The organism is Qipengyuania sp. JB2-7 (assembly GCF_055693485.1).
Window position 1 is genome coordinate 1459266 of record NZ_CM146335.1, and the last position, 57671, is coordinate 1516936.

At 56.7% G+C, this 57671-nt stretch carries 50 protein-coding genes, 2 tRNA genes and 7 pseudogenes (1 of these 59 only partly in view); 32 read left to right on the forward strand and 27 right to left on the reverse strand.

The window, feature by feature from the left end; genetic code table 11:
* The first annotated feature begins 53 nt into the window (after positions 1 to 53).
* Positions 54 to 2727: pseudogene (gene alaS, locus ACZ1GM_RS07325) on the forward strand (alanine--tRNA ligase).
* A gap of 4 nt (positions 2728 to 2731) precedes the next feature.
* Here alaS and ACZ1GM_RS07330 read toward each other — a convergent pair.
* From ACZ1GM_RS07330 to cpdR, 4 genes are all read right to left on the reverse strand, one after another.
* Complete coding sequence (locus tag ACZ1GM_RS07330) at positions 2732 to 4498, reverse strand: cation:proton antiporter domain-containing protein (RefSeq protein ID WP_472678457.1); 1767 nt, start codon at positions 4496 to 4498, stop codon at positions 2732 to 2734.
* Between the two features lie 155 nt (positions 4499 to 4653).
* Entirely contained in the window at positions 4654 to 5868 is a 1215-nt protein-coding gene (locus ACZ1GM_RS07335; protein WP_472678458.1) for an NADP-dependent isocitrate dehydrogenase, read from the reverse strand.
* A gap of 139 nt (positions 5869 to 6007) precedes the next feature.
* Positions 6008 to 6082 (reverse strand) — tRNA-Val (locus tag ACZ1GM_RS07340).
* A 93-nt stretch (positions 6083 to 6175) separates the two neighbouring features.
* Entirely contained in the window at positions 6176 to 6565 is a 390-nt protein-coding gene (gene cpdR / locus ACZ1GM_RS07345; RefSeq protein ID WP_472678460.1) for a cell cycle two-component system response regulator CpdR, read from the reverse strand.
* Positions 6566 to 6686: 121 nt separating this feature from the next.
* On the opposite strand from cpdR, the gene ACZ1GM_RS07350 reads away from it, so the two are divergent.
* Positions 6687 to 7658, forward strand: coding sequence for an N-formylglutamate amidohydrolase (locus tag ACZ1GM_RS07350; protein ID WP_472678461.1), 972 nt, complete (start codon positions 6687 to 6689; stop codon positions 7656 to 7658).
* Positions 7659 to 7905: 247 nt separating this feature from the next.
* Here ACZ1GM_RS07350 and ACZ1GM_RS07355 read toward each other — a convergent pair whose 3' ends face one another.
* Positions 7906 to 8694: a SapC family protein gene (locus ACZ1GM_RS07355; RefSeq protein ID WP_472678462.1), complete on the reverse strand. Its 789-nt coding sequence runs from the start codon at positions 8692 to 8694 to the stop codon at positions 7906 to 7908.
* An 87-nt stretch (positions 8695 to 8781) separates the two neighbouring features.
* The gene (locus ACZ1GM_RS07360) at positions 8782 to 10239 is read right to left on the reverse strand and encodes an FAD-binding oxidoreductase (protein ID WP_472678463.1); all 1458 of its coding nucleotides are present in this window, start codon (positions 10237 to 10239) and stop codon (positions 8782 to 8784) included.
* 111 nt (positions 10240 to 10350) lie between these two features.
* Here ACZ1GM_RS07360 and ACZ1GM_RS07365 point away from each other — a divergent pair, with 111 nt between their 5' ends.
* From ACZ1GM_RS07365 to trhA, 3 genes and pseudogenes are all read left to right on the forward strand, one after another.
* Positions 10351 to 10983: a hypothetical protein gene (locus ACZ1GM_RS07365; protein WP_472678464.1), complete on the forward strand. Its 633-nt coding sequence runs from the start codon at positions 10351 to 10353 to the stop codon at positions 10981 to 10983.
* A 131-nt stretch (positions 10984 to 11114) separates the two neighbouring features.
* Positions 11115 to 12493 (forward strand): annotated as a pseudogene (locus tag ACZ1GM_RS07370) (DEAD/DEAH box helicase).
* A gap of 14 nt (positions 12494 to 12507) precedes the next feature.
* Positions 12508 to 13140, forward strand: coding sequence for a PAQR family membrane homeostasis protein TrhA (trhA, locus tag ACZ1GM_RS07375; RefSeq protein ID WP_472678465.1), 633 nt, complete (start codon positions 12508 to 12510; stop codon positions 13138 to 13140).
* Positions 13141 to 13164: 24 nt separating this feature from the next.
* On the opposite strand, the gene ACZ1GM_RS07380 is transcribed toward trhA, so the two are convergent.
* Complete coding sequence (locus ACZ1GM_RS07380) at positions 13165 to 15462, reverse strand: ATP-dependent helicase (RefSeq protein WP_472678466.1); 2298 nt, start codon at positions 15460 to 15462, stop codon at positions 13165 to 13167.
* Between the two features lie 95 nt (positions 15463 to 15557).
* Here ACZ1GM_RS07380 and ACZ1GM_RS07385 point away from each other — a divergent pair, with 95 nt between their 5' ends.
* Entirely contained in the window at positions 15558 to 15956 is a 399-nt protein-coding gene (locus ACZ1GM_RS07385; protein ID WP_472678467.1) for a GFA family protein, read from the forward strand.
* 169 nt (positions 15957 to 16125) lie between these two features.
* Entirely contained in the window at positions 16126 to 16557 is a 432-nt protein-coding gene (locus tag ACZ1GM_RS07390; protein WP_472678468.1) for a hypothetical protein, read from the forward strand.
* A gap of 64 nt (positions 16558 to 16621) precedes the next feature.
* Here ACZ1GM_RS07390 and rsmD read toward each other — a convergent pair whose 3' ends face one another.
* The 3 genes and pseudogenes from rsmD to ACZ1GM_RS07405 form a co-directional block, all read right to left on the reverse strand.
* Entirely contained in the window at positions 16622 to 17176 is a 555-nt protein-coding gene (rsmD, locus tag ACZ1GM_RS07395; RefSeq protein ID WP_472678469.1) for a 16S rRNA (guanine(966)-N(2))-methyltransferase RsmD, read from the reverse strand.
* A 25-nt stretch (positions 17177 to 17201) separates the two neighbouring features.
* Positions 17202 to 17961 (reverse strand): annotated as a pseudogene (locus ACZ1GM_RS07400) (pseudouridine synthase).
* Between the two features lie 18 nt (positions 17962 to 17979).
* Positions 17980 to 19140, reverse strand: a complete 1161-nt coding sequence (locus ACZ1GM_RS07405) for an aromatic ring-hydroxylating oxygenase subunit alpha (RefSeq protein WP_472678470.1) — start codon at positions 19138 to 19140, stop codon at positions 17980 to 17982.
* A 72-nt stretch (positions 19141 to 19212) separates the two neighbouring features.
* Between ACZ1GM_RS07405 and ACZ1GM_RS07410 the strand changes: the two genes are divergently transcribed.
* Entirely contained in the window at positions 19213 to 20616 is a 1404-nt protein-coding gene (locus ACZ1GM_RS07410; protein ID WP_472678472.1) for an AmpG family muropeptide MFS transporter, read from the forward strand.
* Between the two features lie 16 nt (positions 20617 to 20632).
* On the opposite strand, the gene ACZ1GM_RS07415 is transcribed toward ACZ1GM_RS07410, so the two are convergent.
* The 9 genes from ACZ1GM_RS07415 to radC all read right to left on the reverse strand — a co-directional run bounded on the left by ACZ1GM_RS07415 (position 20633) and on the right by radC (position 28999).
* Positions 20633 to 21937, reverse strand: a complete 1305-nt coding sequence (locus tag ACZ1GM_RS07415) for a bifunctional folylpolyglutamate synthase/dihydrofolate synthase (protein ID WP_472678473.1) — start codon at positions 21935 to 21937, stop codon at positions 20633 to 20635.
* Between the two features lie 8 nt (positions 21938 to 21945).
* Entirely contained in the window at positions 21946 to 22806 is an 861-nt protein-coding gene (accD, locus tag ACZ1GM_RS07420; protein ID WP_472678474.1) for an acetyl-CoA carboxylase, carboxyltransferase subunit beta, read from the reverse strand.
* A gap of 30 nt (positions 22807 to 22836) precedes the next feature.
* Entirely contained in the window at positions 22837 to 23616 is a 780-nt protein-coding gene (gene trpA / locus ACZ1GM_RS07425) for a tryptophan synthase subunit alpha (protein ID WP_472678475.1), read from the reverse strand.
* Positions 23617 to 23881: 265 nt separating this feature from the next.
* Positions 23882 to 25120, reverse strand: coding sequence for a tryptophan synthase subunit beta (gene trpB, locus ACZ1GM_RS07430; RefSeq protein WP_472678476.1), 1239 nt, complete (start codon positions 25118 to 25120; stop codon positions 23882 to 23884).
* Positions 25117 to 25749: a phosphoribosylanthranilate isomerase gene (locus ACZ1GM_RS07435; RefSeq protein WP_472678477.1), complete on the reverse strand. Its 633-nt coding sequence runs from the start codon at positions 25747 to 25749 to the stop codon at positions 25117 to 25119. Before ACZ1GM_RS07435 ends, trpB begins: the two co-directional genes overlap by 4 nt.
* Positions 25750 to 25756: 7 nt before the next feature.
* Positions 25757 to 26431 (reverse strand): orotidine-5'-phosphate decarboxylase, encoded by a 675-nt coding sequence (gene pyrF, locus ACZ1GM_RS07440; RefSeq protein ID WP_472678478.1) that lies wholly within the window; start codon positions 26429 to 26431, stop codon positions 25757 to 25759.
* Positions 26431 to 26766, reverse strand: a complete 336-nt coding sequence (locus ACZ1GM_RS07445) for a LapA family protein (protein WP_472678479.1) — start codon at positions 26764 to 26766, stop codon at positions 26431 to 26433. Before ACZ1GM_RS07445 ends, pyrF begins: the two co-directional genes overlap by 1 nt.
* Positions 26767 to 26853: 87 nt before the next feature.
* The gene (gene purB, locus ACZ1GM_RS07450) at positions 26854 to 28167 is read right to left on the reverse strand and encodes an adenylosuccinate lyase (RefSeq protein ID WP_472678480.1); all 1314 of its coding nucleotides are present in this window, start codon (positions 28165 to 28167) and stop codon (positions 26854 to 26856) included.
* A 79-nt stretch (positions 28168 to 28246) separates the two neighbouring features.
* The gene (gene radC / locus ACZ1GM_RS07455; RefSeq protein WP_472678481.1) at positions 28247 to 28999 is read right to left on the reverse strand and encodes a RadC family protein; all 753 of its coding nucleotides are present in this window, start codon (positions 28997 to 28999) and stop codon (positions 28247 to 28249) included.
* A 61-nt stretch (positions 29000 to 29060) separates the two neighbouring features.
* On the opposite strand from radC, the gene ACZ1GM_RS07460 reads away from it, so the two are divergent.
* From ACZ1GM_RS07460 to ACZ1GM_RS07495, 8 genes and pseudogenes are all read left to right on the forward strand, one after another.
* Positions 29061 to 32288: an intermembrane phospholipid transport YdbH family protein gene (locus tag ACZ1GM_RS07460; protein ID WP_472678482.1), complete on the forward strand. Its 3228-nt coding sequence runs from the start codon at positions 29061 to 29063 to the stop codon at positions 32286 to 32288.
* Positions 32289 to 32308: 20 nt separating this feature from the next.
* Positions 32309 to 32467, forward strand: coding sequence for a YnbE family lipoprotein (locus ACZ1GM_RS07465; protein WP_472678483.1), 159 nt, complete (start codon positions 32309 to 32311; stop codon positions 32465 to 32467).
* Positions 32468 to 32495: 28 nt separating this feature from the next.
* Positions 32496 to 32885, forward strand: a complete 390-nt coding sequence (locus ACZ1GM_RS07470) for a YdbL family probable chaperone protein (RefSeq protein ID WP_472678484.1) — start codon at positions 32496 to 32498, stop codon at positions 32883 to 32885.
* Between the two features lie 145 nt (positions 32886 to 33030).
* Positions 33031 to 33352, forward strand: a pseudogene (locus ACZ1GM_RS07475) (AtpZ/AtpI family protein).
* Positions 33353 to 33436: 84 nt separating this feature from the next.
* Complete coding sequence (locus ACZ1GM_RS07480; protein ID WP_472678519.1) at positions 33437 to 34189, forward strand: F0F1 ATP synthase subunit A; 753 nt, start codon at positions 33437 to 33439, stop codon at positions 34187 to 34189.
* A gap of 40 nt (positions 34190 to 34229) precedes the next feature.
* A complete protein-coding gene (locus ACZ1GM_RS07485; RefSeq protein WP_040964046.1) occupies positions 34230 to 34457 on the forward strand; it encodes a F0F1 ATP synthase subunit C in 228 nt (75 codons plus the stop codon).
* Between the two features lie 83 nt (positions 34458 to 34540).
* Positions 34541 to 35032, forward strand: a complete 492-nt coding sequence (locus ACZ1GM_RS07490) for a F0F1 ATP synthase subunit B family protein (protein WP_472678485.1) — start codon at positions 34541 to 34543, stop codon at positions 35030 to 35032.
* Positions 35025 to 35597: a F0F1 ATP synthase subunit B family protein gene (locus tag ACZ1GM_RS07495; protein ID WP_472678487.1), complete on the forward strand. Its 573-nt coding sequence runs from the start codon at positions 35025 to 35027 to the stop codon at positions 35595 to 35597. Before ACZ1GM_RS07490 ends, ACZ1GM_RS07495 begins: the two co-directional genes overlap by 8 nt.
* Before the next feature lie 73 nt (positions 35598 to 35670).
* Here ACZ1GM_RS07495 and ACZ1GM_RS07500 read toward each other — a convergent pair whose 3' ends face one another.
* From ACZ1GM_RS07500 to aroA, 6 genes are all read right to left on the reverse strand, one after another.
* A complete protein-coding gene (locus ACZ1GM_RS07500; protein ID WP_472678488.1) occupies positions 35671 to 36645 on the reverse strand; it encodes an NADPH:quinone oxidoreductase family protein in 975 nt (324 codons plus the stop codon).
* 6 nt (positions 36646 to 36651) lie between these two features.
* Entirely contained in the window at positions 36652 to 37407 is a 756-nt protein-coding gene (gene gloB / locus ACZ1GM_RS07505) for a hydroxyacylglutathione hydrolase (protein WP_472678490.1), read from the reverse strand.
* A 92-nt stretch (positions 37408 to 37499) separates the two neighbouring features.
* A complete protein-coding gene (gene rpsA, locus ACZ1GM_RS07510) occupies positions 37500 to 39206 on the reverse strand; it encodes a 30S ribosomal protein S1 (protein WP_472678491.1) in 1707 nt (568 codons plus the stop codon).
* Positions 39207 to 39666: 460 nt separating this feature from the next.
* Entirely contained in the window at positions 39667 to 40290 is a 624-nt protein-coding gene (locus tag ACZ1GM_RS07515; RefSeq protein ID WP_472678492.1) for a (d)CMP kinase, read from the reverse strand.
* Positions 40287 to 40547 (reverse strand): CBU_0592 family membrane protein, encoded by a 261-nt coding sequence (locus ACZ1GM_RS07520; protein ID WP_472678493.1) that lies wholly within the window; start codon positions 40545 to 40547, stop codon positions 40287 to 40289. The genes ACZ1GM_RS07515 and ACZ1GM_RS07520 overlap by 4 nt, the downstream gene beginning before the upstream one ends.
* Entirely contained in the window at positions 40544 to 41836 is a 1293-nt protein-coding gene (gene aroA, locus ACZ1GM_RS07525) for a 3-phosphoshikimate 1-carboxyvinyltransferase (protein WP_472678494.1), read from the reverse strand. The genes ACZ1GM_RS07520 and aroA overlap by 4 nt, the downstream gene beginning before the upstream one ends.
* Positions 41837 to 42053: 217 nt before the next feature.
* Here aroA and ACZ1GM_RS07530 point away from each other — a divergent pair, with 217 nt between their 5' ends.
* The 16 genes and pseudogenes from ACZ1GM_RS07530 (at position 42054) to rimK (ending at position 56356) form a co-directional block, all read left to right on the forward strand.
* Positions 42054 to 42377, forward strand: a complete 324-nt coding sequence (locus tag ACZ1GM_RS07530; RefSeq protein WP_472678495.1) for a TIGR02300 family protein — start codon at positions 42054 to 42056, stop codon at positions 42375 to 42377.
* A gap of 185 nt (positions 42378 to 42562) precedes the next feature.
* Positions 42563 to 42638 (forward strand) — tRNA-Ala (locus ACZ1GM_RS07535).
* Positions 42639 to 43123: 485 nt separating this feature from the next.
* Entirely contained in the window at positions 43124 to 44632 is a 1509-nt protein-coding gene (gene ffh / locus ACZ1GM_RS07540; protein ID WP_472675911.1) for a signal recognition particle protein, read from the forward strand.
* A 35-nt stretch (positions 44633 to 44667) separates the two neighbouring features.
* A complete protein-coding gene (gene rpsP, locus ACZ1GM_RS07545; RefSeq protein ID WP_472675912.1) occupies positions 44668 to 45186 on the forward strand; it encodes a 30S ribosomal protein S16 in 519 nt (172 codons plus the stop codon).
* 117 nt (positions 45187 to 45303) lie between these two features.
* Complete coding sequence (gene rimM / locus ACZ1GM_RS07550; RefSeq protein WP_472675913.1) at positions 45304 to 45792, forward strand: ribosome maturation factor RimM; 489 nt, start codon at positions 45304 to 45306, stop codon at positions 45790 to 45792.
* A 3-nt stretch (positions 45793 to 45795) separates the two neighbouring features.
* Positions 45796 to 46767: a carbon-nitrogen hydrolase family protein gene (locus ACZ1GM_RS07555; protein WP_472675914.1), complete on the forward strand. Its 972-nt coding sequence runs from the start codon at positions 45796 to 45798 to the stop codon at positions 46765 to 46767.
* A 322-nt stretch (positions 46768 to 47089) separates the two neighbouring features.
* Positions 47090 to 47902 (forward strand): tRNA (guanosine(37)-N1)-methyltransferase TrmD, encoded by an 813-nt coding sequence (trmD, locus tag ACZ1GM_RS07560; RefSeq protein WP_472675915.1) that lies wholly within the window; start codon positions 47090 to 47092, stop codon positions 47900 to 47902.
* Between the two features lie 41 nt (positions 47903 to 47943).
* Positions 47944 to 48324, forward strand: a complete 381-nt coding sequence (gene rplS, locus ACZ1GM_RS07565) for a 50S ribosomal protein L19 (protein ID WP_472675916.1) — start codon at positions 47944 to 47946, stop codon at positions 48322 to 48324.
* A gap of 198 nt (positions 48325 to 48522) precedes the next feature.
* Positions 48523 to 50861 (forward strand): annotated as a pseudogene (locus tag ACZ1GM_RS07570) (S9 family peptidase).
* 126 nt (positions 50862 to 50987) lie between these two features.
* Positions 50988 to 52015: pseudogene (locus ACZ1GM_RS07575) on the forward strand (aspartate-semialdehyde dehydrogenase).
* Between the two features lie 31 nt (positions 52016 to 52046).
* Positions 52047 to 52698: pseudogene (locus ACZ1GM_RS07580) on the forward strand (DsbA family protein).
* Positions 52662 to 53447 carry an alpha/beta fold hydrolase gene (locus ACZ1GM_RS07585; RefSeq protein WP_472675917.1) on the forward strand — a complete coding sequence of 262 codons (786 nt, stop codon included), beginning with the start codon at positions 52662 to 52664 and terminating at the stop codon, positions 53445 to 53447. Before ACZ1GM_RS07580 ends, ACZ1GM_RS07585 begins: the two are co-directional and overlap by 37 nt.
* Complete coding sequence (locus tag ACZ1GM_RS07590) at positions 53444 to 53971, forward strand: hypothetical protein (RefSeq protein ID WP_472675918.1); 528 nt, start codon at positions 53444 to 53446, stop codon at positions 53969 to 53971. Before ACZ1GM_RS07585 ends, ACZ1GM_RS07590 begins: the two co-directional genes overlap by 4 nt.
* Complete coding sequence (locus tag ACZ1GM_RS07595) at positions 53968 to 54990, forward strand: YncE family protein (protein WP_472675919.1); 1023 nt, start codon at positions 53968 to 53970, stop codon at positions 54988 to 54990. Before ACZ1GM_RS07590 ends, ACZ1GM_RS07595 begins: the two co-directional genes overlap by 4 nt.
* Positions 54991 to 54998: 8 nt before the next feature.
* Positions 54999 to 55433 carry an ATP-dependent zinc protease family protein gene (locus ACZ1GM_RS07600; RefSeq protein ID WP_472675920.1) on the forward strand — a complete coding sequence of 145 codons (435 nt, stop codon included), beginning with the start codon at positions 54999 to 55001 and terminating at the stop codon, positions 55431 to 55433.
* 17 nt (positions 55434 to 55450) lie between these two features.
* A complete protein-coding gene (gene rimK / locus ACZ1GM_RS07605) occupies positions 55451 to 56356 on the forward strand; it encodes a 30S ribosomal protein S6--L-glutamate ligase (RefSeq protein WP_472675921.1) in 906 nt (301 codons plus the stop codon).
* Between the two features lie 3 nt (positions 56357 to 56359).
* Here rimK and ACZ1GM_RS07610 read toward each other — a convergent pair whose 3' ends face one another.
* Positions 56360 to 56968: a hypothetical protein gene (locus ACZ1GM_RS07610; RefSeq protein WP_472675922.1), complete on the reverse strand. Its 609-nt coding sequence runs from the start codon at positions 56966 to 56968 to the stop codon at positions 56360 to 56362.
* Between the two features lie 97 nt (positions 56969 to 57065).
* A protein-coding gene (locus tag ACZ1GM_RS07615; RefSeq protein WP_472675923.1) for an AMP nucleosidase crosses the window boundary here: on the reverse strand, positions 57066 to 57671 show its 3' portion. It continues 831 nt past the right edge of the window; only the last 606 of its 1437 coding nucleotides appear in the window; its start codon lies off the right edge, out of view — the gene reads right to left on this strand; its stop codon occupies positions 57066 to 57068.

The window sequence follows — 57671 nt, forward strand, 5'->3', positions numbered from 1 at the left end:
CATGCGGGCATTGCGGCTTGTCGGGCTCAGCATGAACGCCTAACTGATTTCGTATGACTTCTACCAACGACATTCGGCGCAGTTTCCTCGATTATTTTTCAGGCGCAGATCATGCGGAGATCAAGTCCGCTCCGCTCGTTCCGTTTAGCGATCCGACGTTGATGTTCGTGAACGCAGGCATGGTACCGTTCAAGAATGCATTTACCGGCCTTGAGACGCCGCCAAATGCGCGCGCGACCAGCAGTCAGAAGTGTGTTCGTGCGGGTGGCAAGCACAACGATTTGGACAATGTCGGTTACACGGCACGGCATCACACATTCTTTGAGATGCTCGGTAATTTCAGCTTCGGCGATTACTTTAAAGAGCAGGCAATTTTGCATGCATGGACATTGCTGACCAAGGAATGGGGACTGTCGCCGGACAAGCTGACTGCCACCATTTATCACACCGATGATCAGGCATTTGATCTGTGGCGCAAGATTGCTGGCCTTCCGGATGAACGCATCATTCGCATCGCAACAAATGACAACTTTTGGTCGATGGGCGACACCGGCCCGTGCGGCCCATGCTCAGAGATATTTTATGACCACGGCGAGCACATATTTGGTGGCCCTCCCGGCAGCCCGGATGAAGACGGTGATCGTTTTGTTGAGATATGGAATCTCGTATTCATGCAGTTCGATCAGTCAGCGGAAGGTGAACGCACTGATCTCCCCAAACCCTCCATCGACACTGGCATGGGGCTGGAGCGCGTTGCGGCAGTGCTTCAAGGCGTGCACGACAATTATGATACTGACACTTTCAAAACGCTAATCGCTGCTTCGGAGAGCCTGACCGGCGTGAAGGCCGAAGGCGATCAGACAGCGAGTCACCGGGTGATTGCGGATCACCTCCGCTCAACCAGTTTCCTGCTCGCCGACGGAGTTTTGCCGTCCAATGAGGGGCGCGGTTACGTCTTACGCCGGATCATGCGGCGGGCGATGCGGCATGCGCATCTTTTGGGTGCGAGTGAGCCACTCATGCATCGCCTTGTGCCATCTCTTGTGACAGAGATGGGCGCAGCCTATCCAGAGCTCGTTCGTGGACAGGCGCTGATCTCAGAAGTGTTGGAGCGCGAGGAAACCCAATTCCGCAAAACCTTGGAAAAAGGATTGTCGCTGCTCGATCAGGCGACTGATGGGATGAGTGAGGGTGACGAGCTCGACGGTGAGACGGCCTTTAAGCTCTACGATACCTATGGATTCCCCCAGGATTTGACCGAAGATGCCCTGCGTAGTCGCGGGATTGCGTTGGACAACGATGGTTTTGATGCGGCTATGACACGTCAAAAAGAAGCTGCTCGTGCTGCCTGGCGCGGGTCTGGTGAAGCGACCAGCGACGAAGTTTGGTTTGACATTGCGGAGCGCGAGGGTTCGACCGAATTTACAGGTTATGTTTCGGACACAAGCGAAGCGCAGGTGGTCGCGCTTGTCATAGACGGCAAGGAAGTGGAGCAGGCAGGTGAGGGCGAGGATGTCACAATTCTCGTCAATCAGACGCCTTTCTATGGAGAAAGTGGTGGTCAAACGGGCGACTCGGGTCGAATTTGGACACCAGAGGGCGTTGAAGCAGCTGTAACGCACACTTCGAAGCCGCTCGGTCGGTTGCATGCTCATCATGCAAATGTGGGTAGGGGGTCTGTGGCGGTCGGCGACACGGTTCACCTTGAGATTGATGTTGATCGCCGAGGCCGAATTCGGGCCAACCACTCCGCGACGCATCTGGTCCACGCGGCGCTGCGCAACCAGCTCGGCGATCATGTGACGCAGAAAGGGTCTCTGGTTTCTGATGATCGCTTCCGGTTCGACTTTTCGCATCCAAAGCCGCTCACACCGGTCGACATTGCAGCGATCGAAGCAGAGGTGAACGCTGAAATCCGTGCGAACGAAACGGTTGAGACACGCCTTATGTCGCCGGATGACGCGGTCGAGGCCGGCGCATTGGCACTGTTCGGTGAGAAGTATGGTGACGAGGTTCGTGTCCTTTCGATGGGCCGGACGGGCGACGCCGGTCGCAACTATTCAGTTGAGCTATGCGGCGGCACTCATGTGAACGCTACGGGCGATATAGGATTGTTCCTGATCGCATCGGAGAGCGCGGTTAGCTCGGGCGTTCGGCGTATCGAGGCGCTGACCGGTGAAGCGGCGCGGCAATGGCTGAGTGCGCGGGATGAAGCCTTGAGGGCCATTGCAAATGCTCTCAAAACCGGCCCAGAGGATGCTTCGGCACGTGTCGTAGCGATGGTCGAGGAGCGCAAGCGGCTTGAGAAAGAGTTGGCCGACGCCAAGCGTTCACTCGCCTTGGCTGGTGGCGGCACGGGTGACGCGTCGGCATCGGGCGGGGGTGATGAAGAGATCGCTGGAACAAACTTTTCTGGTCAGGTTATCGAAGGGCTCAGTCCAAAAGAATTGCGTACCGCTGCTGGACGAAACCAAGAGTCGGATGGGCTCAGGCGTTGCGGCGATTTGTGCAGTCAATGAGGGCAAGGCGGCGTTTGCGGTGGCGGTTACGGATGACCTGACCGATCGTTTTGACGCGGTCGCACTCGTGCGCGCCGGAGTGGAAGCCCTGGGCGGTAAGGGTGGCGGCGGTCGCCCTGATATGGCTCAAGGAGGAGGGCCTGATGGTTCCAAAGGCGCCGAGGCAATCGAAGCGGTGAAGTCAGCTCTGGTTGCGGCGACTGCTTAGGCGACTAGCTGCCCGGATCGGCGACAGATGCACGCAATTTGGGCTTGTATTCCAGCGCACCTTCTCTCTCGATCTTGGCGCGGAACTCGTCGCGCTTCTCGTGGATAGAGGCGATCACAGGCCCCATCGCAAAGCCGATATCGACCAGCACTGCCTCGGACAGTTGGAGCGAGCTTTCGAGTGTTTCAGGCACGGCGTGACTTGCCCCCGCTCGATAAAGCTGTGCGGCGTGGCCAGTGTCTCGCGCACGTGCAACGATCAGAAGCTCTGAATATTCTGATCGCAGCTTGGTGACTAAACGCTGTGCCAGAATAGGCTCATCCATTGTCAGCACGACAGCCGGTGAATCATGAATGCCCAGGTGCTCAAGGTTTTTGATCCGCGAAGCGTCTCCGAAGGTAGCGCGATATCCCTTGCGTTTCGCTTCCTCGACCATGTCCGAATCGGAATCAAGCATCACATATGCCTGCCCATGTGCATCCAGCATTTGAGCAATGAGGCGCCCGACACGTCCGGCACCGATCACAATTACGCGTCGCTCCTCCTCATCCTCTTCGGGCAACTCCGGCATCGGCTCCACCCGGCGGGCAATCACTCGTCCCAGCTTCGCCAAAAGTGGAGTGATTGTTAGGCCGATGGCCGTGACAATCTGCCAGAACTGCGCGGTGCCCGGCTGAATCAACATTGCTGATCCCGCCGCCGCTAACACGATCAGGGTCGTCTCGGACGGGCTTGCCATAAGCACGCCGGTTTCCGCAGCTGTGCTGCGCCGCGCACCCATCATGCGAAGCAGCGTGCCAGTTACCAGCGCCTTGAAAGTAAGCACACCGACCACAGCCAGCGCAATCATTGCGAGATTGTCCCAGATGGTGCGGAGATCGATGCTCATGCCGACAGTGATGAGGAACACGCCCAGAGCGAGCCCTTTGAAGGGTTCCATGATCCCTTCAACTTCAGTGTGATACTCGGTTTCTGCGATAAGAAGTCCGGCAATCAGCGCGCCTACAATTGGGGAAAGACCTGCTGCGGCAGTGGCGAGGCTGGCGCCAATTACCACTAACAGGCTGGCGGCCAGGAAGAGTTCGGGGCTTTTTGTACGTGCTGCTTGCGCGAAAAGGCGCGGTAGAAGAAGGCGCCCCGCCACTAGCAATACGATGACTACTGCACCGCCGATGAGCAGCGTATCGAGTAATCCCTCCCAACCCGATCCACTGGCGGATGGAGCCATCGCGCCGAGCATAAAGATGATCGGCACAATCATGATGTCTTCGAAGAGTAGCATCGACAGCGCCGCGCGACCGACGGGTGAGCTCGTACCAGAGATAGGCAAAACAATGGCGGTAGATGAGAAGGCCAGCGCAAATCCCAGGCCAATTGCACCGGTCCAGAACTGACCCGCCATTGCCAGGAATATCGCCAGCATACCGCCAATAATGAGCAGCTCGAGCGACCCCAGTCCGAAAACCAAACGTCTCAATTGCCATAGCCGATTAAAACTGAGCTCTAACCCGATTGCAAAGAGGAGCAATATGATGCCGAACTCGGCAAAAGGTTCCAAGGCTTCTGGGTCGGTAATTGTTATGTGGGCCAACCACGGTCGTTCAAAAACGAGCTGGCCAAGACCATATGGACCGACCGCCACGCCAATCAGGATGAAGCCGATGACGGGCGTAATGCGAAACCGCGCGAAGACCGGGATCACAATCCCCGCTGCGCCCAGAATGACGAGGGCGTCGGAGAGGATCGGGGTGACTTCGAGTTCGCCTGCCATAAGCAGACACTACTGGTCGGCTGAGGCAAAGTCACGGCAGAGTGTTCGGCAATGCACCACTTGCGCGCGTGCTTTACTGGAACCGGGCCAATGCGTACGAAAAAGGGGAGCACGACGGCTCCCCCTTTGTCACATCCAGATTTGATTGACTGTGGTCAGCCAGCCATTTCAGCTTCGAGATTGGTAACGATTGCCTCGAAGAATTGCTCTGTCGTCAGCCAGTTCTGCTGAGGGCCGATAAGCAGCGCCAGATCCTTGGTCATCTGACCCTTCTCAACCGTCTCGATACATACCCGCTCAAGCGTCTCGGCGAACTTCACCACTTCCGGTGTGTCGTCGAATTTACCGCGATACATCAGGCCGCGGGTCCATGCGAAGATGCTGGCAATAGGGTTTGTGCTGGTCGCTTTGCCTTCCTGATGCTGGCGATAGTGACGTGTAACAGTGCCGTGCGCTGCTTCCGCTTCTACGCAATCGCCGCTTGGCGTCATGAGAACCGACGTCATCAGGCCGAGCGAACCAAAGCCCTGCGCGACGGTGTCAGACTGCACGTCGCCGTCATAGTTCTTGCAAGCCCATACGAACTTGCCGTTCCACTTCATCGCAGCGGCGACCATGTCGTCGATCAGGCGGTGCTCGTAGTGGATCCCTGCTTCTGCGAACTTGTCTTTGAATTCTGCTTCAAAGACTTCCTCGAACAGATCTTTGAATCGACCGTCATAGGCCTTCATGATCGTGTTCTTAGTCGACAGATACACCGGCCAACCGCGATCGAGACCATAATTCATGGAAGCGCGGGCGAAGTCGCGGATTGAATCGTCAAGGTTGTACATCGCCATGGCGACACCGGGGCTTTCGAACTCAAACACGTCGAGGTCGATGTTCTTTCCGTCAGCGCCTTCAAAAACGAGGCGAAGTTTACCGGCACCAGGGATGAGCGTGTCAGTCGCGCGATACTGGTCTCCGAAAGCGTGACGACCAACCACAATTGGATCGGTCCAGCCCGGTACAAGCCGCGGCACGTTGTCGATCACAATAGGCTCGCGAAATACAACGCCGCCCAAGATGTTGCGGATAGTGCCGTTTGGCGAACGCCACATTTTCTTGAGGCTAAATTCTTCGACGCGAGCCTCGTCAGGGGTGATTGTTGCGCATTTTACGCCAACGCCGTGTTCCTTGATCGCGTTGGCCGCGTCAATCGTGATCTGGTCGTCAGTTTCATCGCGTTTTTCAATCGACAGATCATAATACTTCAGATCGATATCCAGATAGGGCAGGATCAAACGCTCACGGATCCACTGCCAAATGATCTTTGTCATCTCGTCGCCATCGAGTTCGACGACGGGGTTCTTTACCTGAATTTTTTGCATGTCTGCCCTGTATCACTGAATATGGGTTGGGATGATTTGCGCGGGCTTTAGCAGAGGGGGCGTAAGGCGCAAGGGAGAGGGATCGCGTCACCCATCGAGCAAAGAAAAACCCGCCATTGGCGGGTCATTCTGATTTAGATGGTGGGCACAGGAAGATTTGAACTTCCGACCCCTGCAATGTCAATACAGTGCTCTACCCCTGAGCTATGCGCCCGCACCATCAAATGCCCTTAAAGAAAGGCAGGCGCGCGCATTAGCGCCGCTCATTTGCCCGCGCAAGAGCTTTCGCGAATAATCAATTGTGGGCCTAAAGTGAGGCAGAAACCCGTCCATCGAGAACCCGCTCAACTTCGAGTACGAGATCCTTCAGGTGGAAAGGCTTGGAAAGAACTTTCGCGTTGGGTTGCTCGCGACTTGCTTTCAGAGTCACTGCGGCGAAGCCGGTTATGAACATCACTTTGGTCGTGGGACTAACTTCGTTGCAGCGCTGAGCCAACTCGATCCCGTCCATTTCAGGCATAACGATGTCTGACAGCAGCAGATCGTAATGATCCTGCTCCAACAGAGGTAACGCCGCCGTGCCGCGATCGACAGATTCGACAGCATAGCCAGCTTGTTCCAGAGCGCGCTCAAGGTAGCTACGCATGGAGTTATCATCTTCTGCAAGAAGGATTTTGGCGCGATAGGACTGATTCATGCGATTGCTCTTACCCCAAATCGATTAAGAAATCTTTGGCCAAGTTAGAAGTGTCCACTGCTGGGGCAGCTCATTTCGATTTGTGAATCCTTTGACACGATTGTCGTGGGGCTTAAGCATTATGATTATGGTTAAGCCGACCTCTACTAGTGCCACCCCTACTTACTTGCCTAGCCCTGGATTGCGGCAAGGCGGGCGAATCCCCGGTTCAGAATGGTCGGCATTCACGCTTGATGTACCCGATTCTCTGGCCTTGCCTGTACTGATTGCTGCGCCTCATGGCGGGCGTGCTTATCCTGACCGTGTAATCGCCAATATGCGCGAACCCATGTGGTCGATGCTGCGGCTAGAGGATCGGCATGTCGATTCGCTCGCTAAGTCGTTGGCTAGCGCGACGGGGGCAGCGTTGCTAACAGCGAATGCCCCGCGTGCCATGCTTGATCTGAACCGCGCCTCCGACGATGTCGATTGGTCCATGATCGCCCATGGTGGGGCAAATAGGAAGACTTCCGAACGGCAAAATCATCGGTCACGCGGTGGGTTGGGATTGATTCCGCGTCGGCTGAATGGACTGGGCGAGATTTGGCGTACACCAGTTACGGAACACGAGTTGCAAGCGCGGGTCGATGGCATTCATCAGCCGTATCACGCATTGCTTGGCAAGACTTTGGAGCAGATGCGAGATAGCTGGGGTGCCGCCCTACTGATTGATCTGCATTCGATGCCGCCGCTGAAACCTACGGCAGTCCAGCCTAAGCCAGCGGAATTCGTTATCGGCGATCGGTTTGGGGCATCATGCAATGGCTACCTTGCCGACCGTGCGCTGCGATACTTTGGCGGTGCGGGGCGCAGAGCTGCGCATAATCGCCCGTACTCAGGCGGATATGTGCTCGATCATCATGGTGCACCTCGCCGCAATATCCATGCAATTCAGATCGAAGTTTGCCGTTCGCTCTATCTGGACGCACGACTTGATGGCTTGAGCCCCCGATTACCCGCAATAGCGCGTTTACTGAAAGGTTTGGTTCGCGAGCTTGCCGGTGAGGTGATGGCATTGGGCAATTCCGAACAGTCGCGCGAGGCGGCGGAATAGGCCGATAAAAAACCACCCCGTGCTTAGTGCACGAGGTGGCCAAGGTTCAGGGAGGGAGTACGCCAATTGGCGCACTCGTCAGGGTCAAATGAGGGGGATGAACCCTGACGCACTATAGATGTGCATTTTACTTCACTGTTTCAAGACTTTTAAGGGGCCGCACGTAATTTGCGGACGAAAGTAAATGGCCCAGCCACTTTCGTAGCCAGGCCATCAAAGTCGTTTACGATAAGCGGATCGGCGCGGCTTAAGCGTTACCGAGCGCTTCGCCGATTTCCTTGGGGCCTTGGCCTTGCTGAGCTTGGCGTGCAAAAATCGTGCGCATCAGATCAAGCGAATAGATGTGTGCGTGGATCAGCATGAGCAAGCCGTTTTTGTGCCAGCCTTCGAGAGTTTCAGTGCTGATCTCTTTCAGCTTGTCCTGATTGATCATCTTGAAACCGCGATAAACGAATGGCTTATCGGGATTATCCTGCGTGGAAATGCCAATCTCACCATCCATCAAAAGATCATGTTTGGTGATTTCCTCAAGGAATACACGGGTACGCTGACCAGCCTGTTCAAAATGTTCGCAAAATTCGAGAATGCGCTTGGTTGCATCGCTTGCTTCGCCGCCTTCAGCAAAAAGCTCCTCGCCTTCTTTGAAATCGCCGACCACGCCAGCAGACGGGTCAAAGCACAGTGATAGCTCGTCTGTATCAGGCTTCAGCTTTGCGAGCATGAACGGGTAACGGCGGATATAGGCAGGCACGTAAACGGCCTCGGAAAACTTGCCGTCATCACCTACAAAAGTGTTCACGCCTTCGTTGAGACCCATCAGCGCCAGCGGAAGCGGGTTATCGCCTGAAGAAAATACAATTGGAAAGTCACGCTGCGCCTGCACGAATTCATCGACAGTAATCGGGATTGCGTGCTGGCCCTTGAGGAATTCTGCCCCTTCGAGCGATTTGGTCCGCCAGCCAGTGTGATCACGGCTGTTAAGCGGCATCAGATCATTGTAAAACAGGGGCAGGGTAGGTTGCGGCGCACTCGCCATGGATATTCTCCGGAACTTAAAACTGGAATGTCTGTACCCGCGAGCTTTAGTAAAGCGACGTCAGCTCACGCGCGTGAAGCGCGCCTGTTAATCGGTCACGGGCGAAGGTGCAAGCGGAACGAGCTTACCGGGGTTGAGAATACCTTGCGGATCTAGCGCTTGCTTGACTGATCGCATGAGTGAAAGCGCAACCGGGTCGCCCAATCGGCCCAGTTCATCTATCTTCATTTGCCCGATGCCATGCTCTGCGCTGATTGAGCCATTCCATGCATTCACTCGGTCATGAACGTAAGCGCTGATCACCTTGCCTGTATTTTCTTCCCAGACGCCTTGCTGCGCGCCCGTTGGTGCGCGGACGTGAAAATGCACATTGCCGTCGCCGAGGTGTCCGAAGGCCATCCCGCGCGCGCCGGGAAACTTCTCTTCCAGAACGGGGATCTCTTCGGCCACGAAGTCCGCCATGCGCGCGACCGGTACGGAGATATCGTGCTGCATGGCCGGCCCGAGTGCCTTCTCAGCTGCAGAAATTGAATCGCGCAGCAGCCAGAATGCCTCTGCCTGGGTCTCATTCTCGGCGATCACGGCGTCAGCAACAACGCCTGCCTCGATTTGCTCGGCAAGAAGGTTCTCCATCGCTTCCCGCAATCCAGCGACGCTTTCGGTTGAAGGAGCGACCACCTCTATCAGTGCATGCCACTCATATTGGCCGGCCACTGGAGAGCGCGCGTCGGGCAGGTGATGAAGGACCGCACTGAGGGCGTCTGCTGGTACGACCTCAAATCCTTCAAGTTCATCAGGCATTGCCGCATCAAATTTGAGCAACAAACGGCGCGCATCACGAATATCAGACAACCCGACCCACGCGACAATGCGATCGCTGATTTGCGGGATCAGGCGCAGCGTGGCGCTCGTTACGATACCCAAGGTGCCTTCGGATCCAATCATCATTTGCTTAAGATCGAAACCGCGGTTGTCCTTCTTCAGGGGAGTGAGCGTGTTAAGGATGCTACCATCGGCCAGCACGGCCTCAAGTCCCAGTACTTGCGCGCCCATCGTCCCGTGCCGCAAAACCTGTGTGCCGCCAGCGTTGGTTGATACCAGCCCACCAATCGTTGCTGAGCCTTTGCCGCCGAGCGTCAAAGGAAAGCGCAGACCCTCAGCCTCCGCTGCGTCATGCAGATTTTGCAGGATTACGCCAGCTTCGCATGTAATCTGACGCGTTGCAGTGTCTATTTTGCCCATTTCATTCATCCGGCGCAGCGACAGCAATACGGCTCGCCCACTGTCATCGGGCGTTGCGCCGCCTGACATTCCGCTGTTCCCGCCTTGCGGAACAATTGGGATGCCGCGCTGAGAACACAGCTTCACAAAAGCGCTCACTTCTTCGGTGGATTTGGGCTCAGCCAGACCAATTGCGCGGCCAGTATAGCGGCCCCGCCAATCGGTTAGCCAAGGCTCGACACGATCAGAGGCGGTCGAGAACCCTTTTTCGCCAAGAAGGTCTAGGGCTGCTTCTGCAAATTCGGCGGACGATTGTTTGTTCATGGAGCCAACTATCCTGGACGATATCAAAAAGTCGAGTACTCTTGCCATTATCGAAGTTGCGATTAAGCGAATGTTCAATTGAATGTGCTCATTAGGGCGCCGTTGTGACTGGTGGGGTCAGACATTTGGCTATCGGAGGACGATCAAACACCTGACATGGACGGCATAGCAGCCTTTTTTGCGCCGCTTGCACTGCTTTTCGCAGGTCCAAGCGATGCGCCTGTGTCATACGCTGATCCGGTAGAGCTGACGGAAGAAGATGCGCTTTCAGGAAAGCCGGCTGCGACGCAGTCAGTCTCAGCCCGCCGAACGCCTAACTGGCTGTCCATTGATGCGCTGCCTGGTGCGTCAACGCTCAATCAGGTGCGCATCGAACAGCGCGTCATTTTGCGTATTTCGCCGCGAAACACTTCGCGCCGGAACTTGGTTGCGGATTTACAAAGCCGCCGGACACCAACCCGCTATGTTGAGGAAAAGATGGGTAAATGCCTCAAGGCGTCATCCATCGCGTGGGTACAGGCGGACAAGAATAACCGGCTTTTGCTCTTCATGCGCGACAAGGGGCTGGTCGCTGCTAGATTGGAAAAATCCTGTTCGGCGCGTGATTTCTACTCCGGCTTTTATGTTGAGCGAAACGAAGACGGGAACCTTTGTGCGAACCGCGATGAGCTGTTGTCTCGCAGTGGGGCGAAGTGTGAATTTTCGCGCCTACGGCGGTTAGTGCCGGAAGATCAGACCCGTTAAAGGCGCGGCAAGCTCTTGCCGAAATTGCCGATTTCTTGACTTTTGCCGACGGTGAAGGCATTGCGCGCACCACAGATCGGGGCTGCTTCCCCGTACATTCCCTCTGAAAATTTTTGGATGACGCGACACGCATGACTTTTGCTGATCTTGGCCTTTCACCTGAGCTGCTCAAAGCAGTTGATGCAGCCGGTTATACTGAGCCAACAGCGATTCAGGCGCAGGCGATCCCGCCGGTTCTGATGATGAAAGACATTATCGGGATTGCGCAGACCGGTACGGGCAAGACAGCTAGCTTCGTGCTACCGATGATCGATGTGATGGCAAGCGTACCGTAGGCGCGCATTGATGCCTCGCAGCCTAATCCTTGAGCCGACGCGTGAGCTTGCCGCCCAAGTCGCTGAAAATTTTGAAAAGTATGGCGTCAACCATGACCTCAAAATGGCACTGCTCATTGGCGGTGTGCAAATGGGCGATCAGATCAAGGCTCTGAATGAAGGCGTGGATGTCCTCATAGCCACACCTTGGCCGTCTGATGGACTTATTTGAGCGCGGCAAAATTCTGCTCAATGGCTGCGAGTTGCTGGTCATCGATGAAGCGGACCGGATGCTGGACATGGGCTTTATCCCGGATATCGAGTTCATCTGCTCCAAACTGCCTGAAACGCGTCAGACGATGCTGTTTTCAGCTACGATGCCGCCGCCGATTGAGAAGCTGGCAAAGACGTTCCTCAGTAATCCCAAGCGGATCGAGGTCAGTCGTGCGGCGAGTACGAACGAGGATATCACCGCCTTCAAAATCAAGGTTGAAACCCGCAAGAAACGCGAAACATTACGCTGGTTGCTGCGCAATGATCTGGTCGAGACTGCGATCATTTTTGCCAACCGTAAAACAACTGTTCGCGAACTGAACAAAAGCCTGCAGCGGCATGGTTTCGCGAGCAGCGAGATTCACGGCGATATGGATCAGTCGAGCCGGTTGAAAGAGCTGGACCGGTTTAAGGCCGGCGATGTCAATATTCTGGTCGCAAGTGACGTCGCGGCGCGTGGATTGGATATCAAGGGCGTCAGCCACGTGTTTAACTTCGATACGCCGTGGCACCCCGATGACTATGTTCACCGCATTGGCCGGACGGGCAGGGCCGGGGCCAAGGGGCGCGCCTTTACTTTCGTTGCGAAAGAAGATTCCGAAGCGATTGCAAATGTTGAAAAACTGATCGGCAGTAAGGTTGCCGAATTTGGCCAGAAAGACGTACGCGTCGAGCTGAAATCGGGCGATGATGAAACGGCAGAAAAGCCGTCGAAACGCCAAAAGGCGAAAGCTGATCGCGACGATGATAAGCCTGCGCCGAAGAAGAAGGCCCCTCGCAAAAAGGACACTGAGGAAAAGGCTGAACGGAAGCCTCGCAAAACAAAACGCGACGACCGCTATCAGGACGGTGACAGCGATCCTGTTCCGGCGGGCGAATGGAATGGCCCGCAACCGGGCTTTCTCGACGTTGGTTTCGACTGAACACCGCAGGTTCAATGTATCCTAGCCCGACCAAAGAAGAACGTTACGCCGATGGTGTCACGCACATCGTTGGACTCGCGGCGGTAGCGGCGGGGTCTGTGGCCCTTTTCATGTATTCAGTTTCGGCAAGCGAACCTCAATTGGTGGCTGCTTGCGCACTTTACGCACTCTGCGCGATCTTATCGGCGGCTGTGTCGGCTGCATATCATCAACATCCAAAGCATGATTGGCGGCTGATCCTGAGGCGCGCGGATCACGCGGCGATTTATGCAGTCATTGCTGCGACGTTCACACCGCTATTGTTGGTCGTTGGAAGCACCACAGCCTATTGGATTTTGACAGCAACATGGATTTTTGCCGTACCAGGCATGCTGTTCAAGATATTTGGCAAAAATCTCGATACGCGCTGGTCACTGGCATCCTATGTGGGAATGGGCTGGTTCGGTGTTTTGGCACTACCGGATTTCTGGCAGACCCTACCTACCGGAGCGCTGATCGGGATCATAGCTGGTGCGATATCTTACGGCGTGGGCACGCTGTTCTATCGTAACAAGTCACTGCCATACCGCTACGCGATTTGGCATACTTTCGGGTTGCTTGGTGCCGGGTCGTTTTTCGTAGCGATTTGGCTAAGTCTGCCAAGGTGAAGCGCCAACAGGCGCCGTGGAGCTCTACTCCGCCACACTCACAAAGCTGTCGATCACGCGTTTAGTACCGGCCTTTTCAAACTCTATTTCCAGTTTGTTGCCTTCTTGATCGGTCACAACACCATAGCCAAATTTATCGTGAAACACTCGCGCGCCAATCACGATATCACCGCGCGGTTTGGCGGCAAAGCTCGCGGCGCTTCGGCGGTTTTCCTGAACGCGGGCGGGCTTTTTGTCATAGCTCGTAGTGAGGGCGCGCTGATACCCGGGGCCGCGCGTATCGGATCGGGCTTTGGCGACATGAGCGAACGGGTCTTCGTTTTCTGACCAGTTTGCGCGCCACAGACTCGCACCGCCGGACATAGTGCTTTCCCGCTCGACCGTGTCCTCGGGCAATTCCTCGACAAAGCGTGAAGGAATGGAGCTTGTCCATTGGCCGAAAATGCGGCGATTTGCCGCATGCAGTATGGTGCAGCGCCGCCGCGCACGGGTAATCGCGACATAGGCAAGCCTTCGCTCTTCCTCGAGACTGGCGAGGCCGCCTTCATCAATGGATCGCTGAGACGGGAATACGCCTTCCTCCCACCCGGGCAAAAAAACGTGATTGAACTCCAGCCCCTTGGCCGCGTGCATAGTCATGATGGTGATTTTCTCGCCATCGTCACGCCTGTCATTGTCCATCACCAGGCTGACATGCTCAAGGAAATCGCCCAGTGTTTCATACTCTTCCATGGCGCGGGCAAGTTCGGAAAGGTTTTCGAGCCGCCCGGCGGCCTCCGCCGTGCGATCCTTGTTGAGCATTTCCTCATAACCACTTTCGGTCAGGACCATGCGTAGCAGATCAGCAGGTGTCGATTTTTCCGCTTCTTCGCGCCAATGAACGAACAGCTTCAGCAGACCAGCAATGGTATTGCGTGCCCGGGCAGGGAGCTCGTCACTATCCGCCAGATCAAGCGCTGCGGTCGCGAGCGGTGCGTTCAGTGCGCGGGCATGGCGCTGCATCGCCTCAAGCGTCTTGGCGCCCAGGCCGCGCTTGGGCTGGTTGTAAATCCGCTCAAAAGCGAGATCGTCGGCAGGCTGCGCAATCACGCGGAGATATGCCAGCGCATCACGAATTTCGGCACGCTCGTAAAAGCGAAACCCACCAATAATGCGATAGTTGAGGCCAATCTGAATAAAGCGATCTTCGAACTCGCGGGTTTGATACTGCGCGCGGACAAGGATCGCGACCTCGTCTAGTGGAGCGCCTTCGCGCTCCAACCGCTCAATCTCTTCGCCGACCCGGCGCGCTTCCTCTGGTGCGTCCCACACGCCGATCACGCGCAGCTTCTCGCCGTGATTGAGCTCGGTCCACAGCGTTTTGCCGAGCCGCTCGCTATTCGCTGTAATCAATCCAGATGCGGCGGCCAGAATTTGCGGGGTGGAGCGATAATTCTGCTCCAGCTTCACTACCTTTGCTCCGGGGAAATCCTTCTCAAACCGCAGGATATTGGCCACCTCTGCGCCGCGCCACGAATAGATTGACTGATCGTCATCCCCGACCACGCAGATATTCTTGCGCTCCTGTGCGAGCAGACGCAGCCACAAATACTGGACCTGATTGGTATCCTGGTACTCATCAACGAGGATGTATTTGAAGCGCTGTTGGTATTGTTCCAGTACATCGCGATGTTTGCGAAAAATATTGAGGATATGCAGCAGGAGATCGCCAAAGTCACAAGCGTTCAGCGCCTTCAGGCGATCCTGATACAGCTGATAAAATTGCTGCCCACGGCCATTGGCATAACTTTCATTCTCAACCGCATCGAGATCAGCAGGGTTGAGCCCGCGGTTCTTCCAACGATCAATAAGACCAGCGAGCATGCGCGGTGGCCAGCGTTTCTCGTCAACATCATTGTCGCGTATTAGCTGCTTAAGCAGGCGCAGTTGATCGTCAGTGTCTATGATTGTGTAGTTCGATTGCAGGCCGACCAGCTCCGCATGGCGGCGTAGCATGCGCGCGCCGATCGAGTGGAAAGTGCCGAGCCAAGGCATTCCCTCGACTGCGTCTCCGATGTGCCCGGCCACACGCTCACGCATTTCTCGCGCCGCCTTGTTGGTGAAAGTCACGCACAGGATCTCGCTGGGCCACGCTTTGCGCATGGCAATCAGATGGGCGAGTCGTGCGGTGAGTGCTGCTGTTTTGCCAGTGCCTGCGCCCGCCAGCATCAGCACCGGGCCCTCGGTGGTCAAGACCGCATCCCGCTGAGGCGTATTCAACCGCTGAGCGTAAGCGGGTAAGCTCTCGTCTGGGTTGTTCGAAGGTGTGGGTAAGTTAGACATCGTTGCGGTGAACAGGTAGGGAACAGCGGAACGCCGCGCAACCGCGATCTAACGCGCAGTGGTGGAACAAATGGCCAGACAATAGGAGAAGATTGATGCTGAGTGGTGGCTGTCATTGTGGTGCAATCCGATATGAGATCGCCGGAGATCCCATCAATCACGCTCTTTGCCATTGTACCGATTGTCGGAGGAGCTCGGGCGCGCCGTTTGTTGGTTGGGCGATGTTGCCGGATACACAACTGACTGTGACCGGCGAGACAAGTGTCTATGCATCCTCAGAAAATGGTCGACGACATTTCTGCATCCAATGCGGCACGGGATTGTTTTACACCAATGAGGAATTCCTGCCCGGGATGGTGGACGTACAAACTGGCACCCTTGATGACCCAGAAGAGCTGCCCGCGCAGGTGCACATTCAAACAGCGGATCGAATCAATTGGGTCGCGACCGCACATGAACTGCCTGAGTTTGAGCGATTTCCTCCGCAGGAATGACACCGATATCGCAGCTTAGCCGGTTTTTCGCACGACTCTCGCTCGGTGGTTTCAGCGACGCGTTCGCTGCGCCTTGATACTGTTGTGATCGCGGATCAGCGACCCCATTACATATGTGTGTCAGGGGACGCGGTCGTCACGCATGGAACTCGATTAGGAGAATATCTCCATGCGGAGAACTTTTGTTTATCTCATCGGCGGGACACTCGCCACAATCTCTATACCGGCGCTTGCTCAAGAGGCGCCACCACCTCCAGCCGCTCCGGGTGCAAGTGTCGATATGACACCCGAACAAATGACGGAATATGGCGGTTGGACTGACGATAAGCGTATGGCCTATGACGGCTGGCCCGGTGACGCTCAGGCGTATTACTGGACCTTATCGACCGAACGGCAAGAACTGTTTTGGCGTCTTGCGGACAATGACAAACTTGCCCTGACAGCGATGGCTGAACCCGATCGCGAAGCCGCTTGGACAATGGTCGAACAGCGTGCCGCGGAAGGTGCTGCCGCTCCGACCGAAGCGCCACCTCCACCTCCATCTGAACCGGGTATGGAAGATGAACCCATGGATGAGTCAGATCCCGACAACCCAATGTGATTGGTGATAACCCAAGCGCTTCGGGTCGCACATTCACAGCATGAATGGCCGAAGCCAAATGAGCCTATGCTGCGTCGGGGTTGAGCCGCCACAAAGAAATGGCAGCTTTCCCGACGCGGCGTAGGACATCACAATCAAGCTTTGTGATTCTTGTTTCCTCTGCAGCTGATGTTTCGAGAGCGATCCAAGTCCGTTCATCAATCCAGCCCAGTCGGAGCAAGCGGTCCAAGGCCACCGCACCCGCACCGGTCTCATACGGCGGATCAAGCAAAATGAGATCATAGGGGGCTTTGGCCGGGCCAAGCTTCATCACATTCGCAGACTGAATGGAGGATCGATCTCTCGCGCCAAGCGCTGCTATGTTCGCTCGGATTGAATCAATCGCTTGTTTTTCCTGTTCCACGAACAAGCAATGCGCGGCACCGCGCGACAATGCCTCCAGGCCAAGCGCGCCAGAGCCCGCAAACAGATCGGCAACTTGCAAACCATCGAAATCGCCCAGTCGGCTTGCAAGCATGCTGAACAATGTTTCCCGTGAGCGATCCGCTGTGGGCCGTGTCACATCCCCCTTGGGAGCGATCAATTTGCGCCCACGCCACTCACCGGCGATTATTCGCATGCCGTGTTTCTTCATGCCGCTATTGTCATTTCTGGGGCAGTGTGCGTCGGAACGCGAACAGATCACCGCGACCGATCTCCATCGCCTGACCGCGCGGCAGATCGCCAAGTTCAAACGGACCATATGCGGTTCGCAACAACCGGTTCACTTTGAGGCCGAGGTGCTCAAGAACCCGGCGAACCTCGCGGTTTTTGCCCTCCGTCAGCGTCATTTCGATCCAGCGATTACGCCCAGAGCCTCGCTCCAAGTCTGCCTCTATAGAGCCATAGCGAATCCCGTCGATTTCGATGCCTTCGATCAGGCCATCGAGCTGTTCCTGTGACACATCGCCAAAAGCGCGGGCGCGGTAGGTGCGGGGGACGCCAGAAGAAGGCAGCTCCATAGCACGTTTCAGCTCGCCATCATTGGTAAGTAACAACAAGCCTTCGGTGTTAAAGTCCAGTCGCCCAACCGGCATGACCCGTCCAGCGTTCTCCGGCAGAGCATTTCGTAACGCGCTATAGATGGTCGGGCGCCCTTTAGGGTCACGCTCAGTTGTCAAAAGGCCACCCGGCTTGTGAAACATGAACAGACGTGTTGTTTCAACCTTCTCTACCGACTTTCCGTCGACAGCGACGCCGGCAAGGCTGGTGAGCTTCACCGCAGGCGTATCCAGCACCTTGCCATCAATAGCTACACGGTACGTCAGCGATCATACGCTCCACCTCTCGACGGCTGGCGACGCCTGCACGTGCAAGCAGCTTGGCGATCCGGTCGCCTCCCTCAGGTAGCTTGTTGTCAGACATGCTGCGCGCGGTAGGCGCTCACTCCGCGGCTTGCAATAGTCGCGCTATACTCTCGTGAAACGAGCGAATACCGCCTTCCCATGTGCCAAGGTTCAGTTCTAGAACTGAGCCAGTTGCCAGCCCTTGTTGGCCAAGTTCTGCCGCACGAAAGTCTTCGCTTGCGAATACGCCGCCATCGAGCAGCGCCCAGCTACGCTCCCAATGGTCGCGGGCTTTGTCCGTTGTCGGGGCCTCTGGGATCAGCATGAAATCTTCGACCAGGGTTTTTTCATGCGATTGCGGCATCATCACCATCACATTGATGTAATCAGGGCTGGGAATAATGAGCGCACCCGGGATCATCTGATAGGCGAAAGTAACGACCCGTCGCAGCTCAGCCATATTGTGCAGATTGACGCCCTCCATCTCCTCAAGACGGCCAACAGAGGAGCGATGGTGCGGCCCGATAGTGTCTCCAGCAGTCACCCCATCCTTGAAGAATGGGCCTATCGTGTTCGCGTGGAGACGTGTCACGTGATAACTTTCGAGAAACGCATCCATGATGAGCTTCCAATTGGCGGCAACTTCGTGCGTTTTGCGTCGGAACAGAACATGATCTGCTGTTCCGAATGCATCCATATCTTCGCCAATGCGGTCGGCATCGGAAAAGTCTGCATTCTCGACTGGCGCGAACCAGATCAAACCACCGGTTTCGCGACTAGGCAATTCGATCAGGCTGTGATCCGACTTGTCCAAACCGGGAAAAGTGTCTGGCCGGGGTAAGGCGAGCAAGCGACCATCAACTGAGTAGGTCCAGGCATGATAGGGGCAGACCATTTTCTTGGCGCATTGTACGTCATTGCCCTCGACCAGACGCGTGCCGCGATGCCGACAGACATTCAGGAACACGTGTGCGGTGCCGTCTGAATCGCGCGTGATGAGCAACGGTCGACCGGTCGCATCGTGCGGCACAACCATACCAGGCTCTGGCAACAAAGCGCTTGGGCACAGGATTTGAGGCAACCGGTCATACAGTGCTGCCCTTTCGCGGGCGAAATGCGCAGGGTCTGTGTAAACCGATGCTGGCACATGTTGCATGGCCTCGGTACGCGCAACCTCATTACGGCCAATTGCCTCCGCCAGTGCCAGCTGGCTCGGTGTCGGCGCACGTTCATCCGCAATTGTGGGCGCTTGGCTCATAACGCCTGTTCCTCTTTCATTTGCGCAGCTAGTGTGCCGCAAACGCAGTGAAAACGGAAGGGCGGGAATGTAATGGACTGGAGCACAGTCATATTGTTCGGGGTCATCGGCGCGATGATCGGGCTGGCTTATCTGGTCCCAGCATTCGCTCCCTATCGACGGAAAATGCCGTTCGTTGCTTTTCTGCTCGGTATTTCATCGGGTTTCCCGCTGACTTTGCTGCTCGGGACCATGACCTTCTGGCTTTCCAAAGTGGGCATTGAGAAATCCACTATCGGTTTCGCGATTGGTCTCACGACGCCTTACACACTCAAATTCCTGTGGGCGCCGCTCGTCGACAAGGTTCGTATTCCGGTGCTTTCGAACGCTTTCGGACAACGTCGAGCCTGGCTTTATGTCGTTCAGGCCCTTTTGGTTCTCGCGCTGTGGCAATTGGGTACGAGCAACCCTTCCAATGATAATATCGCTCCATTCGCGATCTGGGCCATTATCGTCGCCTTCCTATCGGCAACACAGGACATTGTTATCGATGCCTATCGCATTGAGATCCTGAGCGATGAAGAGATGGCGCACGGGACCGCGATGAACCAGTTTGGCTATCGCACCGGCAACCTTCTGGCGGGTGCTGGAACGATTTATCTTGCCTCCACTGAGGGGTTCGATGCTGGCTGGGCAATGGCATATGGCATCACCAGTTTTCTGGTTCTGCCAGCGGCATTGGGTGCCTTGTGGGCGGGCGCCGGACGTTATGATCCGACTACGGCTCGTGCTGCGGGACAGAAGCTGTCGAGCTGGCTGATGGAAACCGTGGTCAATCCTTTCAGGGAATTTCTTGGCCGTAAGGGGGCGGCGCTGATCCTGCTCTTTGTGCTGATCTACAAAGTTGGCGATGCGATGGGGCAGGGCATGCTCAACCCGATGATTGTGGAGCTTGGGTTTACAGACACGGAGTTTATCACGATCAACAAATTTGTCGGTTTTGGCGCATTGATTGTTGGTTCGGCTCTGGGCGGACCGTTTATTGCCTGGCTGGGTATGGGCCGCGCATTGCTGATTTCTGGTCTGTTGATGATGGTCAGCAACTTCCTGTTTGTGATGCTGGCCGTTGTCGGCCACTCGCCGCTTATGCTGGCAATCGCCGTGGGTACGGAAAATCTGACCAGCGGGATCGGCTTGACGGTCTTCGTTACGTATCTCTCGGGTCTTTCGAATCTGGCATATACGGCGACGCAGTTCGCTTTATTGTCTAGCTTTGCCGCAGTCGGTCGGACGTGGCTTGCAACCCCGTCGGGCTATCTAGCGGAAAACCTTGGCTGGGTGGGTTTCTGGACCTTTACGGTCATTATCGCCATTCCCGGTATGGCGTTGCTCTGGATATTGTGGAGCAAAGGGTTTGTGATCGAGAGCGTGCGCCAGACGGGCACGAAAGACGAAGCGGATGATACCGAACCCGAAGCCAAGACTGCGCCCGGCTAGTCATTCAGGGACTTAGTTAGTCCGGTATCTCATCATTCAGCCGCAACACTTCGCCTGCGAGGTAGAGAGAGCCTGCGATGAGGATGGGATAATCGTTTGAAGGCACGTTGAGCAGGGCCTCTTCGACATCTACCGCGGCTCTTGCCTCGGGACCAAAGGCCTCGACTGGATGGCTGTCGTGATTGGGGACGGGGACGACTGTTATGCTGCGGATTTTGTCGTCAAGTGGTTCGATCAGCGCGCGCGGATCTTTGTTGGCCAGCATCCCGATGATCAGGTGGACGGGGTGGTCAAAGAACTCGGCAATGGCGTCACCGGCATTGCGGTTGTGGCCGCCGTCGAGCCAGATTCCTTGCTCCGACGTGAGGGCCGTGAGTGGGCCTTCCGAGAGCCGCTGCATACGGGCTGGCCAATGCGCTGTGCGAACACCATGTTCGATTGCATCCTCGCTGACTTCAATGGTCTCTTGGTGCCGGAGCATTGCGATCGCCAAACCTGCGTTCAGATGTTGGTGGGAACCCTTGATAGCTGGAGGTAGCAGATCCCAATCATCTCGCCTCCTGTCGCAGTAAAATAGATAGTTGTAATCGTCACAGTACCAAGCCTGTTGCCGGGCACAGATTGTCGCACCAACCTTTTCCGAAACGACTTCTATGGCTCGCTGAGCCTCAGCCGGATACAAATCTCCCAACGTCACCAGCGGCACGCCCTTTTTCGCGATCCCTGCTTTCTCAAATGCGATCCGCGCCATTGGCTGTGTCGGCACACCGTCCTCCGGCGCGAGCAGGAACTTTTCGTGGTCCATGCCCAGCGCAGCAATCCCACAAGCCGCCAACACATGCGGTTTGAGGATATTGGTTGCATCTAGCCTGCCGCCAAGGCCCACTTCGACCACGCAGGCATCCGCGGGAACGCGCGAAAACTCCAGAAACGCCACGGCGATTGTGACCTCGAAAAAGCTGGGTGCCAGGCCCTCCGCTGCGTCAAAGACCTCCTCCAGCAATTCCGCGAGCCGATCGTCTTCGATCAACTTCCCCGCCACGCGAATGCGTTCGTTATAGCGCACAAGATGCGGGCTGGTGGTGACGTGGACCCTGTACCCTTCCGCCTCCAGCATTGCTCTCAAGAATGCGCAGGTTGACCCTTTGCCATTGGTCCCCGCAACGTGAAATACGGGCGGCAGGCGATCCTGCGGATTGCCGAGCCGCTCCATCAAAGCGGTCATCGTGTTGAGATTGATGCGACCCGTAGCCAGCGAGAGCGCATTCAGCCGATCCAGCTGAGCCTGCACGCGCGGGTCGTCTGACCGCCCGAAATCCATGTGTTGGCCTAAGCTGCTTCTCGGGGACGAAGGTAATCGAGCACGCTGGCCAGTGTGCCTTTCAGGTCATGACGGTGCACGACCATATCGACCATGCCATGTTTGTGCAGATATTCGGCACGCTGGAACCCTTCGGGCAATTGCTCGCGGATCGTATCCTGGATCACGCGTTGGCCCGCAAAGCCGATCAACGCGCCCGGCTCGGCAATGTGGATGTCGCCCAGCATGGCATAGCTTGCGGTGACGCCGCCCGTTGTTGGGTCAGTCAGCACCACGATATAGGGTAGTCCCGCCTCGCGCAGACGGCGCGTCATCACCGTCGCTTTGGGCATTTGCATCAGGCTCAGGATACCTTCCTGCATGCGCGCTCCGCCCGCCGCTGTTACGACCACATAGGCGCATTTACGGGTAAGGGCCCGTTCCGCCGCCGCGCAGAATGCCGTGCCGACGGCCATGCCCATGCTGCCGCCCATAAAGGTGAAGTCCTGCACGCCGACAACTGCGCTATGCCCGTCAATTGCGCCAGAAGCCGCGAGGAACGCGTCTCCATTGGGCCGATCCTCGGGGTTGGCGGCGCGGGCTTGCTTTAACCGGTCGGTATACTTCTTCGTATCTTTGAACTTGAGCGGGTCCTGCCTCACCCCGGGCTGCGGCAGCAGCTCATACCCCTCATCAAGGATTTGCCGCAGCCGTTCGGTCGCACCTATGCGGGCATGATGATCGCAGCGAGGACAGACGTAAGCGTTGACCTCAAATTCCTGGGCGAACACCATTTCCTGGCAAGACCGGCATTTGACCCACAGATCTTTCTCTGTGGTGCGTTTGGGTAGCCAGCCAATTGAGTTTCGAACGCGAGTGAACCAGTTCATCAGTCGTGATTTCCTGTGGTGGTGCGCGGCTTATCGCGCAGAATGGACCGCATCGGCAAGAGCAGCGGTGTATTCGCGCAGTTTAGCAGGCGCTTTTTCGCCATGCTCACCGACAATTTCGACAAGAGCGGAGCCGACGACAACGCCGTCCGCGACCCTGGCGATGGCGCTGGCTTGTTCAGGCGTACGCACGCCAAAACCGACGGCAATGGGCAGATCGGTTGCCGCTTTGAGCTTGGAGACGGCGTCTTCAATGCTCGCTTGCGCGGCCTGTTGCTTGCCGGTGATCCCGGCGACGGAGACGTAGTAGACAAAGCCATCCGAGCCCTCGAGTACGCTGGGCAGGCGCGCAGCATCGGTGGTCGGTGTGGCAAGGCGAATGGGAGCGATGCCAGCGTCGCGCAGGGCGGGGCCGAGTGCTTCGTCCTCCTCGGGTGGAATATCGACGCAAATAACGCCGTCTATGCCCGCTTCTTTGGCAGTGCTCGCGAACCATTTCGGCCCGCGCCGGATCATCGGGTTGGCATAGCCCATCAGCACCAGCGGGACGTCTGGGTGCCGCACGCGGAAGTCGGTGGCAATTTGGAGGACGTCAGCGGTGGTTGTGCCCGCGCCGAGGCTGCGCAGATTAGCGCTCTGGATCGCGGGACCATCGGCCATCGGATCAGTGAAGGGCATGCCCAGCTCAATCACATCCGCGCCGCCCGCGACAAGCGCGTCGAGATTCGCTGCGGTGTCGCCATCGCCAGCGGTGATGAAGGCGACGAATGCGGGGTGGGGCTTGGAGAAGGCAGTTTGGAGGCGGGTCATTTTCTAGGTCTCAAGAAGGTCCAAACTACAAGCAAAAAGGCAAGTGCTACTAAGCCGATCCAAGCGTAGCCGAGATAACGTTCTGTGTCTGGAATTGTGGGGTTACAGAAACCGAAGTGGATGCCGTTTTCTCTAGCTTGCTCACAAGGGTCGCCGTTAACTCGCCAATCATGTTCCCGGAGGATCATCGTTTCAATCATGTAGTAGCCGGCAGCAAAAGACGACGGAATTGCAATAGCAGCGATCGCTAGACGCCAATCGTACCTCAAATCTCCACTCCCAGCTTTTCAGCCACGGTGAAGATGTCCTTGTCGCCGCGTCCGCACAGATTCATCAGGATGATCTCATCCTTGCGCATCAGTGGTGCCTGCTTCGCAACCGCCGCGATGGCGTGGCTGGGTTCGAGCGCAGGAATGATCCCCTCGGTCCTACACAGAAGTTGGAAGCCCTCCAACGCCTCGTCATCGGTGACAGCAGTATAGTCTACGCGGCCACTCTCTTTCAGCCACGCATGCTCTGGTCCGATACCGGGATAATCGAGGCCAGCGCTGATTGAATGACCCTCAGTGATCTGACCATCTTCATCCTGCAGCAGGTACGTCTTGTTGCCGTGCAGTACGCCGGGTGATCCGCCGAGCAGGCTTGCGGCATGCTCGTCGCCATCAAGACCGTGGCCGACCGCTTCAACGCCCAGCATCTTGACCTCCGGATCGTCGAGAAACGGGTGGAAGAGGCCCAGCGCATTCGAACCGCCGCCAATGCAGGCAATCAACAGGTCCGGCAGTCGGCCCGCACGGTTTTGCATCTGTGCGCGAGCCTCGCGCCCGATCACGCTCTGAAAGTCGCGGACCAGCTCCGGATAGGGATGCGGGCCTGCCGCCGTGCCGATGATGTAGAAGGTGTCATGGACGTTCGCGACCCAGTCGCGCAGTCCTTCATTCATCGCGTCTTTGAGTGTCGCACCGCCGCTGGTGACGGGCACAACTTCCGCGCCGAGCAGCTTCATACGGAAGACGTTTGGTGACTGCCGTTTTACGTCCTCTGCGCCCATATAAATCACGCAAGGCAGGCCAAAGCGCGCGCAGACCGTAGCGGTCGCTACGCCATGCTGACCCGCGCCGGTCTCCGCGATAATCCGCGTCTTGCCCATGCGGATTGCGAGGAGAATTTGCCCGATGCAATTGTTGATCTTGTGCGCGCCAGTGTGATTGAGTTCGTCGCGCTTGAACCAGACCTGCGCACCCATTCCATCAGCTGCGTCTTTACGCAGTTCCTCGGTCAGCCGCTCGGCAAAATAGAGCGGGGAGGGGCGCCCCACATAATGCTCTAACAGATCATCAAACTCGGCCTGAAACGCGGGATCAGCCTGCGCTGCGCGATATTCACGTTCCAGATCGAGGATCAGCGGCATTAGCGTTTCTGCCACATAGCGTCCGCCGAACTGGCCGAAATGTCCACGGTCATCTGGCTGATTGCGGAATGAATTGGGAGTTGCGTCTGTCATACTTGTCGCGCCGCCTCGCAGAACGCCTTTATCAAGTCCACATCTTTGACGCCGGGCGCGCTTTCTATGCCCGATGAGGCGTCAACGAGAGGCGCTCCGGTCTGCGCAATTGCATCAGCGACATTCTCTGGCGTCAGGCCGCCGGCAAGCGCCCAATCCATATATGGCTCCCAGCCCTTGAGCAGATCCCATTGGAAACTTGTGCCATTCCCGCCGGGCAGAGCTTTTGCCGGTGCATCGAACAGCAACCGGTCGCAAACGCCGATGAACTTCTTCGAGCGCTCGAGCGTGGCTTTCTCGCGCAGGCCAAGCGCGCGCCAAGTCTCAGCGCCGATGGTCTTCTTGACCAGGCTCATCCATTCGACAGTCTCGCCGCCGTGGAATTGCAGTACATCGGGGCGAATAACGTCATAGGCGCGGGCAAGCTCTTCGGGTTGAAGTGCGCTGGTGACGAGCACCAGTTTGACCGTTTCCGGCACGCGGCGGCGGAGCTTTGCCGCATCTTCCAGCGACAAGTGACGCGGGCTCTTCTCGAAATGGACGAAGCCGACATGCGTCGCGCCTGCGTCCACTGCCGCGTCGATGGTCTCAGGCGTTGATAGCCCGCATATTTTGATCTGTGTAGTCATGAGGTTCCTAGAGCGTAGCCTCGATTGCGCGGGCGGCAGAGACCGGATCCTCAGCCCTCGCAATGGGGCGTCCAATCACCAAGGCGCTGGCGCCATCATCACGCGCCTGACGCGGTGTGACAACGCGTTTCTGGTCACCTGTCGCACTCCCAGCTGGACGTAGACCCGGGACAACAAAAAAGCCCTTTTTCCATTGCTTATGGACGGAGCCAACTTCCTGACCTGAACATACAATGCCGTCGAGCCCTGACGCTTCGGCCAATTCCGCAAGTCGCATAACCTGATCGTGCGGAGAGCCGGAGATGCCCGTGCGGTCGAGATCCTGCTCATCAAGGCTGGTGAGCATGGTGACAGCGACAACCTTCGTGTTCTCCCCCGCTGCGGCCTTTGCGTCCTCCATCATCGCGCGTCCGCCGCTGGCGTGGACCGTCACAATGGCAGGTTCAAGTACGTGGATCGCCTGCATCGCGCCCGCAACGGTGTTGGGTATGTCGTGCAGCTTGAGATCGAGAAAAACCGGCAGCCCCAGATGCGCAATCTCATGCACACCGTGATGGCCATGCGCGCAGAAGAATTCGAGGCCCAGTTTCACGCCGCCAATATGCGCTTTTACGGTATTGATCAGCGCAACGGCCTCGTCGAGCTGAGGCACGTCAACTGCGAGATAGACCGGATTGCTCATCAGCTTTTGTCACCTACCGGATCGACCGGGTTAGGCGGTTCAGGAGTAGTAGACGCCGCAGGTGGCGGTGGCGGCGTCGGACGGTTCGCCGCATTGGTCCGCGCTGCATTTTCCAGCGCGCCGATACGCCGACTGAGCCGCCATTTCGTACCGCGGTGGATCATCCATGCAGGGATAAGCCCGAGAAGAAACGAAATGATCACCAGCGCCGGGATCTTCGTCTCAACAATCATATTCTCCCACAATTTCACCTCGACCGGAGTCCAGTTGAAAGCCGTGAAGACCAGCAGCAAGACAAGTATGATGACCCAAAAGAGCGTGCGAATGATCTGCATGAGGGACGACCTCCCAAATTCCAAGTTGTTAGCCGAATGCTAGGGCGCTTAAGCTGCCCCGTCCAGCCAGTTGTGACCTTCTTGGCCTTACCCGCCAAACACTCGGTCGAAGATCGTGTCGACATGTTTGAAGTGGTAGGCGAGATCGAATTTCTCCTCGAGCTCCGCTACAGACAGCGCAGCTGTGACCTCTTCATCTTGTTTCAGCAGGTCACGAAGCGTGAGTTTCCCATCCGATTCCCACACTTTCATCGCATTGCGCTGCACCAGCCGATAAGCGTCCTCGCGGCTCACCCCAGCTTGCGTCAGCGCGAGCAAAACCCGTTGCGAATGAATGAGGCCACCCATGCGGTCCATATTGGCCTGCATACGCTCAGGATATACGAGCAGTTTCTCAACCACACCAGTCAGTCTGGCGAGAGCAAAGTCGAGCGTAATCGTGGCATCTGGGCCGATAAAGCGCTCGACGGATGAATGCGATATATCCCGTTCATGCCACAGCGCCACGTTTTCGAGCGCTGGCAAAGCATAAGATCGGATCATCCGTGCCTGCCCAGTCAAATTCTCTGTAAGGATCGGATTGCGTTTATGCGGCATCGCTGATGAGCCTTTTTGGCCCGGCGCGAAGTATTCCTCAGCCTCCAGCACTTCGGTGCGCTGCAAATGGCGGATTTCAACGGCCAAACGTTCGATTGATCCGGCAATCACTGCCAGGACTGAGAAATACATGGCGTGGCGATCACGAGGGATAACCTGAGTCGAAACTGGCTCTGGTGTCAGGCCGAGCTTTTCCGCGACATATTCCTCGACGCTAGGGTCAATATTCGCGAATGTGCCGACCGCGCCGGAAATGGCACAGGTAGCGATTTCGGCTTGCGCGGCTCTCAGACGGCCGCGGCACCTGTCAAACTCGGCATAGGCTTGCGCGAGCTTCAGCCCAAAGGTGACGGGTTCTGCGTGAATGCCGTGGCTACGACCGATGGTTGGAGTGTATTTGTGCTCCTCTGCCCGGACTTTGATGGCCTCCAGAAGCTTGTCGAGGTCATTGAGCAAGATGTCGCTCGCACGTGCCAATTGGACAGCCAGTGTTGTGTCCAGCACGTCTGAGCTGGTCATACCCTGATGCATGAAACGCGCCTCGTCGCCGACATTTTCTGCGACCCATGTAAGGAAAGCGATCACGTCATGCTTGGTAACCGCCTCTATCGCGTCAATCGCCTCAACATCGACTTTTGGGTTGGTTGCCCACCAATCCCATAGCGCCTTGGCCGCGCTCTCGGGAACTACGCCCAGATCGCCGAGCTTCTGAGTCGCATGTGCCTCAATCTCGAACCAGATGCGATATTTCGCCTCTGGTTCCCAAATGGCTGTCATATCAGGGCGGGCATAGCGAGGGACCATGAGGTACTCCGAAATAGGATATGTGGCGGTCGAAAGATTGCCGCTGATTTCTGCGCAGGCGGCTAGGCCGCGTCGCAGGTCAAATCAAGCCCTTGGAGCGCAGTGAGGCATGCTGTCCACCGCCGCCGATAATCACATGATCATGAACCACCACGCCCAAATGCTGACCAGCCTCCGCAATGCGGTTGGTTATCGCGATGTCAGCCCGGCTGGGCTCAGGGTTGCCGCTGGGGTGATTATGGACAAGAATCAACGCAGTCGCGCCAATATCGAGCGCTTTGCGAATGACCTCGCGCGGATGGATCGTGGCCTCGTCAATAGACCCTTCGCTGGCGAGATGGTCGAGGATCAATTCGTTACGTGTATTGAGATAAAGAACGCGCACTCGTTCGCGGGTCAGCTCGCCCATATCGAGTTGTAGATAATCGAGCAAGCTCTGCCAACTCCTTAGAATTGGGCGCTTTTCCACCGCTCCGCGCGCCATTCTGCGGGCGGCAAGGGCCACACTTTTTATCGCGGCCGCACCAGCGTCGCCGACGCCATCAACTTGCCGCAGAGCGGTTGCATCAGCATTCAGAACCGCTGCAAATGTGCCGAAACGTTCGATCAACCGTTTCGCAATCGGTTTGGTGTCGCCGCGTCGTATGCCAGCGAACAGAAGGAACTCGAGCAACTCATAGTCGGCAAGTGCGTCCGGACCGCCGGATAACAGCCGCTCACGCAATCGGCCCCGATGGCCAGCGCCAGCGTGTTTAGCTGCCTTACGCGGTGCCTCCGCGCCATAGAGGTCCGATTGATCTTCAGGCTCTCGCAAGGCTGCGCTCGACAACATTCTGAATTAACATGAGCGCCGCATTGCCTTTCGCGGGGATGGCGCGCAAGTGTGAGATGCAATGAACGGGTCAGACGATCAATTGGCAGATGATGTTCCAGAGGTCATGGGTGGGCCGGGCTGGAAGCGTAAGCGTGTCATGTTTTCGCTGGTTGCCATTGGCCTTATTCTGTTGATGTTTCTGGTCGCCTGGCTTTCGCGGGAGCGGATTGCTGGCAATTTCATCGAAAACCAGCTCGCGCAATACGATCTGCCAGCAAGCTATGAAATCGAAAGCATAAGTAGCCGGGAGCAAGTCTTTACCAATATCGTCGTTGGCGACCCGGAAAGCCCTGACTTTACCGCAGACACCGTCTCGGTCGAGATTGAATATCAACTGGGTGCTCCGCGCATCGCCGAAATCGCACTCACCCGACCCCGTCTCTATGGCGAATACCGAGATGGTGCATTCAGTTTTGGAGCGCTTGATAAGGTTATCTTTGCTGACACCGATCAGGCCGCAGAATTACCCGATATGTTTGTTCGCCTTGAAGACGGGCGGGCGTTGATAGAAAGCGATTTCGGCGCTGTTGGCATGAAATTGGCAGGCGAAGGCAATGTGCGCGACGGGTTTGAAGGCATCCTGGCTGCAACCGCACCTGAGTTGAAACTTCAAGATTGCACAGTTCGCGGTGCGACCCTCTATGGCGATTTGGCGACACGAAATGGTGCGCCGAGCCTTAACGGTCCCATGCGTAGTGACTTGCTGACCTGTGCCGGCATAGATTTACGGGTAGATGGACTGGCTGCTGCGATCGAAGCATCCAGCAGCACCGACCTTTCGCAGCTTCGATCAAGAATCGGGATTGAGACAGGAACCATCCGTTATGCTGGCGCGGTGGCATCGCGTGCGCAGGGCGAGGTGCAAGCATCTCTGCGCGATGAAGTCGTCACGCTCGATCATGATGTCACATTGGTTGGTGCACGCCTGCCAGCGCTGACAGCCCGCGAGGCGCGTATTGATGGCACTGCGCGCCTGCGCGACGGGACGGAGCAGTTTGACGTTCGCAGCGAGCTATCGGCTGATGGCCTCAGATTAAACGATGCATATCGGAACAGTTTGGCGCGCCTTTCCCGCTCTGATCAGAGCATCCCCTTTGGACCGTTAATAGGAAAACTCAGCTCCGCATTGCAGTCGCAGCTTGGCAATTCATCGTTCTCGGCGCCGCTGGTGGCGCGAAAATCCGAGGATACGCTGGCTATCGTCGTTCCAGAGGCGGGGTTGACGTCAGGTCAGGGCATACGGCTTTTGTCGTTATCTCAGTTTGAGATGCGAAAGGTTGGCGACGCGCCTATGCGGTTGACTGGCAACCTTGCGACGTCGGGTCAGGGGCTACCCAATATACAAGGACGGATGGAGGATCGCGGTGCAAACGGCGCGATTTTTCGGTTGAGCATGGATCCGTATGAAGCTGACGGCGCGCGCGTTGCGGTTCCGCGTCTGTTGGTTTCGCAGGAAAGAAATGGTGATCTCGCTTTTGATGGTCTGGTCTCAGCGGATGGCGATGTCGCGGGAATGCGCGTGGAAGACCTGACCATGCCATTGCGGGGGCGCTACACTGAACGCGGCGCCCTGATGGTAGGGCGGGAATGTATGGCGGTCAAAGCTGGCTCGGTGACGTTTGCTGAGGCGCAATTCTTGCGGCCATCTGTATCGGTTTGTCCCGGTGCGTCAGGCGCGATTGCACGATGGGTGGGCAACTCTTTGAGCATTGGCGCTCGCATTCCCGATTTTGCGCTCAATGGCAGCCTTGGTGAAGAGCCTCTCCGGATATCAAGCGCTTCAGCAGAGTTCTCCGGCACAAACACACTAACCATGAGCGATCTTATGCTGCAGTACGGTGCAGAGGCCGACATGAGCACAGCGTCGCTCGCGCAGTTGACGGCTGATTTCCGTAATACTCTGTCCGGCACTTTCTCTGGGGCAAGCGTCGCGTTCGCTCCGATAACGTTTGATTTAAGCGATGGCGAGGGGGCTTGGACCTACGCAGACGGACGGTTCGAGGTGCCAAGTTCTCGCTTCCTCGTTAGCGATCGCGCTGACTTTGATCGATTCAATCCGTTGGAGGCAGTCGACGGCTTTGTGGAATTTGTGGATGGTTCGTTTTCGGCCTCTGCAATGCTCATAGAGCCTAACAGCCGACGTGAGGTGGCTCGTCTTGCGATGGAGCACGACCTTCCATCGGGCGCTGGCTCCGCCAATATCGGTGTGCCGGGCATCGTGTTTGATGACGCGCTTCAGCCCGAAGACTTGTCTGAGTTCGCCAAAGGTGTGATTGCTTTGGCTAGGGGAACTGTCACGGGATCTGGGCGCGTTGACTGGAATGGCGAGAATATCACATCCAGTGGAGCGTTCTCGACCGGTGACTTCGACTTTGCAGCCGCATTCGGACCGGTTGAAGGTGTTAGCGGCACGATCAATTTCGTTGATCTCGTCAATCTCACCACTGCGCCGGGGCAAACCTTGCAGATCGCGTCGGTCAATCCGGGTGTAGAGGCGCGAGACGGGGTGTTGAATTTCGCGCTCACCAATGGCCAGCTCGTGACGGTCGAGGGTGGGAGATGGCCATTTATGGGTGGGGAACTGTTGCTGCGGCCCACCAAACTCAACTTTGCCGTAGAGGAAGAGCGTAACTACATTTTTGAGATCGTCGGGCTGGACGCGGGAACTTTTGTTCAAACACTGGAGCTTAGCAATCTCAGCGCGACGGGCAGCTTTGACGGCACCCTGCCGATTGTATTCGACACTGATGGTAATGGCCGGATTGAGCAGGGGCTGCTGATATCGCGCGCGCCGGGCGGCAATGTCTCCTATGTGGGTGAGCTGACTTATGAAGACGTGGGCGCAGTCGCGAACTTTGCCTTCGATGCGCTGCGCAGCCTCGACTATACGCAAATGACCGTGGGTATGGAGGGGCCGCTGACTGGCGAGATTGTTACGCGGGTTCGCTTTGATGGTGTGAGCCAAGGAAGCGATGCCAAGCGCAACATTGTGACGCGCCAGCTTGCCAAGCTACCCCTGCAATTCAGAGTGAATGTGCGGGCGCAGTTCTATCAACTGCTGACATCGATGAAGTCGCTTTATGACCCAGCATCTGTACGAGACCCGCGAGATCTGGGACTCCTTGGCGATGATGGCACACGCTTTAGGCGGCCAGAGGAAGAGAACAGCGAAAACAATCCACGGTCGGAAGATGAACAATCGACCGAATCTGTTATTCAGGACCAGGAAAGCGAGAACAGGCCATGAGGGTGGTGAAATTAGGCGGAATGAGTTTGGCGGTAGGTCTCATAGCGGGGTGCGTCACGGTAAATGCTCCTGAGGAGCCCATTGTGATCGAGCTGAATGTGAATATTCGCCAAGAAGTGATTTATCGTCTGGCGGAGGATGCCAATGATACGATCGAGGAAAACGCGGACATCTTTTGATGGACCAAGCGAGATGATGGAAATGAGTATGAAATACACCACCAAAGCAATCCTGGCTGCGACCGCCTTTGCGCTCGCTGTGACCGGCGTGGCGGCTCCTGCAAGTGCGCAGCGCGATCCCGCCTATGCAGCGGCACGATCAGCCGGTGAGGTAGGCGAGAAGATGGATGGCTATCTGGGTGTGGTTGGAGCTGAGACCGCTGCCCTCCGTCGGATTGTCGATGACATCAATATTAAGCGCCGCGCGGTGTATTCGCAGCGCGCGCAATCTGCTGGCGCTACTCTGGAAGAATACGCTTTCACCTCCGGGTGTGTCGCCATTGCAAAAACTGCACCGGGTGAGAAATATCAGGCACCAGACGGCTCTTGGCAGACACGCGGGCAGGGCGCTCCCCTGAGGGACAGCCGCTGCCCCTGAGGGGCTGATCCAATTACTGCTGAAAAGTACTGCCGACAAACGGCGGTCATATGTTGACTCGAATTAGGCCTCCTTCTAAGGGGTGCGCGCCCTCGGCGGGCAAGTCTCTGCCCGTGTCGTGCATCCCCATGAAAAGGATCACAACATGAGCGACGATAAGCCCGCACGGGAACCCATCGCCGAGGATGCGCGCATCGATGCACTTGAAGAGCGGCTAAAAGCTGCTCAAGAGCGCGAAGAGGAACGCAACCGGTACGCAAATTTCCGGAACCGATGCGAATTACCGCAGTGGCAACCGGGTCTTGGCGGACTTGCTTGGCGGTATTCTCGGCGGGACGGTGATCGGCTGGACCATTGACTGGTTTGCCGGAACGTCTCCATGGGGCCTGTTGGTCGGCCTGTTCCTTGGAATTGTGGTGGCTTTCAGAAACATTATTCGTGCGGCGAATGTGCGACCTGATGAATAACCTTTTGAATGGGTTAGGGGCGCATGTTCATATCGATTAGGGATTTCTCTTAAGGTGACAGCCCAACCGGCAAAAGTCGACCCGATGAAGCAATTCGCAATTGAGACCATTGGTCCAAATTGGGAAGTTGCGGGGTTCGATATCTCCTTCACTAACTCTGCGATGTGGATGCTTATCACCACCGTGGTGCTGTTTGTGTTTGTTCTCGGCGGCATGAAGCGTCAGCTCGTGCCCGGCCGTTGGCAGATGATGGTTGAGACGTTCACCGGCTTTATCGACGACATGTTGGAGGCGAACATCGGCAAGGAGGGGCGCAAATATGTGCCTTATGTCTTTAGTCTCTTTATGTTTATCCTGATTGCGAACCTGCTTGGTTTGCTGCCGCTTGGCATCGTCGGGGTGCATCCCTTCACCTTTACCAGTCACTTCACCGTAACTGGCGTGTTGGCGGTCATCAGCTTCTCCATCGTGCTGATCGTTGGTTTCTGGAAGCATGGCATCAAGTTTTTCACGCTGTTTGTGCCGCACGGCACGCCGCTGCCGATGATCCCCGTGATCTTCCCGATTGAGCTTATTTCATTCCTCGTGCGCCCGTTCAGCCTAGCGCTCCGTTTGTTCGTTGCGATGATGGCAGGCCACGTACTTCTCAAGGTTTTGTCGAGCTTTGTGATTGATGGCACAAACGCAGGTGCCGGTTTCGGCCTGCTCGTCGGACTGCCCAGCTTTGTACTGATGATCGGCATCAGCGCGCTGGAGATCCTCGTCGCGGGCATTCAGGCGTATGTTTTCGCTCTTCTGACGTCGCTGTACATCAACGACGCTGAACATCTTCACTAGTACCTTTTCACGATTTCAAGTTTTCCAAAGGAGTTTTCAAATGGAAGTAGAAGCTGCAAAGCTCGTAGGTGCAGGTCTCGCCGCTATCGGTGCTGGAATGGCCGCAATCGGCGTGGGTAACGTCTTCGGTTCATTCCTCGAAAGCGCGCTGCGTAACCCTGGCGCTGCAGATGGTCAGCAGGGTCGCCTGTTCATCGGCTTCGCCGCTGCTGAGCTTCTCGGCCTGCTGGCGTTCGTCGTTGCAATGATCCTGATCTTCGTTGCCTAATGATTGTGATCTTGCCAAGTGGGGCATGCGCTCCGCTTTGGCGAGTTCAATATTGTACCTCTGACGCGTAAAGAGCCTTTTCAATGCCTCAGATAGCTCAGCTAGCAGAGACATATTCTGGCCAGATTTTCTGGCTGCTTGTGTTCTTTGGTTTTACCTTTTTCATCATTGGGCAGCGCATGGTGCCCAAGGTGATGGAGACCGTATCCATGCGTGACAAGCAGATCTCCGATGATCTAGCGGCTGCGCAGGCGGCACGGGACAAGGCCGACGAGCAGGAGGAAGCTTGGCGCGTTCGCGAAAACGAGAACCGTGCCAAGGCTCAGACAATTGTGGCTGAGGCGAAAGCTGACGCTTCGGCGAAGTCAGAGAAAAAGCTGGCTGCGGCTCAGAAACGACTCGACAAGAAGCTGGACGAGGCAGAGGCGCGTATTGCAACCGCTCGGACTGATGCTCTTGCAGAGGTTGAGGCCGTGGCAGCTGAGGCTGCTCAGGATATCGTCCAGCGTCTCGCCGGTGCCAAGGTCACCAAACCAACTGCCGCAAAAGCGGTGAAGGCGGCAATGCATGGCTAACGGAGCGCCTGAACTTTTCGAGGTAGAACCAGCTGAAACATTTCAGGCTGAGGCTGCTGGCGAAGTCGTCAAATACACGGAACCTTCGCTGTGGGGGCTGGAGCCCTACCAGTGGGTTTCGATCTCGATGTTGGTATTGATCCTGATAGCTGTCTTTGGCGCCAAGGTTCACAAGTCGATTGCGGGCGGCCTTGATAACAAGATCGCTGAGATTAAGCAGCAGCTGGATGAGGCGAAGAGCCTGCGAGCTGAAGCGGAAAAGCTACGTGATGAGTATGCCCAAAAGATCGCTGGCGCCGAGAAAGACGCCGAAGCGATGATTGAGGGTGCTCAGAGTGAGGCCGACGCGATCCTCGCCAAGGCCGAAGCTGACAGCAAAGCGATGGTGGAGCGCCGCAAACGTATGGCGGAAGACAAAATTGCTGCTGCCGAACGTGACGCTATAGAGGATGTTCGCAACCGTGCGGTTGCTGCTGCGGCAAGCGCAAGCAAGTCCTTGATCGCTGAAAAGCACACTGCGGCCGCTGATGCGAAATTGGCGGATGAGGTTATTGCAGGGCTCTGAGTTCGCATAGCTTCGTGAGCCAGAAGAAGGGCGGCCTGCGGGCCGCCTTTTTTACGCGGGGATATAGGTGTGGCTAGGGGGCGAAGATCACCTTGCCGATGATCTCACCGTTCTCCATCGCCTCAAAACCTTCGCGCCATCGCTCCAACGGCAGTTTTCGGTCGATATGCGGTGTGATGCGTCCTTGAGTTGCTAGGTCGTCAATTGCAGCAAAGATGCGCTGAGCGCGATCAGGAAAGCGGCGGCAATATTCGCCTGCGCGTACACCGACCACAGAAAACCCCTTGATCAAGGGGATGTTGACCGAGATTTCAGAAATGCGCCCCGCGACGAAGCCGACTACGAGGAGTTTGCCGCCAAAGGTTACGCAGCGCGTGCTTTCATCAAAGACATTACCGCCGACAGGATCGAATACGAGGTCACAAAGCCGACCATCGGTCAGTTCGCTGACTTCTTCACGGAAACGCCCATGGTTGAGAATGGCAGCGTTCGGCCTCGCAATGTCACGCAAGGTGCCCAGTTTCGCTTCACTATGGGTTGCCGCGATTACCTTTGCACCGAGGGCCTTGGCCAGGTCGCAGGCAGCCAAGCCGACCCCACCGCTCGCGCCATGGATCAAAACGGTTTGGCCAGGCTCAATCTGACCCAACTCGACCAGGGCCACATAGGCAGTCTGGTAAGCCGCACCCATCGCCGCTGCAGTATCAAGCGACACACCCTTTGCTACCGTCCGTAGAGATTTGGCGGCAAGTGCGGCATATTCGGCCATAGCGCCGGTTTTCGCCCCACCAACCACTAGATCACCTGGTGAGAAGCTACTGGTCGAGTCGGCCTCGACCACTTCCCCAGCCAGTTCCATGCCCGCCACAAATGGCGGCTCTGGCTTGAATTGGTACTTTCCCTGCGTCATCAGCAGATCGGGGTAGTTAAGGGAGGCGGCGTGAACGCGGACCAACACCTCTCCCTCACCGCACTTCGCGATCGGGAGCTCCGCCAAACTGACGCCGCTCAGGTCATCGCTCAGATGTTCAACCTGTAGCGCTCTCATCAGGAGCTAGAAATTATCCTTGGCGCTTCGCAGAGCGGCAAAGGTCTCGTGTGGCGCATCGCCACCCCAGCGGGCCATCATCGCCGGATCATCTGCGCGCAGAAAGGGGTTGGTCTCCAACTCGCGCGACAAGACCGTCGGAACGGTCGGCTCGCCCCGCGATCGCTTGTCCATGATTTCTGCGACGTAAGCTTGCAGGGCCTCGTTTTCCGGATCCGCATGGATCGCAAACTTGGCATTCGCTTCGGTATATTCGTGTGCGCAATACAGCTTAGTTGCGGTCGACATTCGCTTGATCCGTCCAAGGCTGGTCCAGAACTGCTCTGGCTCACCCTCAAACATGCGGCCACAGCCCAATGCGAACACGCTGTCGCCCACAAATGCGATACCTTCCTCCACAATGTGAAAGGCAATGTGCCCGTTCGTGTGGCCTGATACATCGATCACCGTCGCCTGATGCTCGCCTAGATTGACTGTATCGCCATGGCTAACCACGCGATCAATGGGCGACAGCTTCTCAACCTCTTTTGGTGCTAAAACGCGCGCACCAGTTGCCTCGATGATCGCCTTGTTTCCTCCCGCATGGTCAGGATGCCAATGGGTGTTCCAAATATGCGTGATTTTCCAGCCCTTAGCCTCGGCCTGACGTAGATATTCCTCAGCATCAGGCGTGTCGATTGCAGCTGTCTCTCCGGTCACGGAGTTGTGAAGGAGAAATCCGTAATTATCGGACAGGCAAGGGAATTGATGTATCTGGAGCATGGCCTCACATGTAGGGCATCACGCCCCTATAGGAAAGGCCCGTCCTCCGCATGGGAGAACGGGCTTTCTAAATCCCAGCATTCGTTTCGCGCTTAGTCGTCTGACTTCTTGAGCGCTTCGCCAAGAATGTCGCCAAGCGACGCACCCGAATCGGATGAACCGAACTGTTCGACTGCCTCTTTCTCTTCGGCGATCTGACGCGCCTTGATTGAGAAGTTTGGCTTCTTCGAACGGTCAAAGCCAGAGACCATGGCATCGACTTTCGCACCGGTCTGGAAACGATCAGGACGCTGCTCGTCGCGGTCGCGACCGAGGTCGGTACGCTTGATAAAGCCGGTTGCACCGTCTTCGCCAACTTGCACCTCGAGGCCGCCATCGCGAACTTCGAGAACTGTGACGGTTACGACCTGACCTTTGCGCAGCGCGCTTGAGTCGGCACCGTCGGCAGTTGGCGCGCCTTTTTCGAGCTGCTTCATGCCTAGGCTGATGCGCTCTTTGTCGGCATCGACATCGAGAACAACGGCTTCGACTTCTTCGCCCTTGCGGTGCAGGGCAAGCGCGTCTTCACCCGAGATGCCCCAAGCGATGTCTGACATGTGAACCATGCCGTCCACGTCGCCGTCGAGGCCAATGAACAGACCGAACTCGGTTGCATTCTTGACTTCGCCGTTGACCTTGCTGCCCACGGGGTGCTTTTCGGCAAACTCTTCCCATGGGTTGCGCTGAGCCTGTTTGAGGCCAAGTGATATGCGACGCTTCTCTGAGTCGACTTCCAGAACCAGAACATCAACTTCCTGGCTCGTTGAAACGATCTTGCCAGGATGAACGTTCTTTTTGGTCCAGCTCATTTCAGAAACGTGGACGAGGCCCTCAATACCAGGCTCGATCTCAACAAATGCACCATATTCGGTGATGTTGGTCACGGTGCCAGAAAGCTTCATGCCCAGTGGGTATTTCGCAGCAACGCCATCCCATGGATCGCTTTCAAGCTGCTTCATGCCCAGGCTGATGCGCTGTGTTTCTTCGTTGATGCGTACGATCTGAACAGTCACGGTCTGACCGATTTCGATCATCTCGCTTGGGTGATTGACGCGCTTATAGCTCATGTCAGTGACATGGAGCAGGCCGTCAATGCCGCCGAGATCCACGAACGCACCGTAGTCGGTGATGTTCTTCACAACACCGTCGATCACCTGACCTTCGGCCAGCTTGTCGATCAATTCGCTGCGCTGTTCAGCACGTGTCTCTTCCAGAACGGCACGGCGCGAAACGACGATGTTGCCGCGGCGACGATCCATTTTCAGGATCTGGAACGGTTGAGGCATGTCCATCAGCGGGGCAACATCGCGCACGGGGCGGATGTCGACCTGACTGCCGGGCAAGAAGGCTACGGCGCCGTCAAGGTCGACCGTGAAGCCACCTTTGACGCGGCCAAAGATGCGGCCTTCGACACGCTTGCCTTCGCCAAATTCGTTTTCGAGCTTGTCCCATGCAGCTTCGCGGCGTGCGCGGTCACGGCTGAGCATTGCTTCGCCATCGGCATTTTCAACGCGGTCAACGAAGACTTCGACTTCGTCGCCAACACCTGGCGCGGTCTCTGCTTCGGAGCGTTGGAATTCTTTGAGGTCAACGCGGCCTTCGCTTTTGAGGCCTACGTCAATCATGGCCATACCGTTTTCGATGGCCGTTACGGTGCCTTTTACGACGCGGCCTTCAAAACCGCCATCTGCTGCACCGCCAAGTTGTTCGTTAAGGAGCGCTTCGAAATCGTCGCGCGTTGGGTTGGGCGAAGTCGCCATAAGTCAGGGGTATCCTGTATTTCATTTTGCTACCGGCCACCGGTTTTGAGCCTTCGCTCTTTCCGGGGTCTTAATCTGTCTCCGCCGCACTATTGCGAGGGCTAACAGGGCAAGAGGGCCGTATTCCGCAAGAGGCCGAATGCCCACATGCGGGTTCTTTCAATCCAGTTGATTGCGAGAACGCTGGCGCGCTTATGGGAAAGCGCGCAGAAAAGCAAGAGTTTTGGGGCTTTTGACGCCGATGCCGGGCCAACACAGACCAAAAGGCAAATCCTACTGGATGGAACACATGGAACACGGTCCAGGCAGAAAACTTTTGGCGTACCCACAAGGGGCGCATTTCGGCGCGAATCTGCGGGTTAGGGGAGGTGAAATCGACCATTGCGCCATGGGTCTGACACGGTGATCGGAATGTAGGAAAGCACTTTTCAGGATGTGCAGTTCGCAAGGCTATTTCCCGTTAGGACGCAAGTTGCGCCTCGACCGCTTCGATGACTGCCGCCACCGCTTCGTCGCGATCGAAATGGGTGGTATCAAAAATGATCGCGTCCGCTGCCGGTATTAGCGGGGCATCCTTCCGGTTCATGTCGCGCGCATCACGTCGGGCGAGATCTGCCTCGATCTCTTCTAGCGTCGCGGTCTCCCCGCGTCCGACCATTTCTGCGTGGCGCCGTTTGGCGCGTGCCTCGACCGAGGCGGTGACGAAGAGCTTTACATCGGCATCCGGAGCAATGACGGTGCCTATGTCGCGGCCATCCAGCACTGCGCCCCTCTCTTGCTGAGCGAACGCGCGCTGGCGTTCGAATAACGCTTGGCGAACCGCTGGGTGCACCGATACGCGGCTTGCAAGGCTACCGGAGCCTTCCGAGCGCAGGATGTCATCTTCCAGCAGGCTGTCGGGAAAGCTGCACGCGGCTAGCGCATCCTCAGGACCATCTGGATCACCACCATTCAGCGAGACTTGTCGCCCAACAGCACGATAAAGTAGCCCCGTGTCGAGATGCGGTAGGCCGAAATGTTTGGCGACCTCCTTGGATATGGTGCCTTTGCCCGATGCCGTTGGGCCATCGACTGCGATGATCATTGTGGCGCCTTCCTTGCCCGCAACGCTTTCGCGAGCCCAAACAGTGCAATCGCGGCCCAAAATCCCTCCAGCATCAGGCTTGGCCAATTAGTGTGGACCATTAGCGAAACCGTCAAAAGCGCCGCACCAGCCAGATTTGTACCGTGCAGAATGAATGGGTTGGGCGAGTCCTTGAATGTCAGATAGGCATACGCCGCGATGATGCAGGCTGTGCCGACAAAGCCAACCAATGTGGCCCAGTCCAATGGCGCATTCATGCTGATGCCTCTGCCAGCAAATCGGTGAAGTTGGGAAAGCTGGTCGCAATCGGTTCGATGCTGTCCACTTCAACGCCTGCTGCGCTGGCGAGGCCCGCCACTGCCATGCTCATCGCGATGCGGTGATCGAGATGGGTCGCGACGCGACCGGCCTTTGTGCCGCTGAAAGGGTTGCTGCCGGTTCCGGTGACGACGAGACCATCCTTACGTTCATCGACCTCCGCGCCCACAAGTTTCAACGCGACGGCCATGGCAGATAGGCGATCACTTTCCTTGACGCGCAGTTCTTCCAGGCCGGTGGTTGTGGTCACGCCCTCCGCCAAAGCAGCGGCGACGAAAAGTACCGGAAATTCATCGATCATTGACGGCGCGATGGCGGGGTCCACCTCGATGCCTTTTAGCGCAGAATGCTGAACGCGCAGGTCCGCGACAGGCTCGCCGCCAACTTCGCGTGCGTTCAGTTCTTCGATCTGACCGCCCATCTGACGCAAAACATTGACTATGCCCGACCGCGTCGGGTTCAGGCCAACATTTTCGATTACCAAGTCGCTGCCCGGTGTGACCAATGCCGCCACAATGAAGAATGCAGCTGAGGATGGGTCTCCGGGTACTTCGATGTCGCACGGCGTCAGATCGCAAGGGCCTTGCACGCTGATATGCCGCTCTCCGTCAATCTCTTCAACTTCGATATTCGCGCCGAATCCGCGCAGCATCCGTTCAGAATGGTCGCGCGTGGGCACGGGCTCGATAACGGTGGTGATGCCCGGCGTGTTCAGCCCAGCAAGCAATACCGCACTTTTTACCTGAGCGCTCGCAACAGGCAGCCGGTATGTTATCGGCACGGCTGGCTCACACCCTTCCATCATCAGTGGCAAAGTGCCACCGGGGGATGGCGTAAACTGTGCGCCCATGGTGCTCAGTGGATCGATAACGCGGCCCATGGGGCGGCCCGAGAGGCTGGCATCGCCAACAAAGCTCGCGCTGATTCCATGGCTGGCGAGCAGACCCATAAGCAGCCGTGTGCTCGTGCCGCTATTGCCCATATCGAGCGCTTGTCCGGGTTGCAGCAGACCGCCGACACCCACCCCATTGATGATATAAGTGCCATTATCTTCGCGCTCTATGGTGGCGCCCATCTGCCGCATTGCCTCGGCAGTCGCGAGCACATCTTCGCCTTCTAGCAAGCCCGATACGCGTGTCTCACCAATGGTCAGTGCGCCAAGCATTAGCGATCTGTGGCTAATCGATTTGTCACCAGGAACGCGAATGCGACCGGTCAACGGTCCCATTGGAGAAAAGCGATGTGCGGTCAAAGCGGTATGAATCCTGATATGAGCGTATGACTAAGCGAGCGCGTCTTTGACAGTGCCTCTGCGTTCTGGCAAGGCGCGCCGCGCTGATGATGCGCACGTGATTCCGCGCCCTTGCAAAGAGGGATGTCGACACCCATCAAAAGAGACAAGTTTTTGCGCGTCCGATTGGGCGCAGGACAATCAAGGATTACACATGGTCAAACCGGAATGGGGCACAAAGCGGACTTGCCCGAAATGCGGCACTCGCTTTTATGATCTGACGAAAGATGAGCCTGTCACCTGCATTGAATGCGGCGAAGAATGGTATCCAGAACCTGTGCTCAAGTCGAAGCAGCCAATTCCTTTTGAGGAAGAGAGCAAGAAAAAAGATGGCGAGGCGGATAGCGATCTGGCCGATGATGATCTGGAGAATATCGACGAGGAAGAGGATTCGCCCGATAATGAGGTGGATCTCGGCGGCGATGATGATCTTGGCGTGTCCAAAGGCAAGGGCGACGACGAGGACGAGGATAATTGATCTAGACCTTGTGTTGAGTTTCTAGCCACCTGCTCCTTCCACCCGGAACCTTCCGGGGCTCAATCCGGGTAGAAGGGCGGAGGGCGTGGCAAGCTGATTAGAAATTTCTTGCGTTGAGTGGACCGGACGAATAAAGGCTCGCTCCCGCAAAGGTGCGCCCGCTTGGTCGTACCAAACAAGTGATTGGGGCCTTAGCTCAGCTGGGAGAGCGCAACACTGGCAGTGTTGAGGTCAGCGGTTCGATCCCGCTAGGCTCCACCATTCACCTGGCTTTCCCTCTGGGACGGGCTGCAAATCGCGCTTAGCTGCGCTTCCGGTGCTCAAGGACCGCGTGTCCATTCCGCTTCGGTTCTAGCTAAACACGATTTTCGCGTCCGCCCCACAGGAAAATCCAGACAAATGGATTGAAAAAGCCGGAGTAGAAATCTCCGCACGCTGGCCGACGAGGTTTCGTCCGCCGGCGTTTTTCGCGTTTAATCCTGGTCGAGAGGTCAGGTGAAGGAGTTTCCCAGAAAAAGTGGGCACCACTTTTTCGGTTCGGGAAGCGGCCAGAAGAGTTTGAAGTGAGGGCATTTGCCTGAACGAGGAGTTGAAGACGATGTTTGACAATTTGTCCGACCGCTTAGGCGGCGTCTTTGACGAGCTCAAAGGACGAAAAGCGTTTCCAGCAAAAGTGGGAACCGGTTTTGCGATGCGGAAACGCGAAGGAAAGATATCCGCGTCCTTAATGGGTGGAGCATCGCCTAATGTTTGACAATTTGTCCGACCGTTTGGGCAGCGTCTTTGACAAGCTCAAAGGACGCGGGTCGCTAACCGAGAATGACGTTCGCGAAGCAATGCGCGAGGTTCGCATTGCGCTACTCGAAGCAGATGTGGCGCTGCCGGTTGTTCGTCGTTTTGTGGACGCGGTCACTGAAAAAGCGATTGGTTCAGAAGTCCTGAAGTCAGTCACTCCAGGCCAGCAAGTCGTCAAGATCGTCAATGACGAGCTGGTCGAAATGCTCGGCGGTGAAGCCAATGAGGGGCTGATCCTCGAAGCCAAACCGCCGGTTGTCGTGATGATGGTCGGCCTGCAAGGCTCCGGTAAGACGACCACGACTGCAAAGCTCGGCAAGCTGATCAAGGAAAAGCACGGCAAAAAGGCTCTTATGGCCTCATTGGACGTGAACCGTCCCGCCGCGCAGGAACAACTGGCGGTTCTCGGCGAACAAGTAGACGTCGCGACGCTCCCCATCATTGATGGTCAGCAGCCGGTCGATATTGCACGACGCGCGATGGAATCGGCCAAGCTTCAGGCTTGCGACGTTCTGCTGCTGGATACTGCGGGCCGTTTGCATGTCGACGAGGCCTTGATGGCGGAGATGAAAGCGGTTGCAGGTGTGTCTGCACCGACCGAAGTTCTGCTCGTCGTTGACAGCCTGACCGGTCAGGACGCGGTCAATGTCGCGAAAAGCTTTACGGACGAGGTCCCTCTGACCGGTGTCGTTCTGACCCGAATGGATGGCGATGCACGCGGCGGTGCAGCCTTGTCTATGCGTCATGTGACCGGCAAGCCGATCAAGTTTGCTGGTACGGGCGAGAAGCTTGATGCGATTGAGGCTTTTGATCCTAAGCGCGTTGCGGGCCGCATTCTGGGCATGGGCGATGTCGTCAGCCTGGTCGAGAAGGCTGCAGCGACGATCAAAGAGGAAGATGCTGAGGCACTCGCCAAGAAAATGGCGAAGGGTCAGTTTGACCTGAATGATCTGGGTATGCAGCTCAAGCAAATGCAGAATATGGGCGGCCTCGGCATGCTGGCGAACATGATGCCTGGCATGAAGAAAGCCAAAGCGGCGATGGCGGCGTCCGATATGGACGACAAGGTTCTGGTGCATATGGGTGCGATCATCGGCTCAATGACGCCGAAAGAGCGCGCCAATCCCAAGCTGATGAATGCCAAGCGCAAGCGGCGGATCGCTGCAGGTAGCGGAACAGACGTGCAGCAGGTCAACAAGGTGCTGAAAATGCATCAGGAAATGTCCCGCGCCATGAAGCAGATCAAGAAGATGGGCGGTCTAAAGGGGCTCGCATCCATGTTTGGTGGTGGAGGCGCCGGAGGAATGGGCGGCGGCCTCGGCGGAATGATGGGTGGCGGAATGCCCGGAATGGGTGGCGGCGGCTTGCCGGGGCTTGGCGGGCCAGCAGGCTCCGACGGGCCGACAGTAGACCCCGACACCCTCCCACCGGACCTCAAAGATTTATTAAATAAGAAATGATTTTACAGATATTTATACTGGAAAGGTAATACGAAATGGCAATTGCACTCAGGCTGTCGCGCGGTGGCGCGAAAAAGCGTCCTTACTACCGCATCGTGGCTGCTGACAGCCGCAAACCACGCGATGGTCGCTATCTTGAGCAGATCGGCACATACAACCCTCTGCTCGCCAAAGATGACGAGAAGCGCGTACAGCTGAACGAAGATCGTGCGCGCTACTGGCTCGGCGTTGGCGCTCAGCCGTCCGACCGTGTTGCACGCTTCCTCGACGCCGCTGGCATTCGTGAGCGTGAGGCGCGCAACAACCCGAACAAGGCGAAGCCTGGCGAGAAAGCAACCGAGCGCGCAGAAGAGAAGGCTGAGAAGGCCGCTGCTGCCAAGGAAGCCGAAGAAGAGGCAAAGAACGCACCTGTTGAGGAGGAGGCAGCGGTAGAAGAAGCTGCTGCCGAAGAAGCACCTGCCGAAGAAGCAGCAGCAGAAGAAGCACCAGCTGAAGAGGCTCCCGCTGAGGAAGCCCCGGCTGAAGAAGCAACCGAAGAGAAGTCGGAAGACTGATCCGATCTGCTTTCCGTTCATCCTGAGCTTGTCGAAGGATCGTTTTTTGTTCGATCCCTGCCGTCCCGAACGCAGGGCGGCACTTCGACAGGCTCAGCGCGGGCGGAGTATTTTAGAATGCCTGACAGTCGCATTGAACTCGCCGCCGTTACCGGTGCGCATGGCGTGGCGGGCGATGTTCGCCTGAAGCTGTTTGGCGAGGGCGTCGAGGCGCTCTCGCAGCATAAGAGCTTCAATGATGGCGCGTTGACCCTCAAGAAAGTTCGCAGCGACAATAAAGGCGGCGCAATTGCGCGCTTTGCCGAGGTTGCGGGCCGCAACGAAGCAGAGAAGCTGCGCGGAACGGTGTTAAGCGTGTCGCGCGATGATTTGCCGGCACTCGACGAAGGCGAATTCTACTATTCCGACCTGATTGATTTGCTTGTTGTCACCGACAAGGGCGAGGATGTTGGGCGCGTCCACGACGTGGCGAATTACGGGGCCAGCGAGGTCGTCGAGATCGAGAAACCTGATGGCAAGCGCTTCATGGTGCCCTTTACCGAAGATGCGGTTCCCGAATGGGATGAAGAACGACTTGTGGTGAGTGCCGATTTCGTCGAAAGCTGAGGCATGAACACGTTAAATACCGCCCCTCTCAATGTAGCCATTGTCCAAGCCGCTCCGATACCGCTGGCGTTCGGGCCCGGTATCGAAAAGGCCACAAAACTTGCGCGTGAGGCAGTTGATGCTGGCGCGCAATTGGTGGCGTTTGGCGAGACATTTCTGGGCGGCTATCCGCTGTGGTTGGATGAGGCGCCGGGCGCTGCGCTTTGGGATCATCCGGGCAGCAAGGCATTGCACCGCATCATGCTCGATCAGGCCATTGTGCCGGGCGACGAGCGTTTGCTGCCTTTGCAGGAATTGTGCGACGAAACCGGCGCAGTGATCAGCATCGGCGCGCATGAGCGGGTGCGGCAGAGCCTTTATAACAACCAACTGACCTTTCGCCCCCGTGAGCCGGTGCTCGATCATCGTAAGCTTGTGCCCACGCATGGGGAGCGGCTGATCTGGATGCGAGGTGATGGCTCGACGATTGGAGCGCATCAAGCGGAGTGGGGGCGGGTCGGCTCGCTGATCTGCTGGGAACACTGGATGCCGCTGGCGCGCGCAGCGATGCACAATCTGGGCGAACACGTGCATGTCGCCGCATGGCCGACCGTGCGTGAGGAATATGCGCTGGCATCGCGGCACTACGCGATGGAGGGGCGCTGTTTCGTGCTGGCCTCGGGGCTGGTGCAGAATAAGGCTGATTTGTTCGAAGGGCTTGAGCTGGCGGGTGGCTCTGATGAGGCTGAGGAATTGTTCAACGCCATCGAAAGCGAAATGCTCAACCGCGGTGGCTCAATGATTATCGCGCCAGACGCCAGCATTGTCGCGCAGGCGGGTCAGAGCGAAGAAATCCTGCTTGCGGAACTGGACCTAGGCTTGATCGGCGAAGGCCTCGCAAGCCTCGATACGGATGGCCACTATTCGCGGCCTGATGTGTTCGAGCTGAGCGTCGATACACGCGCGAAGGATGGGGTGAGTTGGGCGACCCGCTAATATTAGGCCTGTTTTTGGGCGCGCTGCTTAGCTTTGCAGGTCCATGGCTCACGCGTGAGCACCTTAGAAAAATTGACACCTACCTGTCCAAATTGAGTATCACCAAGTCGGTGCTTCTTGGGACTGCGCCTCTTCCGCTCACGCCACTGGCCATTCTTTTGGTATCCTATTGGAGCGATCCCGGCGACAACGAAGTTCTCGTAGCTGTTTCTGTGATGTTGATCACGGTGAGCTTAGTTGGTTGGCCGCTTGCGTTTCTGGCCGGTAGAAGATTTCTGCGAAGACACAGAGCTGAAATCGGCACGCACTCGGTAAATGAGCAATGACCTTCATCGCCACCATCCTTACGCTCTATCCAAAGATGTTTCCGGGGCCTCTGGGAGAGAGCCTTGCAGGTAAGGCGCTTGAGCGGGGAGATTGGTCGCTCGAAACTGTCAATTTTCGCGACTTCGCGACGGACAAACACCGCACGGTCGACGACACACCTGCTGGTGGCGGGGCTGGTATGGTCCTGAAAGCGGATATCCTTGGCGCAGCGGTTGGATCCGTTTTCGAACGTCAATCTGCCCATACTTCGACAAGCTCAGCACGAACGGGTGGAGCGTCCTCAAGTAGCGAAGCGGTAGGACACAAAGACTTGGAGGGCGTGGGTGGCCCGGGTATCAAGCAAGCACAAATCCCAATCCTCGCCATGACCCCGCGTGGGAAACCGATCACGCAGGCTCGCATCAGGGAGATCGCCTCTGGCCCCGGTGTCACCATCCTGTGTGGCCGGTTTGAGGGCTATGACGAGCGCTTGTTCGATGCATATCCGCAAATCGAACAGGTCAGTCTGGCTGACATTGTTCTGTCCGGCGGAGAACCGGCGGCGCTGGCCATACTTGATGCTTGCATTCGCCTGCTTCCCGGAGTAATGGGCGCGCCTTCTAGCGGGACTGAAGAGTCGTTCGAAGACGGCTTGCTTGAGTATCCGCAATATACCCGACCTCAAGAATGGGAAGGGCGCACGATCCCTGAAGTGTTGCGATCGGGGGATCATGCGAAAATCGCGGCGTGGCGCAAGCAACGCAGCGAGGACGACACACGGTTACGCAGGCCGGACCTTTGGGAACGCTATAAGGGCGTTCGGGACTGATCTGCCTCTGGCGCGCGACGAATAGATAAGGAACCGGACCAGTGAACCTGATCCAGCAAATCGAAGCCGAAGAAATCGCGAAGGCGACCACCGGCGCGGACAAAGAAGTACCCGAATTTCGTGCAGGCGACACCGTGCGTGTCGGCGTGAAGGTTAAAGAGGGTAGTCGCGAACGTATTCAGAATTTCGAAGGTGTCTGCATTGCGCGCTCTAACCGCGGCATGGGCAGCAACTTCACCGTACGCAAAATGAGCTTTGGCGAAGGTGTGGAGCGTGTGTTCCCACTCTACTCACCAATCGTGGACAGCATCACCGTGGTCCGCCGCGGTGTCGTGCGTCGTGCGAAGCTCTATTACCTGCGTGGCCGCACCGGCAAGCGTGCGCGTATCGCGGAACGTCGCGAGAATGCGCCTAAGGCGTAAAAGCTGACGCGAAAATGATTTTGAAGGGGCGGTCCGATTGGGCCGCCCTTTTTCGTTCAGACCTTGCCAAGTCACGCTGTCATTGCGAGGAGCGTTGTGGAGTCGAAGACGGCTCGAAGAGCCACCAAGCAATCCAGCTTCTGGCCTGGATTGCCGCGCAACCTATTGGTTGCTCGCAATGACGAGGTTTACATTGGAATGCGCCATCTTTTCGCAGCAAGCCTGTTGCTCGCAACATCTCCAGCCCTTGCGGACGATCATGCTATGACGGAAACACAAGATCTCACGTTTGAGCGGGTTTTCGCGAGCCCCGACCTCAACGGGCCGACACCGCGACAAGCCAAGCTCTCCCCCGATGGACGCTACCTTACACTGCTGCGCAATCGTGAGGATGATCGCCAGCGTTATGATCTGTGGGGCTATGACCGCCAGACCGAGGAATGGTCGATGCTGGTTGATAGCGAGAAGCTGGGATCTGGCCGCGAACTTTCAGAAGATGAAAAGATGCAACGCGAACGAGCGCGGGTCGGCAATCTCAAGGGGATCATCAGCTATCAGTGGGATATGACGGGTGAGGGCATTCTCGTGCCGCTCGATGGCGATCTGTACCTGTAGCGAAGCTTGATGGAGAGGTTACGCGCCTCACCGATACCGAAGAGAGTGAGCTAAACCCTGCGCTCAGTTCGACCGGCAGATATGTATCCTTCGTCCGCGACCGCCAGTTATGGATTGGTGAAGTGGGCGCAGACGCATTGCCGATCACTCCCAAGGAACAGGGCGCGATACGCTGGGGCGAGGCGGAGTTTGTGGCTCAGGAAGAGATGAGCCGCTACACCGGCTATTGGTGGTCGCCAGACGATAGCCGCATTGCGGTGCAACGGACCGATGAAGAGCGGGTCGGCATTGTCACTCGCGCAGCCATTGGCGCAACTGGCACGCGGGTTTTCGACCAACGCTATCCGGTTGCGGGCAGCGATAATGCGATTGTGGAACTGTTTGTGATGGATCCCGATGGGAGCAATCGCGTGGCTATCGACCTGACAAGCAATCAAGACCCCGCGCACTACAACACCGATGATCCGACCGATTTCTACCTCGCGCGCGTCAATTGGGCACCGGACGGTGCGCTTTACATCCAGCGCCAGAACCGTGCGCAGACGGTGATGGATGTACTGAGAGTTGATCCCGCAACCGGCACGAGCAAGGTGCTGTTCACTGAGCGTGCTGCGGTCGAGGATTATTGGATCAACCTCAGCGACAACTATCGTTTCCTGAACGACGGCAGTCTGCTGTGGTGGTCGGAACGTGATGGCTATGGGCATTTCTACAAGATAGACCCCATAAACTGGCCAACGGACTCAGCTGGGGAGTTGGTAGGTGGTGACAGTGGGCCGCCATCAGATCATACCGAAAGCTTCCTTTTCGGGCTCCCCGTCCAGCTTACCAGCGGCACGTCGCCTACTACCACGCTGGTCGGCGTCGATGAAGAAAACCGTGTGTTCTACTATCAGGCGACGCATGATGTGCTGACTCAGCAGATATATCGCGCCAATTTGGACGAGGCGAGCGAGCCGGTACTGCTATCCGATCCAGAATATACTAACAGCGCAAAGATGGACGCGGCAGGGAAGACATTGCTGATCACGCGGTCAAAGTTCGATGAGCCGCCGCAAAGCTATATCGCTGATACGACAGGCAAACGCCTCGCCTGGGTCGAGGAAAACGCGCTCAATGCCGATCATCCTTACGCGCCCTATCTGGCGAGCCACCGCGCGCCGGAATATGGGTCGATCAAGGCAGAGGATGGGACCGATCTTTACTGGCGAATGATCAAACCGGAGATGGAGCCGGGCAAGAAGTACCCCGTTTACTACTACCACTACTCTGGCCCTGGCCCACAAATCGTGAATCGCGCGTGGGGTGGGGCGCTGGAACAGGCGATTGTCGATAAAGGCTATATCTATTTTGAGCTCGACAATCGCGGTACGGCCAATCGCGGTGTGGCTTTTGAACAGCCGCTATACCGGGCGATGGGCGGCGTTGAAGTACGAGATCAAAAGGCGGGGGCCGAGTTTCTCAAGACGCTTGATTTCGTTGATCCCGACAAGATCGCAATCGATGGCTGGTCCTATGGCGGCTATATGACGCTCAAACAGCTTCAGGCCGATCCGGGACTGTATGCTGCGGGTATCTCAGGCGCGCCGGTCACCAAGTGGGAGCTTTACGATACGCACTATACCGAACGGTATATGGGCGACCCGCGTACGGTTCCCGAAGCGTATGAGAAAGCAAGCGCGATCCCGGATGCAACGACGGTCACTGATCCACTGCTGATCATTCATGGAATGGCAGATGACAATGTCGTGTTTGAAAACGCGACCGAGATCATCGCGGTCATGCAAGAGGGCAATGTGCCGTTTGAGATGATGCTCTATCCTGGCTACACGCACCGGGTGGCAGGCGAGACCATCTCACCGCATCGCTATAACAGCGTGTTCCGTTTTCTTAAGGCGCATGGCGTGACGCCGCCCGAATAGCTCTCGGGAAGAGTCGGACTTCATCGCAATTAAGCAAGGCTGTGCTTGCTAGGCCGCATACAATCGCTATTTCGGGCGTGATTTAGCGCGCAATCGCCGCGCTGCACAATTTTTTGGAGAAGTATCTTGGGTTATCGGGTGGTCGTGGTCGGCGCGACTGGCAATGTTGGTCGTGAGATGATGATGGTGCTTGCTGAACGTGAGTTTCCCATCGACGAAATCGCAGCGGTCGCTAGCGGCCGTTCGCACGGTTCAGAGGTTGAATTTGGCGACACGGGCAAAATGCTCAAATGCCAGAATATCGAGCATTTCGATTGGTCTGGCTGGGACATCGCGTTGTTCGCGGTACCGGCTCTGGCCCTGCAAAGGAATACGCCCCGAAAGCCGCTGCCGCGGGTTGCGTGGTCATCGACAATAGCTCGCTCTATCGTATGGAGCCGGACGTTCCGTTAATCGTGCCAGAGGTCAATCCGGACGCGATCCATGAATATTCCAAGCGGAACATCATCGCCAACCCGAACTGCTCGACGGCTCAGTTGGTTGTAGCTCTCAAGCCGCTGCATGATGCGGCCAAGATCAAGCGCGTCGTCGTATCAACTTATCAGTCGGTTTCTGGCGCAGGCAAATCCGGTATGGACGAGCTGTTCAATCAAAGCCGTGCGATCTTTGTCGGCGATCCGGTGGAACCCGCGACCTTCACCAAGCAGATCGCGTTTAACGTGATTCCTCACATCGATGTGTTCCTTGACGATGGCTCGACCAAGGAAGAGTGGAAGATGGTGGTGGAAACGAAGAAAATCCTCGATCCCAAGATCAAGCTGTCGGCTACCTGTGTGCGTGTACCGGTCTTCGTTGGCCACTCGGAAGCGATCAATATTGAGTTTGAGGACGAGATTTCAGCATCGCAGGCGCAGGACATTTTGCGCGAGGCGCCGGGCATTATGCTGGTCGATAAGCGTGAGGATGAAGGGTACATCACTCCGGTTGAGAGCGCAGGCGATAGCGCGACCTATATCAGTCGTGTGCGCGAAGACCCGACCGTCGATAACGGTCTGGTGCTGTGGTGCGTGAGCGACAATTTGCGCAAAGGTGCAGCTCTGAATGCGGTACAGATTGCGGAACTGCTTGGGCGCGAGTGCCTTAAGAAGGGGTGACGTGGGGCCAAGAGTTCGGCAGTACATGGTTATGACCCTGACTGCTGACCTCTTCTTTTCGTTTCGTTCCCCTTACAGCTACCTTGCGGTGGGTCGCTATCGTGCGATGGCAGAGACCTATGATCTCGACATAACGCTTCGCACAGTGTGGCCCATCGCCATTCGCAATCCTGACCTGCTATTCACGGGCAACCCGGCGGCACCGCGGTACATCCTTATGGATTCGTTTCGGTCTGCCCAGATGCTCGGCATTCCGTTTCGCTGGCCTCGACCCGACCCGGTCGTTCAGGACCTGACTACGCGCGAGATTGCCAAGGACCAGCCGCTCATTCATCGCATTGGAAGGATGGGGCAAGCCGCCACCCGGCACGGCAAGGGTCTGGCGTTTGCTGGTGAGGCATCGCGCTTGATCTTTTCCGGTGAGGTCGATGATTGGCATGAGGGAGAGCATTTGGCGGGCGCGGTACGAGCGGGCTGGAGTGGATTTCGCGGAGCTTGAAGCAGAGGTGGCGGATGATGCCGATACGCTCGATGCAGAGATTGCGACCAATCAGGATGCGCTTGAGCGGGCAGGCCATTGGGGCGTCCCTACGCTCGTTTTCGATGGCGAGCCGTTCTTTGGCCAAGACCGCGTCGAGATGGCCCAATGGCGCATGGAGCAAAAAGGTCTGACCAAACGGTGATCACCGAACATTTTGAGAGCTTCGACGGCACGCGTCTTGCCATTCATCGATCGGGCGAAGGGCGTCCTTTGATCTTGCTTCATGGCTTATTTTCCAGCGCGCACATGAACTGGATCAAATGGGGGCATGACATCGCAATCGCGGCAACAGGTCGCGAAGTGATCATGCTCGATTTCCGTGTGCATGGCGAAAGCGCTGCGCCGCATGACCCAGAGAGTTACCCGCAAAACGTACTGGTGCGCGATGTCGCCGCATTGATCGATCACCTTGGTGTCGATGATTACGATCTCGGTGGCTTTTCTTTGGGGGCGAGAACATCGTTGCATGCAGTCGCGTACGGTGTGCTGGCACCCGCGCGGCTAATTGTTGGCGGCATGGGCACCGCAGGGTTGGGCGAGTGGCAGAAGCGCGCAGCCTTTTTCAAGCGGGTTATCGATGAATTTGAGAATATACCGTGCGGTGACCCTGCCTATTTCTCGATGCAGTTTCTGAAGTCTCAGGGCGTGGACCGCGTGGCGGCCCGGCTGTTGCTGGATGCGATGCCGGACATGGATCTGGCTGAGCTGGACAAGGTGACTATGCCGACGCTGGTGGTTTGCGGTGATGAGGATCGCGACAATGGCAGTGCTGAGGAACTGGCAGGGCTGCTGCCAAACGCCACATTTTCCGAAGTTCCAGGCACGCATATGTCGAGCGTTACGAAGCCCGATCTGGGGTCAGCGATCGCTGATTGGCTAAGGGTTGCATGATGCGTGAAGACAGGTTGGATATTCGTTGGTGGCTGTACGGGCTTGCCGCATTCGCGATTGTCATCGCGCTCAGCGCGCCGCTTCAGATCTACACGGAGTTTGGAATTGGCGACCATCAGCAGGCGACAACCGCACAGCGCGTAAACGAGATACAAACTGTTTGGGAAGCCGCCAACCTCCGGATTTTGGCGCTGGTAGGCATGATCGGCGATATGATTTTTATCGGCATTTATAGCTATGGAACCTGGCGAGCCGGTAAGTCACTTGCCCGCATGCAAACGCCAATGAGCCGGGGCTTGGGCCTATTGGCGTCCATCAATGCTGTATTGTTTGGTGTTACCGATTACGTTGAGACGACGCTTCAAATTGTCCAAATGGCAATGAATTCTGGCGTGGACTGGATGGCTGGGACAGCGGCGACCGTCCGTCCGATCAAGATGGCGGCTTTCTTGCTGAGCTTTTTCGCTATTTTGGCTGCTATTCCGCTTAATCGGCTGTCGAGCAGGGAGGTTCGAAACCAATGAAAGTCACCATCCCCGCTCTTACCGGAGCGATCTTGCTCGGCGCGTGCAGTAGCTTTGCTGATTTGGTACCAGAACCGGACGCGAACCCGGCGCGGAACACCTTATTTGTGACCAACAAATTCGGAAACAGCCTGTCTGTTATTGATCTGCCGACTGGTAAAGAAATGCAACGTATCGATACGTGCACAAACCCACATGAGCTTGCGCTTGCGCCGGATGGCGCGCATCTTGCGGTCGCGTGCTATGGCGGCACCACAGTCGATATTTTCGCGACTGCGGGCTTGGAACGTGTTGCCAGCATCGACCTTGGTGAGAATACCCGCCCTCACGGCATTGTTTGGCATCGGGACGGCGACCTTTTTGTGACCGCCGAGGGGCGTCGGTCGATATTCTGGATAGGTGATCCCATCGGTGACGCGCAAAAGTTTGAGTTTGGAACTGGCAAAGAAGGCAGCCATATGCTCGCCCTTGATCCCGATACACGGTATGCCTGGACGACCGACCTGGGTTCCAAGACCGTTACACGTATCGATTTGCGTGGGGCGCAAGATCCGCTATCCGTGACGGTAGGAGAGGAACCTGAAGGCATCGCTCTAACTCCGGATGGTCAAGAGTTGTGGGTGTCAGCGCGCGGATCAGACGAAGTGTTTATCCTCAACCCCGAAACACTGGTGGTCCAAAAGAAGATCGGCGCTGGATCATTTCCCCTTCGCCTGGCGATCAGTCCTGATGGCAAACACGCGGTGACGTCTGATCTCGGTAACGGGGGTATGACGGTTTACGATACTGCTAATCAAGAGCCATCTCGGTACATCTTCGTCGGCGGCCCTGATGAGGCTGAGAAACGCCAGCAGGTCACGATCCTGTGGTCTGATGATGGTGAGCGCATCTACGTCGCTGAGACAGGCAGTGATACCGTGGCAGAGGTCGACTTTGCCAGCGGCGAAGTGCTGCGCCGAATTGCGGTTGGCGATGGCGGCGATGGCCTCGCCATTCTGCAACCGGTTGGTGCTCCGTGAATTCGCCAATGCTTCCGCTTGTCGGATGGCGCGAATTGGTGAAACTGCCTGAGCTTGGTCTGTCGGGCATACCTGCCAAGATTGACACTGGCGCGCGTACGTCCAGCCTGCATGGCGAGGTGATCGAGGAACTGGAACGAGAAGGGAGGCGGTTCGTCCGTTTTCTGGTGGATTATGACGGGCAACCGCATGAATGCGAGGCGGTTCATGTCGATATCCGTGGTATTACGAGCTCGAACGGAGAGACCCAGAGGCGCTACGTGATCAAAACGCCTTTGGTTATTGGCGATGTAAGGTTTCGCGCGGAGATCAGTCTGGCCGATCGATCTGGTATGAAGTTTCCGATGTTGATCGGGCGTTCCTCACTGCGCCGTAGATTCGTCGTTGATAGTGGATATTCGTGGCTGCAGACGCCGGGTCTGAAAACCAAAGAGGGGCATTAGCCCTAAGGAAATATTCGATGAAAATAGCGATGTTAGCCCGCAATCCGAACCTTTATTCGCATACGCGTATGGTGGAGGCAGCGGAGGAGCGCGGCCATACGCTCGACATTCTCAACACCACACGCTGCATGGTAAATATCGCCAGCCACCGTCCGACGATCACGTATAATGGTGAGACGCTGAAGGGGTATGAGGCGGTCATTCCGCGCATCGGCGCGTCCATCACGCAATACGGGCTCGCCGTCCTGCGGCAGTTCGAAATGCAGGGCGTCTGGCCACTTAACGAAAGCGTCGCGATCGGGCGGAGCCGCGACAAGCTACGTTCCATGCAGATCTTGGCGAAGCACGGCCTTGGCCTGCCGCTTACCGCCTATGCCAACGATCCCAAAGCTGCCGAGGAGATCATCAAGGCGGTCAATGGCCCGCCGGTGGTCATCAAATTGCTCGAGGGCACGCAGGGTATCGGTGTGGTTCTGGCAGAGACGATGAGCAGCGCCAAATCGGTGATTGAGGCGTTTCGCGGGGCCAATGTGAACATTCTGGTTCAGGAGTTTATCAAGGAGGCGGGCGGCACAGACATCCGCGCGCTGGTGGTGGGCGGCAAGGTTGTCGCCGCTATGAAGCGCACCGGCGCGGCTGATGATTTCCGCAGCAATCTGCACCGCGGAGGAAGCGCGGAGGTGATCAAGATCACACCGGGCGAGCGGTCAACCGCCGTCAGCGCCGCGAAACGCATGGGCCTGAATGTATGCGGTGTCGATATGCTGCGCAGCAATCACGGCCCGGTGATTATGGAGGTGAACTCTTCACCTGGGCTTGAGGGTATCGAGAAAGCGACCGGCAAGGATGTTGCGGGCCAGATTATCGATTTCGTCGTGACAAACGCCAAGGCGGGGAAAACGAAGACTAAGGGGAAAGGGTGAGGGCTACGTCAGGAACGAACCTACGAGTCTAGAATATGTCCAAGAAACAAGTCCACCCCAAAGCAAGACCAGAAGGGCGATAACACCTAGCAATCCAATACCTTCATCAGGAGCGTCCCCATCTTCGGCCTCCTTTTGTTGAAGAGATGGGCCTACGAAATCTATGATTGCGTTGAGGCCGACGATCGCAAGGAAAATGAATACGGTGCCATAGAATATAAGGTCATCTATTGATTGTGCCTGATGAGCATCGCTTTGGCCAATTCCAAATAGCAGCGAATTAGAGCGATTTGCAAAGGCACAGAGCGAAGCAAGGATGATCGAAGCGAAAACCGCCGGTCCTCGCTTGATTTTATAAATAACCCGGTTCAAATAAGCGGCACCGATTGTAGTCGCTAAGAACGACGAGATGACGATCAAACTGGCTAGATTTGGGCCAATGTCTATAGCTGGTACTGACGTTCCGCTGCCTCGCAACTCGGTGTTTTCCGAGAACCAGAGCCAGCCTGCAAACATGCTTCCAAATGTCGCCATTACAGCAAATAGAGAGGCCGTGGTGCCGATCGGTGCGGCTTTGAATTCAGCGGTGATTCTGCCAAGTATCTTCAACAAACGATGCTCCTTTCGCTAAGCGCACACTACATGATGGCAGTTTGGCACGAACTAGGCCTTTAGTGAGCGTTGTTTCCTGCAGGGCTACTTGATTGGCTCACCTAAACGGCGGTTCGTTAAACGCCCTTAGCTTCCGCGAGTGCAGCCGGTCACCTTCATCGCGCAGCCGTTTGCAGGCTTGCAAGCCTATCTGAAGGTGTGCGGCAATGGCTTGTTCGTAAAACTGGTTCGCTTGTCCCGGCAGCTTGATTTCACCATGCAGCGGCTTGTCAGAAACGCATAGCAGCGTTCCGTAAGGCACGCGGAAGCGATAGCCCTGCGCCGCGATGGTGGCGCTCTCCATCTCAACGGCAATCGCGCGGCTTTGCGAAAAACGGCGCGCCGAAGTCGAATAGAGCAGTTCCCAGTTCCGATCGTCTGTGGTCACCACGGTGCCGGTACGCATCCGCTGTTTCAGATTGGCACCTTGTACCCCTGATACCTCCTCGGTTGCACCAGCAAGTGCCTGCTGAACCTCAGCAATGGGGGGAATGGGGATCTCCGGCGGAAGGACACCATCCAATACGTGATCATCGCGCAGATAAGCATGAGCCAGCACAAAATCGCCGATCTTCTGGCTTGATCGCACACCGCCGCAGTGACCGATCATCATCCATGCATGCGGGCGAAGCACCGCCAAGTGATCGCAGATCGTCTTGGCATT

Coding starts and splice junctions, on each gene's coding strand:
- ACZ1GM_RS07355 (WP_472678462.1), bottom strand. CDS start 8,694: ATGGCGAGTGCGCCGCAACCTACCCTGCCCCTGTTTTACAATGATCTG.
- ffh (WP_472675911.1), top strand. CDS start 43,124: ATGTTTGACAATTTGTCCGACCGTTTGGGCAGCGTCTTTGACAAGCTC.
- ACZ1GM_RS07350 (WP_472678461.1), top strand. CDS start 6,687: ATGATTATGGTTAAGCCGACCTCTACTAGTGCCACCCCTACTTACTTG.
- ACZ1GM_RS07490 (WP_472678485.1), top strand. CDS start 34,541: ATGCCTCAGATAGCTCAGCTAGCAGAGACATATTCTGGCCAGATTTTC.
- cpdR (WP_472678460.1), bottom strand. CDS start 6,565: ATGAATCAGTCCTATCGCGCCAAAATCCTTCTTGCAGAAGATGATAAC.
- rpsP (WP_472675912.1), top strand. CDS start 44,668: ATGGCAATTGCACTCAGGCTGTCGCGCGGTGGCGCGAAAAAGCGTCCT.
- gloB (WP_472678490.1), bottom strand. CDS start 37,407: ATGCTCCAGATACATCAATTCCCTTGCCTGTCCGATAATTACGGATTT.
- ACZ1GM_RS07515 (WP_472678492.1), bottom strand. CDS start 40,290: ATGATCATCGCAGTCGATGGCCCAACGGCATCGGGCAAAGGCACCATA.
- rimM (WP_472675913.1), top strand. CDS start 45,304: ATGCCTGACAGTCGCATTGAACTCGCCGCCGTTACCGGTGCGCATGGC.
- ACZ1GM_RS07495 (WP_472678487.1), top strand. CDS start 35,025: ATGGCTAACGGAGCGCCTGAACTTTTCGAGGTAGAACCAGCTGAAACA.
- ACZ1GM_RS07500 (WP_472678488.1), bottom strand. CDS start 36,645: ATGAGAGCGCTACAGGTTGAACATCTGAGCGATGACCTGAGCGGCGTC.
- ACZ1GM_RS07470 (WP_472678484.1), top strand. CDS start 32,496: ATGAAATACACCACCAAAGCAATCCTGGCTGCGACCGCCTTTGCGCTC.
- ACZ1GM_RS07600 (WP_472675920.1), top strand. CDS start 54,999: ATGCTTCCGCTTGTCGGATGGCGCGAATTGGTGAAACTGCCTGAGCTT.
- ACZ1GM_RS07390 (WP_472678468.1), top strand. CDS start 16,126: ATGCGGAGAACTTTTGTTTATCTCATCGGCGGGACACTCGCCACAATC.
- ACZ1GM_RS07555 (WP_472675914.1), top strand. CDS start 45,796: ATGAACACGTTAAATACCGCCCCTCTCAATGTAGCCATTGTCCAAGCC.
- rsmD (WP_472678469.1), bottom strand. CDS start 17,176: ATGCGAATAATCGCCGGTGAGTGGCGTGGGCGCAAATTGATCGCTCCC.
- radC (WP_472678481.1), bottom strand. CDS start 28,999: ATGTTGTCGAGCGCAGCCTTGCGAGAGCCTGAAGATCAATCGGACCTC.
- ACZ1GM_RS07520 (WP_472678493.1), bottom strand. CDS start 40,547: ATGAATGCGCCATTGGACTGGGCCACATTGGTTGGCTTTGTCGGCACA.
- aroA (WP_472678494.1), bottom strand. CDS start 41,836: ATGGGACCGTTGACCGGTCGCATTCGCGTTCCTGGTGACAAATCGATT.
- ACZ1GM_RS07480 (WP_472678519.1), top strand. CDS start 33,437: ATGAAGCAATTCGCAATTGAGACCATTGGTCCAAATTGGGAAGTTGCG.
- ACZ1GM_RS07410 (WP_472678472.1), top strand. CDS start 19,213: ATGGACTGGAGCACAGTCATATTGTTCGGGGTCATCGGCGCGATGATC.
- trpA (WP_472678475.1), bottom strand. CDS start 23,616: ATGACCCGCCTCCAAACTGCCTTCTCCAAGCCCCACCCCGCATTCGTC.
- trmD (WP_472675915.1), top strand. CDS start 47,090: ATGACCTTCATCGCCACCATCCTTACGCTCTATCCAAAGATGTTTCCG.
- ACZ1GM_RS07360 (WP_472678463.1), bottom strand. CDS start 10,239: ATGAACAAACAATCGTCCGCCGAATTTGCAGAAGCAGCCCTAGACCTT.
- ACZ1GM_RS07595 (WP_472675919.1), top strand. CDS start 53,968: ATGAAAGTCACCATCCCCGCTCTTACCGGAGCGATCTTGCTCGGCGCG.
- accD (WP_472678474.1), bottom strand. CDS start 22,806: ATGAACTGGTTCACTCGCGTTCGAAACTCAATTGGCTGGCTACCCAAA.
- ACZ1GM_RS07590 (WP_472675918.1), top strand. CDS start 53,444: ATGATGCGTGAAGACAGGTTGGATATTCGTTGGTGGCTGTACGGGCTT.
- ACZ1GM_RS07460 (WP_472678482.1), top strand. CDS start 29,061: ATGAACGGGTCAGACGATCAATTGGCAGATGATGTTCCAGAGGTCATG.
- rimK (WP_472675921.1), top strand. CDS start 55,451: ATGAAAATAGCGATGTTAGCCCGCAATCCGAACCTTTATTCGCATACG.
- ACZ1GM_RS07335 (WP_472678458.1), bottom strand. CDS start 5,868: ATGCAAAAAATTCAGGTAAAGAACCCCGTCGTCGAACTCGATGGCGAC.
- ACZ1GM_RS07445 (WP_472678479.1), bottom strand. CDS start 26,766: ATGCAGATCATTCGCACGCTCTTTTGGGTCATCATACTTGTCTTGCTG.
- ACZ1GM_RS07405 (WP_472678470.1), bottom strand. CDS start 19,140: ATGAGCCAAGCGCCCACAATTGCGGATGAACGTGCGCCGACACCGAGC.
- rpsA (WP_472678491.1), bottom strand. CDS start 39,206: ATGGCGACTTCGCCCAACCCAACGCGCGACGATTTCGAAGCGCTCCTT.
- ACZ1GM_RS07385 (WP_472678467.1), top strand. CDS start 15,558: ATGCTGAGTGGTGGCTGTCATTGTGGTGCAATCCGATATGAGATCGCC.
- ACZ1GM_RS07485 (WP_040964046.1), top strand. CDS start 34,230: ATGGAAGTAGAAGCTGCAAAGCTCGTAGGTGCAGGTCTCGCCGCTATC.
- ACZ1GM_RS07435 (WP_472678477.1), bottom strand. CDS start 25,749: ATGACTACACAGATCAAAATATGCGGGCTATCAACGCCTGAGACCATC.
- trhA (WP_472678465.1), top strand. CDS start 12,508: ATGTATCCTAGCCCGACCAAAGAAGAACGTTACGCCGATGGTGTCACG.
- ACZ1GM_RS07330 (WP_472678457.1), bottom strand. CDS start 4,498: ATGGCAGGCGAACTCGAAGTCACCCCGATCCTCTCCGACGCCCTCGTC.
- ACZ1GM_RS07465 (WP_472678483.1), top strand. CDS start 32,309: ATGAGTTTGGCGGTAGGTCTCATAGCGGGGTGCGTCACGGTAAATGCT.
- ACZ1GM_RS07380 (WP_472678466.1), bottom strand. CDS start 15,462: ATGTCTAACTTACCCACACCTTCGAACAACCCAGACGAGAGCTTACCC.
- trpB (WP_472678476.1), bottom strand. CDS start 25,120: ATGACAGACGCAACTCCCAATTCATTCCGCAATCAGCCAGATGACCGT.
- ACZ1GM_RS07415 (WP_472678473.1), bottom strand. CDS start 21,937: ATGGATTTCGGGCGGTCAGACGACCCGCGCGTGCAGGCTCAGCTGGAT.
- ACZ1GM_RS07585 (WP_472675917.1), top strand. CDS start 52,662: ATGGCGCATGGAGCAAAAAGGTCTGACCAAACGGTGATCACCGAACAT.
- purB (WP_472678480.1), bottom strand. CDS start 28,167: ATGGTCCCTCGCTATGCCCGCCCTGATATGACAGCCATTTGGGAACCA.
- ACZ1GM_RS07530 (WP_472678495.1), top strand. CDS start 42,054: ATGGTCAAACCGGAATGGGGCACAAAGCGGACTTGCCCGAAATGCGGC.
- pyrF (WP_472678478.1), bottom strand. CDS start 26,431: ATGAGCAATCCGGTCTATCTCGCAGTTGACGTGCCTCAGCTCGACGAG.